Source organism: Aquimarina rhabdastrellae (assembly GCA_947387485.1).
Classification (GTDB): domain Bacteria; phylum Bacteroidota; class Bacteroidia; order Flavobacteriales; family Flavobacteriaceae; genus Aquimarina.
In genome coordinates, this window is sequence record CANDNT010000011.1 from 1 (window position 1) to 57,671 (window position 57,671).

The 57,671-nt window shown below is 29.8% G+C and carries 58 protein-coding genes and 1 pseudogene (1 of these 59 running past the window's edge); 32 read left to right on the forward strand and 27 right to left on the reverse strand.

Annotated features, from left to right (window positions below):
- Positions 1-117: 117 nt before the first annotated feature.
- The 8 genes from ACYEKI_RS15070 (at position 118) to ACYEKI_RS15105 (ending at position 8,179) form a co-directional block, all read left to right on the forward strand.
- Positions 118-360, forward strand: a complete 243-nt coding sequence (locus ACYEKI_RS15070; RefSeq protein WP_459212028.1) for a hypothetical protein — start codon at positions 118-120, stop codon at positions 358-360.
- Between the two features lie 46 nt (positions 361-406).
- Positions 407-1,180, forward strand: coding sequence for a hypothetical protein (locus tag ACYEKI_RS15075; RefSeq protein ID WP_459212029.1), 774 nt, complete (start codon positions 407-409; stop codon positions 1,178-1,180).
- 78 nt (positions 1,181-1,258) lie between these two features.
- Complete coding sequence (locus ACYEKI_RS15080; RefSeq protein WP_459212030.1) at positions 1,259-2,152, forward strand: hypothetical protein; 894 nt, start codon at positions 1,259-1,261, stop codon at positions 2,150-2,152.
- A gap of 418 nt (positions 2,153-2,570) precedes the next feature.
- Positions 2,571-3,287, forward strand: coding sequence for a CPBP family intramembrane glutamic endopeptidase (locus ACYEKI_RS15085; RefSeq protein WP_459212031.1), 717 nt, complete (start codon positions 2,571-2,573; stop codon positions 3,285-3,287).
- A 489-nt stretch (positions 3,288-3,776) separates the two neighbouring features.
- Positions 3,777-4,745 (forward strand): hypothetical protein, encoded by a 969-nt coding sequence (locus ACYEKI_RS15090; protein ID WP_459212032.1) that lies wholly within the window; start codon positions 3,777-3,779, stop codon positions 4,743-4,745.
- Positions 4,746-5,449: 704 nt separating this feature from the next.
- Positions 5,450-6,259, forward strand: a complete 810-nt coding sequence (locus ACYEKI_RS15095) for a DUF6896 domain-containing protein (RefSeq protein WP_459212033.1) — start codon at positions 5,450-5,452, stop codon at positions 6,257-6,259.
- 49 nt (positions 6,260-6,308) lie between these two features.
- Entirely contained in the window at positions 6,309-6,800 is a 492-nt protein-coding gene (locus ACYEKI_RS15100) for a hypothetical protein (protein ID WP_459212034.1), read from the forward strand.
- Between the two features lie 620 nt (positions 6,801-7,420).
- Entirely contained in the window at positions 7,421-8,179 is a 759-nt protein-coding gene (locus ACYEKI_RS15105; protein WP_459212035.1) for a YqjF family protein, read from the forward strand.
- 86 nt (positions 8,180-8,265) lie between these two features.
- Here ACYEKI_RS15105 and ACYEKI_RS15110 read toward each other — a convergent pair.
- A pseudogene (locus ACYEKI_RS15110) lies at positions 8,266-8,888 on the reverse strand (transposase); the annotation flags it as partial.
- Between the two features lie 232 nt (positions 8,889-9,120).
- Between ACYEKI_RS15110 and ACYEKI_RS15115 the strand changes: the two are divergent.
- The 3 genes from ACYEKI_RS15115 (at position 9,121) to ACYEKI_RS15125 (ending at position 12,370) form a co-directional block, all read left to right on the forward strand.
- Positions 9,121-9,915, forward strand: a complete 795-nt coding sequence (locus ACYEKI_RS15115) for a hypothetical protein (protein ID WP_459212036.1) — start codon at positions 9,121-9,123, stop codon at positions 9,913-9,915.
- A 792-nt stretch (positions 9,916-10,707) separates the two neighbouring features.
- On the forward strand, positions 10,708-11,403 hold the full coding sequence (locus tag ACYEKI_RS15120; protein WP_459212037.1) for an SDR family NAD(P)-dependent oxidoreductase: 696 nt from the start codon (positions 10,708-10,710) through the stop codon (positions 11,401-11,403).
- Between the two features lie 553 nt (positions 11,404-11,956).
- Positions 11,957-12,370 carry a BLUF domain-containing protein gene (locus tag ACYEKI_RS15125; protein ID WP_459212038.1) on the forward strand — a complete coding sequence of 138 codons (414 nt, stop codon included), beginning with the start codon at positions 11,957-11,959 and terminating at the stop codon, positions 12,368-12,370.
- Positions 12,371-12,420: 50 nt separating this feature from the next.
- On the opposite strand, the gene ACYEKI_RS15130 is transcribed toward ACYEKI_RS15125, so the two are convergent.
- From ACYEKI_RS15130 to ACYEKI_RS15145, 4 genes are all read right to left on the reverse strand, one after another.
- Positions 12,421-13,275, reverse strand: coding sequence for a helix-turn-helix transcriptional regulator (locus ACYEKI_RS15130; RefSeq protein ID WP_459212039.1), 855 nt, complete (start codon positions 13,273-13,275; stop codon positions 12,421-12,423).
- Positions 13,268-13,657: an STAS/SEC14 domain-containing protein gene (locus ACYEKI_RS15135; protein WP_459212040.1), complete on the reverse strand. Its 390-nt coding sequence runs from the start codon at positions 13,655-13,657 to the stop codon at positions 13,268-13,270. The genes ACYEKI_RS15130 and ACYEKI_RS15135 overlap by 8 nt, the downstream gene beginning before the upstream one ends.
- A 271-nt stretch (positions 13,658-13,928) precedes the next feature.
- Positions 13,929-15,644, reverse strand: coding sequence for a 7TM diverse intracellular signaling domain-containing protein (locus tag ACYEKI_RS15140; protein ID WP_459212041.1), 1,716 nt, complete (start codon positions 15,642-15,644; stop codon positions 13,929-13,931).
- Positions 15,645-15,779: 135 nt separating this feature from the next.
- Positions 15,780-18,764 (reverse strand): T9SS type A sorting domain-containing protein, encoded by a 2,985-nt coding sequence (locus ACYEKI_RS15145; protein ID WP_459212042.1) that lies wholly within the window; start codon positions 18,762-18,764, stop codon positions 15,780-15,782.
- Positions 18,765-19,016: 252 nt separating this feature from the next.
- Here ACYEKI_RS15145 and ACYEKI_RS15150 point away from each other — a divergent pair, with 252 nt between their 5' ends.
- From ACYEKI_RS15150 to ACYEKI_RS15180, 7 genes are all read left to right on the forward strand, one after another.
- Positions 19,017-19,499 carry a hypothetical protein gene (locus tag ACYEKI_RS15150; RefSeq protein WP_459212043.1) on the forward strand — a complete coding sequence of 161 codons (483 nt, stop codon included), beginning with the start codon at positions 19,017-19,019 and terminating at the stop codon, positions 19,497-19,499.
- A 3-nt stretch (positions 19,500-19,502) separates the two neighbouring features.
- Positions 19,503-20,231, forward strand: a complete 729-nt coding sequence (locus tag ACYEKI_RS15155) for a protein phosphatase 2C domain-containing protein (protein WP_459212044.1) — start codon at positions 19,503-19,505, stop codon at positions 20,229-20,231.
- A 2-nt stretch (positions 20,232-20,233) separates the two neighbouring features.
- Positions 20,234-20,671 carry a hypothetical protein gene (locus ACYEKI_RS15160; RefSeq protein WP_459212045.1) on the forward strand — a complete coding sequence of 146 codons (438 nt, stop codon included), beginning with the start codon at positions 20,234-20,236 and terminating at the stop codon, positions 20,669-20,671.
- Between the two features lie 30 nt (positions 20,672-20,701).
- Positions 20,702-21,610 carry a hypothetical protein gene (locus ACYEKI_RS15165; RefSeq protein ID WP_459212046.1) on the forward strand — a complete coding sequence of 303 codons (909 nt, stop codon included), beginning with the start codon at positions 20,702-20,704 and terminating at the stop codon, positions 21,608-21,610.
- 43 nt (positions 21,611-21,653) lie between these two features.
- The gene (locus ACYEKI_RS15170) at positions 21,654-21,911 is read left to right on the forward strand and encodes a hypothetical protein (RefSeq protein WP_459212047.1); all 258 of its coding nucleotides are present in this window, start codon (positions 21,654-21,656) and stop codon (positions 21,909-21,911) included.
- Between the two features lie 58 nt (positions 21,912-21,969).
- Positions 21,970-22,599: a class I SAM-dependent DNA methyltransferase gene (locus ACYEKI_RS15175; RefSeq protein ID WP_459212048.1), complete on the forward strand. Its 630-nt coding sequence runs from the start codon at positions 21,970-21,972 to the stop codon at positions 22,597-22,599.
- Positions 22,600-22,746: 147 nt separating this feature from the next.
- Positions 22,747-23,628 (forward strand): hypothetical protein, encoded by an 882-nt coding sequence (locus ACYEKI_RS15180; protein WP_459212049.1) that lies wholly within the window; start codon positions 22,747-22,749, stop codon positions 23,626-23,628.
- A gap of 2 nt (positions 23,629-23,630) precedes the next feature.
- Here the strand turns inward: ACYEKI_RS15180 and ACYEKI_RS15185 are convergent, their stop codons facing one another.
- The 10 genes from ACYEKI_RS15185 to ACYEKI_RS15230 all read right to left on the reverse strand — a co-directional run bounded on the left by ACYEKI_RS15185 (position 23,631) and on the right by ACYEKI_RS15230 (position 37,222).
- Complete coding sequence (locus tag ACYEKI_RS15185) at positions 23,631-27,290, reverse strand: PKD domain-containing protein (RefSeq protein WP_459212050.1); 3,660 nt, start codon at positions 27,288-27,290, stop codon at positions 23,631-23,633.
- A gap of 231 nt (positions 27,291-27,521) precedes the next feature.
- Complete coding sequence (locus ACYEKI_RS15190; RefSeq protein WP_459212051.1) at positions 27,522-28,142, reverse strand: hypothetical protein; 621 nt, start codon at positions 28,140-28,142, stop codon at positions 27,522-27,524.
- A gap of 4 nt (positions 28,143-28,146) precedes the next feature.
- Positions 28,147-29,631, reverse strand: coding sequence for a geranylgeranyl reductase family protein (locus ACYEKI_RS15195; protein WP_459212052.1), 1,485 nt, complete (start codon positions 29,629-29,631; stop codon positions 28,147-28,149).
- A gap of 6 nt (positions 29,632-29,637) precedes the next feature.
- Complete coding sequence (locus ACYEKI_RS15200) at positions 29,638-30,666, reverse strand: polyprenyl synthetase family protein (RefSeq protein WP_459212053.1); 1,029 nt, start codon at positions 30,664-30,666, stop codon at positions 29,638-29,640.
- Positions 30,667-30,674: 8 nt separating this feature from the next.
- A complete protein-coding gene (locus ACYEKI_RS15205; RefSeq protein WP_459212054.1) occupies positions 30,675-31,376 on the reverse strand; it encodes a COG1470 family protein in 702 nt (233 codons plus the stop codon).
- Between the two features lie 29 nt (positions 31,377-31,405).
- The gene (locus ACYEKI_RS15210) at positions 31,406-32,164 is read right to left on the reverse strand and encodes a hypothetical protein (protein WP_459212055.1); all 759 of its coding nucleotides are present in this window, start codon (positions 32,162-32,164) and stop codon (positions 31,406-31,408) included.
- Positions 32,165-32,380: 216 nt separating this feature from the next.
- Positions 32,381-33,061, reverse strand: a complete 681-nt coding sequence (locus ACYEKI_RS15215) for an ABC transporter ATP-binding protein (protein WP_459212056.1) — start codon at positions 33,059-33,061, stop codon at positions 32,381-32,383.
- Entirely contained in the window at positions 33,058-33,975 is a 918-nt protein-coding gene (locus tag ACYEKI_RS15220) for an ABC transporter permease (RefSeq protein WP_459212057.1), read from the reverse strand. The genes ACYEKI_RS15215 and ACYEKI_RS15220 overlap by 4 nt, the downstream gene beginning before the upstream one ends.
- Before the next feature lie 141 nt (positions 33,976-34,116).
- Positions 34,117-34,668: a PepSY-associated TM helix domain-containing protein gene (locus ACYEKI_RS15225; protein ID WP_459212058.1), complete on the reverse strand. Its 552-nt coding sequence runs from the start codon at positions 34,666-34,668 to the stop codon at positions 34,117-34,119.
- A gap of 169 nt (positions 34,669-34,837) precedes the next feature.
- Complete coding sequence (locus ACYEKI_RS15230; RefSeq protein ID WP_459212059.1) at positions 34,838-37,222, reverse strand: TonB-dependent receptor; 2,385 nt, start codon at positions 37,220-37,222, stop codon at positions 34,838-34,840.
- Between the two features lie 199 nt (positions 37,223-37,421).
- On the opposite strand from ACYEKI_RS15230, the gene ACYEKI_RS15235 reads away from it, so the two are divergent.
- The 5 genes from ACYEKI_RS15235 to ACYEKI_RS15255 all read left to right on the forward strand — a co-directional run bounded on the left by ACYEKI_RS15235 (position 37,422) and on the right by ACYEKI_RS15255 (position 42,978).
- Positions 37,422-38,453 (forward strand): sensor histidine kinase, encoded by a 1,032-nt coding sequence (locus ACYEKI_RS15235; protein ID WP_459212060.1) that lies wholly within the window; start codon positions 37,422-37,424, stop codon positions 38,451-38,453.
- A complete protein-coding gene (locus ACYEKI_RS15240; RefSeq protein ID WP_459212061.1) occupies positions 38,446-39,165 on the forward strand; it encodes a LytR/AlgR family response regulator transcription factor in 720 nt (239 codons plus the stop codon). Before ACYEKI_RS15235 ends, ACYEKI_RS15240 begins: the two co-directional genes overlap by 8 nt.
- 116 nt (positions 39,166-39,281) lie before the next feature.
- A complete protein-coding gene (locus tag ACYEKI_RS15245) occupies positions 39,282-40,997 on the forward strand; it encodes an McrB family protein (protein WP_459212062.1) in 1,716 nt (571 codons plus the stop codon).
- Entirely contained in the window at positions 40,998-42,215 is a 1,218-nt protein-coding gene (locus tag ACYEKI_RS15250; RefSeq protein ID WP_459212063.1) for an McrC family protein, read from the forward strand. It abuts the gene before it with no gap.
- Between the two features lie 88 nt (positions 42,216-42,303).
- Positions 42,304-42,978, forward strand: a complete 675-nt coding sequence (locus ACYEKI_RS15255; RefSeq protein WP_459212064.1) for a DUF2293 domain-containing protein — start codon at positions 42,304-42,306, stop codon at positions 42,976-42,978.
- 38 nt (positions 42,979-43,016) lie between these two features.
- Here the strand turns inward: ACYEKI_RS15255 and ACYEKI_RS15260 are convergent, their stop codons facing one another.
- A complete protein-coding gene (locus tag ACYEKI_RS15260) occupies positions 43,017-43,676 on the reverse strand; it encodes a porin family protein (protein ID WP_459212065.1) in 660 nt (219 codons plus the stop codon).
- 282 nt (positions 43,677-43,958) lie between these two features.
- Positions 43,959-44,630 (reverse strand): porin family protein, encoded by a 672-nt coding sequence (locus ACYEKI_RS15265; RefSeq protein ID WP_459212066.1) that lies wholly within the window; start codon positions 44,628-44,630, stop codon positions 43,959-43,961.
- A gap of 249 nt (positions 44,631-44,879) precedes the next feature.
- On the opposite strand from ACYEKI_RS15265, the gene ACYEKI_RS15270 reads away from it, so the two are divergent.
- From ACYEKI_RS15270 to ACYEKI_RS15280, 3 genes are read left to right on the forward strand one after another with little or no spacing between them, the layout of a single operon-like run.
- Positions 44,880-45,068, forward strand: a complete 189-nt coding sequence (locus tag ACYEKI_RS15270) for a hypothetical protein (RefSeq protein ID WP_459212067.1) — start codon at positions 44,880-44,882, stop codon at positions 45,066-45,068.
- Entirely contained in the window at positions 45,061-45,453 is a 393-nt protein-coding gene (locus ACYEKI_RS15275; RefSeq protein ID WP_459212068.1) for a YchJ family protein, read from the forward strand. The genes ACYEKI_RS15270 and ACYEKI_RS15275 overlap by 8 nt, the downstream gene beginning before the upstream one ends.
- A 58-nt stretch (positions 45,454-45,511) precedes the next feature.
- Positions 45,512-45,919 (forward strand): hypothetical protein, encoded by a 408-nt coding sequence (locus ACYEKI_RS15280; RefSeq protein WP_459212069.1) that lies wholly within the window; start codon positions 45,512-45,514, stop codon positions 45,917-45,919.
- Between the two features lie 46 nt (positions 45,920-45,965).
- Here ACYEKI_RS15280 and ACYEKI_RS15285 read toward each other — a convergent pair whose 3' ends face one another.
- The gene (locus ACYEKI_RS15285; protein ID WP_459212070.1) at positions 45,966-46,742 is read right to left on the reverse strand and encodes a CPBP family intramembrane glutamic endopeptidase; all 777 of its coding nucleotides are present in this window, start codon (positions 46,740-46,742) and stop codon (positions 45,966-45,968) included.
- Positions 46,743-46,948: 206 nt separating this feature from the next.
- Here ACYEKI_RS15285 and ACYEKI_RS15290 point away from each other — a divergent pair, with 206 nt between their 5' ends.
- The 6 genes from ACYEKI_RS15290 to ACYEKI_RS15315 all read left to right on the forward strand — a co-directional run bounded on the left by ACYEKI_RS15290 (position 46,949) and on the right by ACYEKI_RS15315 (position 51,388).
- Positions 46,949-47,374: an endonuclease V gene (locus ACYEKI_RS15290; RefSeq protein WP_459212071.1), complete on the forward strand. Its 426-nt coding sequence runs from the start codon at positions 46,949-46,951 to the stop codon at positions 47,372-47,374.
- Positions 47,375-47,934: 560 nt separating this feature from the next.
- Complete coding sequence (locus ACYEKI_RS15295) at positions 47,935-48,261, forward strand: DUF1700 domain-containing protein (RefSeq protein ID WP_459212072.1); 327 nt, start codon at positions 47,935-47,937, stop codon at positions 48,259-48,261.
- 138 nt (positions 48,262-48,399) lie between these two features.
- Positions 48,400-48,723 carry a hypothetical protein gene (locus ACYEKI_RS15300; RefSeq protein WP_459212073.1) on the forward strand — a complete coding sequence of 108 codons (324 nt, stop codon included), beginning with the start codon at positions 48,400-48,402 and terminating at the stop codon, positions 48,721-48,723.
- A complete protein-coding gene (locus ACYEKI_RS15305) occupies positions 48,720-49,907 on the forward strand; it encodes a nucleoside 2-deoxyribosyltransferase (RefSeq protein WP_459212074.1) in 1,188 nt (395 codons plus the stop codon). The genes ACYEKI_RS15300 and ACYEKI_RS15305 overlap by 4 nt, the downstream gene beginning before the upstream one ends.
- Complete coding sequence (locus ACYEKI_RS15310; RefSeq protein ID WP_459212075.1) at positions 49,904-50,497, forward strand: 7-cyano-7-deazaguanine synthase; 594 nt, start codon at positions 49,904-49,906, stop codon at positions 50,495-50,497. The genes ACYEKI_RS15305 and ACYEKI_RS15310 overlap by 4 nt, the downstream gene beginning before the upstream one ends.
- A gap of 369 nt (positions 50,498-50,866) precedes the next feature.
- Positions 50,867-51,388, forward strand: coding sequence for a hypothetical protein (locus tag ACYEKI_RS15315; protein ID WP_459212076.1), 522 nt, complete (start codon positions 50,867-50,869; stop codon positions 51,386-51,388).
- Positions 51,389-51,683: 295 nt separating this feature from the next.
- Here ACYEKI_RS15315 and ACYEKI_RS15320 read toward each other — a convergent pair whose 3' ends face one another.
- The 9 genes from ACYEKI_RS15320 to ACYEKI_RS15360 all read right to left on the reverse strand — a co-directional run.
- Positions 51,684-52,103, reverse strand: coding sequence for a VOC family protein (locus tag ACYEKI_RS15320; protein ID WP_459212077.1), 420 nt, complete (start codon positions 52,101-52,103; stop codon positions 51,684-51,686).
- Positions 52,104-52,203: 100 nt separating this feature from the next.
- Positions 52,204-52,638 carry a hypothetical protein gene (locus ACYEKI_RS15325; RefSeq protein ID WP_459212078.1) on the reverse strand — a complete coding sequence of 145 codons (435 nt, stop codon included), beginning with the start codon at positions 52,636-52,638 and terminating at the stop codon, positions 52,204-52,206.
- A gap of 146 nt (positions 52,639-52,784) precedes the next feature.
- Positions 52,785-53,441, reverse strand: coding sequence for a hypothetical protein (locus tag ACYEKI_RS15330; RefSeq protein WP_459212079.1), 657 nt, complete (start codon positions 53,439-53,441; stop codon positions 52,785-52,787).
- Positions 53,442-53,553: 112 nt separating this feature from the next.
- Positions 53,554-54,171 (reverse strand): hypothetical protein, encoded by a 618-nt coding sequence (locus ACYEKI_RS15335; RefSeq protein WP_459212080.1) that lies wholly within the window; start codon positions 54,169-54,171, stop codon positions 53,554-53,556.
- Between the two features lie 41 nt (positions 54,172-54,212).
- A complete protein-coding gene (locus tag ACYEKI_RS15340) occupies positions 54,213-55,028 on the reverse strand; it encodes a metallophosphoesterase (RefSeq protein WP_459212081.1) in 816 nt (271 codons plus the stop codon).
- A gap of 31 nt (positions 55,029-55,059) precedes the next feature.
- Positions 55,060-55,476, reverse strand: a complete 417-nt coding sequence (locus ACYEKI_RS15345) for a hypothetical protein (protein WP_459212082.1) — start codon at positions 55,474-55,476, stop codon at positions 55,060-55,062.
- A gap of 10 nt (positions 55,477-55,486) precedes the next feature.
- Positions 55,487-55,852: a hypothetical protein gene (locus ACYEKI_RS15350; RefSeq protein ID WP_459212083.1), complete on the reverse strand. Its 366-nt coding sequence runs from the start codon at positions 55,850-55,852 to the stop codon at positions 55,487-55,489.
- A 104-nt stretch (positions 55,853-55,956) separates the two neighbouring features.
- A complete protein-coding gene (locus ACYEKI_RS15355) occupies positions 55,957-56,853 on the reverse strand; it encodes a helix-turn-helix domain-containing protein (protein WP_459212084.1) in 897 nt (298 codons plus the stop codon).
- 91 nt (positions 56,854-56,944) lie between these two features.
- Positions 56,945-57,671: the 3' portion of a MipA/OmpV family protein gene (locus ACYEKI_RS15360; protein WP_459212085.1), read on the reverse strand. The gene runs 56 nt beyond the window's last position; only the last 727 of its 783 coding nucleotides appear in the window; its start codon lies beyond the right edge, outside the window — the gene reads right to left on this strand; its stop codon occupies positions 56,945-56,947.

Genomic DNA, 57,671 nt, shown 5'->3' on the forward strand with positions numbered 1-57,671 from the left:
GTTATTTACCAAACTAAGGGAGTTATTCAATAAACGACGGCATTGGGCAATAGAATGGATTGTTTGGAAACTGAACCTGAAAACAGAGTCTTTATTTGGTACGATTGTCAAACTTTGATGAAAGAAAATAGAGAGTTGTTTAGTGAAATATTTGAATGCATGATAGTAGCAGGATATTTGAACTCAATAGGAGAAGCTACTCATAATTATAAGGTGAATCAGAAGAACATATTTATGTTTCGTGAAACTAAATTGGAGGAATTAACTGAAATGATAAATAAAGAGTATTACACACCGAAAATCACTCTAAATGAAGAGTTTTATATGAAACATGATTTTGAAATATTAGAAATAAAATAAAGTAGATAACACTGTATATGAAATCATAGCCGCCTATCTGGAGATTATGCTTCATATATTAAACGTTGCCAGTGATTTAAAGAAACCTTTGAAAAGCATATTAAGCATAACACTAATAATATTCCTTGTCAGCTGCGGAACAGATTCTGGAAAAAATCGAATAGAAAACAAAAATTTTGATTTAACGGGGACTTGGCGCTTTCTGGAATCGACTGATAAATATATTACTGATGACCATCGAATTATAGTATTAGAAGATAGTACATATTATATCTTTTCAATAAGTAATGGTGGTGGATTAAGTGAAAAAGGAGTTTTATCAAAAAATGATTCACTTATAGATGAGCGCAATTTCAAATACAGATTAAAAAAAATAGATACTAATAAAATCGAGATAGAAAATCACTATAGTTTCTTTGGAGATTTCACGAATACTTACAAGAAAACTCATTATCGTAATTATAAAGATGAACTGAAAAAGTATTTAAAAATTGACTCAACGAGAAATAAAGTTCTTGGATGGTGGAAATTAAGCAAATCTAAATTGCCTATTAAACTAGTTAATTATTCAGGGAGATTTGACAAATTCACAATGCAAATAAGTAGAGATGGAACTGCAACTTTTTATTTAGAAAATTATTTGGATTCTATTGTCTATTATAGTTATCGAGTAAAAGAAAACGGAATTGACTTTATACGAGGAGATGTAATGGGTGGAGGAACTAAAATTTTCTTCGAATCAGACACGATAATGAAAATGCTGATGAATAAAAGAAGTTTAGACACATTAGAGTTAAAAAAAATATACAAAATCAAATAAAAACTATTCAACAAGTTATGAAAATGTATTAAAACGCATTTTATGTTTACCGTTGGTAACAAACAAGAGAACAGACAAATGAAATCTAATTATTTAATTATATCAATATTTTTGACTTTTAACTTTTGTAAAGCACAATCGACTAATATTACTCTTACAGATAAAAACTTTGAAAATGATTTTTTGAATTATAAACCCTTACAAAAAAAAGGGATTTCTGATAAAGACTATGAATGGGCACAGTTTGTGATTTCTGAAACTAAAAAATCTATACGAGAAAAAGACGGAAACTACAATGTTACTCATTATTGGAATATTATTTCCGCTTTTGATAAGCTTAACCTAGATAAAGTCACTTTAGAGATAGTATTTATTAAATTAGCAAATTCAAATGGAGGCTGTGATTACATCACATCTTTTAAAGATAAAGTTCAATTTGATGACAAAATTCCAAATCTATATAATCAATATTATGATCGTTGTCTAAATAAAGAAATTAAAACAAATCGTTTTAATATTGAAGACTATATACTCAAAAATAATCTGAACGGAAGTTTGTTGAAACTCATTAGTAAAATTGATTATGACGACCAAAAGTATAGAAGTTCTGATGAACAGACTTTTAAAACAAAACAACCAGCAGTAGACAAAAAAAATCAAATTCTTATAGACTCATTATATAATATTCACAAACAGTATATTGGAAAATCCTTAGTTGGAAAAAAGTTTGAATATGTTATGTGGTCAGTAATTCAGCATTCAAATCCTGAAATGATGGAAAAATACTTACCTATTGTTCACCAAGCTGTTGAAAATAACGAGTTAGACAAAACAACTTTAAAGATGTTAATTGACCGTTTTTATGGATTGAAATATGGATATCAGGTTTTTGGTTCTCAGATGGGAACAGATTATAAAATAGCTAATGAAAAAACTAGAAAAAAAATAATGAAAAAATACGGAATGAAATAAAAGCTAATTGCTAGTCGAATAGGAAAAGGAGAATTTTACTCCTAAACCTCTTCAATTCATACGACTTTCATTATGATTCAATTCCATTAGTTAGTAAAAGAGCCTATTATAATAATAAATATGTTGAGTATTTAGACCAGTTTGAACGAGTAGAAATACAAGATTAGAAACTAATTTAGTGTAAACACTTAATCTTTAACTTGTGTAAACTACGTATCTTAACGAACATGTAACAAAACAGTCCGCAATTCGTCATCCTTAAAGCTAATCTAAAGAGTAAATGAGGAAAACGTCATTAGAAACTAAAGAAACTTGGAAAACAATTTTTATTTTCTTAGCAATTGTTACAATTTTAAGTTCAATTTTTCACTATGCAATTGTTAATATATATCCTTCAAGGATATATATTGGCGGGCTTATGTGGTGTCCTTCAATTGCTACTATAATAACACTCAAACTAAAAGGACGTTCCATTTCTTCTCTAAATTGGAATTGGGGAAATTGGAAATATATTCGACTATCTTACTTTGTTCCTGCTCTATATGGTTTAATTAATTATATACTAATCTGGATTTTTGGGTTTGGAAATTTAGTAAATGAAGAAGTGATTATTGAATGGGCTAAAGAACTTGGTTTGGTCGGAATTGGAACATTAAATTCAACATCTATAATAATTATTGCTATAATCCTATTAGGAACTGTAGAAGTAATAAGGTCATCAGCCACAACATTAGGAGAAGAAATTGGGTGGAGAGGTTTTTTCATTTACGAATTAAGAAAAATTCTTTCTTTTACAAGTGTGTCAATTTTCAGTGGTGTTATTTGGGCATCTTGGCATTGGCCACTAATTGTTTATTATGGAAACAATGTAGTTTTGGAATTAACAACATTTTATATTGTCATTATATCAATGTCTTTTATGATGACTTATTACACTTTTAAATCTAAAAGTCTTTGGCCTGCAGTGATTTTTCACGCAGTGAGTAATGTATATATTCAGAAGATATTACCTGAATTGACAATTAAAAATAAAGGAGCAGAGCATTGGCTCGGAGAATACGGAATTATGTTTGCAATCGTGACTTTCGTTTTTGGAGTTTACTATTGGAGAAAAGCTCTTAAGGAAAAAATATAACTAAAAAAGCAAAGTGGCCAATTGAGTAGACGAACCTCTTCTTTAAAGAAGAGATTGCACCTCTCATACCACCGTACGTACGAGTCTCATATACAGTGGTTCATTATATCAGAACTTTACTTTTTGAAAATATCCTAACATACTTTGACACCCTTTTTTCGTTAGGCGCTTTTCTGTTATTATCGTTCGTAAAATAGGACTTTGAGCTACTGTCCATCTTCGATAAATGAGTTTTAGTCTCTCTAAGCGTTCACTACTTATCGATATTGGTAAAGTTTTCTTGGTGATGTACATGCAATCAACAAAATTAGAAACTAATTTAGTGTGAACACCTAACCTTTAACTTGTATAAACTAGGTATCTTAACGAACATTTAAGAACTACATCAGAAAACCAAGTTAACTAATTGAAAAGTATGTTTTACTCATTATAGTTTTTAGAACTCAATACACCTTCATAGATTTGAAAACTACCAAGTAAATCCATAGAATGAAAAAGTATTATCTCTACATCTTAACCATTTTAATTTTGGCCTCTTGTTCATCATTAAAGAACAACACTTCTAACAAAAATGAAAAATTAGATATAATTACGTTTAATAAAGGTGTTACTATTTTTGAAATGGTCGATAAATTAAGTATTGATTGGGAATTAAAAAGACTTGATACTTTAAAACAAGACGAAAAAGTCAAGTACGATATTTTAAAAAATGAAAAGGAAGAAATTCTCGAATTAGCTCTTGACCAATTTGGAAAAGTTATACAAGATTATCGGAACTCTGAACTTTATCACAAAACTCTTTACAATCTTGCTCATATTAGTTCTTTGTTGGACTATGAAGAAGAAGAAATTAAATATCTTGAAATGATTTTAAGCAGTAATGCGAACGACAGAGAAAATAGCGGTAGAAGTGGAATAATGGCAAATCCATATGCAAACTTTAAAAATGAAGCAAGTAAAAGGCTCACCGAAATTTATATCAAAAAAAGAGATTATAAATCTGCTTTAGAATATAAAAAGCTCAATGAAAAATATCCATTACAACATTTTTGTGGAAATGCTTTTGCAGCCGATGAAATATACAATGCAAAACAGTATGCTAAAATCTATAATGGAATTGGAGAAAATAAAACAGCTTTAAACTATCTATTACCTCACATATTCAATAACGGTTTAGCAAATAATTCAGGATTAATCGATTTAACAATAGAATCATTGAAAAAAAACTTTGACCAATCTCTAGTAAAGAAAGATTTTGAAAAATCAATTAGTGAAATTTATTCAAAAATTGAGAAAGATGGGAAAGAAGAGTGGACAAGATATTTTATAAAATATTTTGATATTGAAATTGAAATACCAAGTTGGACTTTAAGTTTTGAAAGCGATAGTGAAAAAATAAAATCTGAATTAAGAAAATCAATTAGAGGATCTGAATTTTATAAGAAATTAAACAAATAAAAACGGCACACAACAGCGGTAACTATTGCACAAATCAATAATTATTAAATAAAAATATTTCTATGAAAAAAAATGAATACCCAGGTCTCTTTTTAAGAGTCAAATCAACTGTGATTGATAGTATCATTATAGTGATTTTTATGGTAATTACTACTGATATATTTTCAAATTTTGAGAATGTACCAAACTATATTATTTGAAGGATATCTGACAGTAACTGGAAAAACAAAAGCATTATATGGAATTAAACATTTAATGCAAATAGATAACGCCTATATTGGTCTAATTTCTTTGCTTCTTTCAATAATTTCGATTTTTAAAAAAGAAAAAGTAGAAACAATAATTTTGACCTTAAGTTTATCTATTTTATCAATATTGCTCTTAGTTTTAGAAATATGGAAGTTTTTCTTATAAGAAGCATTTTACAATAATATTTATGAGTATAATTGACCAGTGATAATAGATTGGTTCACGCATATTTACGATGGTATAGCAAATTTAATAGGGAATAAAATATAAAATCTGTGCATGAATGTTCAAAATCAGATAGCATTTTGAGCAACTACAAAGTATATGTTAGGAAAAATATCTGAGAAAATAAGAACAATCACAAGATTAGAAACTAATTTAGTCTAAACTATGTACCTTAACGAACAGCTGAATACAAAATGAAATTAATCTCGAAAATACAAGTTTGTAATAGTTTGGAAGATATTCCAGACTTCAAATCAATCAAATCACTTGATAGAGGAGTTAAATGGAAAATTGTTTTTGGAAACAAGATTAAATCCAAAAGAGAAAAGATTGGAAATCAATGGGAATTTGAACATCCTGAATTTCAAATAGCAGTTCACACTATAGAACCTGAAATTAATATTGTCAAATTAATTACAAACAAAGAAATTGATGAACACCAAGGCTTCTTTGAAAAATGTGCAAAAGATTATCGGAATTTAGCAACTGAATTGATAAACAGATTTGCTAAAAAGCATAATTTGGATATTGACTCTGATTATCCTATGAATAATTTAAATCCATCAGAACAGTTTGGTTATAAACAGGTCGGAAAAATGGATAATTGGCGTTATGCATTTCACGGATTTCACTGTGCATTTACTAACCTTAAAAGTGGGCAACATATAGAAGTTCCTCTTATGTGTGGACTGGAGTTTGGAGAATTAGATCCTTACTTTTTTTCGGGATTTATTAAATCAACGGAAGAATATAGACCAAGACCAATTGAAATTTATGATGATTATTCGGAAGGTAAGAGAATATTGGATAGAATGGTTGAATTAGGGAAATTTGAAGAGATACAATCTAATTGGCCAAATCGAAAAGGAATTGTTGTAACTGACAGAGATAAAGTTAAAGTAGAAATTTACAATCCAGAAATTGAATTAGAAAGGGATAGCTTACACAGAACAAAGTATAGAAATAATCGTGAGAGTGATTTCAAAACAAACATTAATAAAAACAAACTATGGTCTAAATTGAAAAATTTGTGGTCTTAAAGCTTCTATTATTCTTATACTAAACTGTTGTGCGTAATTTGAAAAAAATATGAGTCAATATTATAAAGTTGTTAATCTAGATAAAAAACAATTCTTTTCACCTGACATTTTTAATGATGGAGTGAAACTAGGAGCTATAATGAACGGAATACATCTTTATGTGATTGGGCGACTTTTATTGGCTAACTTTAACTTATCTTTAGAAAAGTTCCAGATAGGATATTGGTCTGGTGATAAAATTGCTATTGTAGGTGATGAAAGCACAAATGAATTTACTGACCGGCAAGAAGAATTTGAAAATATCGGAGCCGAACTATTATTCTCTTTTATTAGTGACGAGAACTTCCAAGAATTGATTTTAAACCAACTTAAAACTGACAATCAATATTATGCTCGAATTGGATTTTTAGTCCATAAATATCCTGATAAAACTAAGGTATTAAAAAGGTTTCTCATTAGGAATTTTGGTAATGATTGGGAGAAAAAAGCTAAAGAAGTTTGGGAAGATAAAAAAAATATATTTATCGAACTGAATGTATAAAAAACTATGTAAAAACATTAGTAACTATTGTACTTGTCATTAATTATAAAATATAAATAAGGAGAAAAGCCTTTTAAAGAACTAATCTCATCCATTAAAGATGATCAGACAATAAAATTAGTTAATTAAAAGAGGTACGATATATCCTTAATTCAACATATAGAAATTTATAAATAAGTATCTTGATTTTGACAATACTCTTTCACAATTTTTAGAGAATTTAAGGTGTTTTTTGAGATTATACACAATAGAGTAAGGTACTAATGTTTTACTAATCAAAGACAATAATTTTTGCTACTCCTATTAATTAGACTAATATTCTAAGAATACAGCTCTTGTTCAAGATTATAGTGCTTGAAACTTTTGAAATTACCATCTAACTATTAATAATCAAAAAGCCCCTTCCCTGACCGCTAATTATTCATTCACTTATTCATAGAGCAATATAGATTTAAGATATACTTATATTTTGATGAGACATGGTAGCATAAGCAACAGAAATTTATACACAAGTTTATCTAAATAATTTTAAATCAATTAGAAATCTACTAGATTTGGAAAAAATATAATGGAAATATGTGTTCCGGTACACATATTCAATTGTTGTAGCTAATTAAAAGATGACAATTAAAGAAATATTAAATACCTCTAATCATAGACCTTGGAAAATGCCTTCTAGTGAGTGGAAATTTTACCAAGAGTGGAATAATGCAATATTTCTTCATTACCAAGTTAACATTAAGGAGTTAAAAAAAATCGTTCCTAAAGAGTTAGAAATAGACCTTTATGAAGGTAAACCTTGGGTTTCAGTTGTGGCCTTTACAATGGAAAAAATACGGCCTAAAAATTTACCTGCATTTTCGCCAATTTCAGATTTTGATGAGATAAATATTCGGACTTACGTAAAATCAAATAATAAAACAGGAGTTTACTTTTTAAGCATTGAGGGTGGAAAAAGTTTGTCCTGTAAAATTGCAAAAGGAATTTCTGAACTTCCTTATAGACTTTCAAAAATTAAACGGACTGACAAAAGGTATCAATCTAAGAATCTTGAATTCAACGATAAACTTGAAATTGAATTCACAGTTGGAGAGAACGTGAAAGAAAAAACGGAATTGGACAAATGGTTGACTGAAAGATATGCTCTTTTCCAAGATACAAACAATTCAATTAACGAATTTGAAATCCATCATTTGGAATGGCCTATTGATGAAATTGACTTCAAAAAACTAGAGATTGACTATCCAAGATTTAAAAAACTCATTAACAAAAACCCCAATAAATCTCAATACTCAAAAGGAGTAAAAGTAATAGCTTGGGGAATGAATAAAAAAGAAAAAACTAGCGACAACACTAGTAACTGTTCCACAAGTCAATAATTATAAAATATAAAAAAGAAGAAAAGTTTTTCTTATTAGATTAGGATATTAAATTGATAAAATTAAAGCTCTTTAAAAGAGATAATATCAGGATCTGTAGTACTATAATGTGTTTTATTGCTTGTATAGCGACTTCTCTTATTATTGTAACCTTGACGTTGATTTTGATCTTTAGCCCATTTATTATTTCTAGCTGTTATACTATTTAATTCTTTGGTATTAGCTGTGATTGTTCTTTGCTGTTGAATAGCTTTATTTTTTTTAGCTTTTATGGGAGCTGAGTCTATGGCTTGAGTATGTCCGCTGACCATACCCTTGTCCACTCACAAGGTAAGTATATGAGTAAAGACTTGCTCAAAAACTGCTTCAGGAAAAGCTGTCGAGTGCGACTGATAGTAGAATGCCAAGGAAGCTGTTCATCTAGATCATAATCTAAAAAGTAAAGAATATCCAATCGCATGCTACAATGCTCGATAAGCTTGCGATCACTAATGATATTTTCTAAATAACCTACTAAACATAACTTAAAAAATACCACGGGATCAATACTTTTTTGACCACTATTACCATAAAACTTTTTAGTACTGTCATATAAAAAATCTAAGTGGATAACTTCTTTTAATCGACGATAGAAATTTGCTTTGGCTATACGGTCACTCAATTGAAAATGAGTGAATAGTTTTTTTTGATAAATCTTCTTGCCTTGCATACATCAATTTACGAAATAATACTATTTTATCTAATACTTGTGCAACAGGACACAGGTTATAATTCATTATGGCGGATTTTTCTAATCGAAAAATCCTTGTATATTTACAAAGATTGCTGCTATGGCAGAAAAACCTTGATGGTTTTCCCGTAACAAATCATACACAAATACATTAGCAAACATTATAACCAAGATTCATCTATTTAATTAACATTTTAAAATCAATACTATTATGAAAAAAAACAATTATCTAATCTTTCTTGTAGTCCTTACAATGATATTTTCTTGCGAAACAGATAATTCTGAATTTGAAAATACTCAATCCGAGGAAATTTTTACGATTGGAGAAATTAAAAGTTCAAATGCTAAAAGTAGTCGTGGTAACCAAATTGGAATCGGCATAGATTTACTTGATTGTGCGATAGCTGGACCAAAATGTGCTTCCAAAAACCAAACACTATCTTATACATATTTCTCACCAGATATTAATCCTACTATTATATGGACTGTAGATAGTAGTATTACAATAATTAGCGGTCAAGGAACTAACACATTAACTATCGCTACCGGAAATAACTTTAATGGAGGTCATATTTCAGTTGAAGGAGTTGGGCCGATAAATTGTGTTGCTTCTAGAAACATTCCTTTGTGCGGAGATCCTGTACCAGTTGACGATTGTGAATATTCTCTTGGAATACTTGATGAATATATTGATGGTACTCAAAGTGGTGCAAATGTAGTCTACCTAAATGCTGGAGGTAATTTTCCAACTGGAACAACATATGAATGGGAAATTAGACGACAAGATGGAACGACACAATTTTATTCACCTTCAACTAGTAACCCTCGATTGATTTCTGCCTCAATAAACAATAGAATAACTCGAGCTACTGTTACTGCCAAATTTGAAGACTGTGAAAAAACCGAAACTGAAACTTTTATGTGTGCCATTCCAAATGTTGATATCAATGGTAATTTGTTCCCAGAATGTGGAGAAAATGGAAACGGAGGTTTAGGCTTTAATTAACATTAACGTTTGCAAACAAAGTATATAAAAAATAGCAGTTTAGAGCTAAACTCAAGATTTTGTTCTTTTCTGCTATTTTTATTTCTTAACCAAAAATAAGCACATATAAACCTGCTACTTTCCATATACCAACACGTTGTGGTTAATTTAAAAAAATGGAATGAATAAAGAAAATATCTTATTAGTATTATGGATAATCTTCGGATTTGTGTTTGTTATTGCCGTTGAATTAAGGATAACTCCATTAGGATTATCAATAATTCAATACCCTATAACTTGCTAAGCATCCTATATCTGATACACTCTTTTGGTGTTCACCAGCATCTGTATGATTTTAAGCTATAGTACAATCTGTCACTTGCTAACCGATGTGATTATCTAGATATAGATATCACCTACATTGTTTTGTGATCTGATTGTTGCTTCTTGTTGAGATTTTTTATTTTTTACTTTTACTCTATTACTCCTATTTGATAAGGTACCTTGGCTTTAATTACAGCCAGTGTTCGACTTTGTAGCTTTTCAAGTTACCATTACGATTGCTTTTATTGTTCACTAGAATAATAAGTAATAGGATAAAACATCAATATTTTATTAATCAAAAAGCCCCTTCCCTAACCTATAACCATTCATTCACTTATTCAAAGAGCATTATGGATTTAAGATATATATCTAGATGGTTATTAATAATTTTAAGTTCATTAAAAATCCTTTAGATTTGTAGTTAATCACATAAAAATATTTGGTTACTCTGATAACTATATATTATTGTTATACACAAACATGAAAAAAATGAAAAATTCAAATAAAACAATTTTGATTACAGGCGTTAGCAAAGGGATTGGAAATGGTTTAGCAAAAGAGTTTATTCGTTTAGGCTATAATGTTATTGGGACAACAAGAGATAAAACGTCTATTAAAGGATTAAAAACCATTTATAAATTAGACATAAACGATAATAAAAGTATTAGTGATATAAAAGAATTATTAATTTTAAATAAAATAAAAATAGATATTCTTATAAATAATGCGGGTATAGGTTCAGATTATTATAGTGAATTAAGTCTAGAAAACAATTTTGAGATGAGATTTAGAACACATCTATTTGGCACTTTCTATTTTACCGAAACAATATTACCATTAATAAAAAACTCTGGAAAAATAATTAATATCAGTTCAAAACTTTCTTCATTTAATGAAATTGATAAGGTTGATAAAACAAAATTAACATCAACAAAGATGGCATACATTATCTCTAAATGTTCTTTAAATATGTACACTAAATTATTAGCCAATAGGCTCAAAGATGAAAACATTGAAGTATTGAGTATACATCCAGGTTGGGTGAAAACAAGTTTATCTAAAACTAATGAGCATGCACCTTTGAATATCGATGAATCAGTCATGGGAATAATTAAAATATTAAAAGAAAAAAGACCAAGTGGTACTTTTTGGGATGCAACAAATCAACTTCAATTAAATTGGTAGTATAAAAATATATGCATAAATAAAGAACTGAATTAAAAAACAAGAGATTAATTTAACATCTAGCGATTTATAAATAAGAATCTTGATTTTTGCAATACTCTTGATCAGATATTTTGAGATTATACTTAATAACAGAAAGCATCATCACTTTACTGATTTATTGTATACCTATAGTATGGATCTTTCTCAACTCCATAAATTGAGTTAGCTTTCAATAATTATTCTTCCTGCTTATATTTTTATTTGTTGTCAAAAGGCAATAATTATAAAAGAAGAAAAACTCTTAAAAAGAGCTTTTTGTAAGAATAAGAAAATTAGTTTATAAAATTAAATATTTTGAAGATTAGACTTTTAGATGTTTCTTATTTTTTTACTTCTTTAATTTGTCTGATTTTTGCAATCAAAATAGTTTTTTATCAATCACATAACATTTAATATTGATTAGCGTTTCATAAATTAAAACTTTCATTTTTTAACTAATCGTATAATTAATATATTTAAAGTAAAGAGAATCGTAATGGCTAAAATTATAGGTATTAAAACGTCTTAAGTTATGTTCTTAACGATAAGTTATATTAGTAGTGCTTCTGAAAAATTATCCATTGAAGATATTGAAACGCTTATGATGGATACCAAATTATTTAACAATCAAAATAATATTAAGGGGATACTCATATACGTAAATCAAACATTTTTTCAGGTTATAGAAGGTGAATATCATATAATCAAAGCTCTTTTTAAAAGAATCGAACAAGACTATAGACATTATAATATTTTAAAAATTTTAGAAAAAAAGTCTAGTGTTTCTCGATACGATAGGTTTAGTGGTAATTATATAACCTATTATAGTGAAAAAGCTTCTGAAGAACTTTTAAAATTTCTTGAACTGAATTGTGAAGATATGCCTGATCAAAAATTGCATGATTTTATCATATATCAATCTAAAGTCTTATTAAATACATATTGATTCTTATATATTTTTTACAAATGTCCTCTTAGTATTTTGCTCTTTTTTCTTTATGATTCTATTGTGAACAAATATTGTCTTAATGATGTTTTAGGAGATAGTTTTAACTTTATTCTTAAACGCTGTATGGCTTTTTTGACTCCGGCCATAGATATTCCCATAAAAAAGGAAATCTCTGAATTATTAAAATTCATTTTAAGAAAAGAAGCTAATTTGAGATCATTATGAGTTAACTTCTTATTAGTAGCTAATAATCTTTTAAAAAACATAGGATGTACTTCTTCAAAATGTGCTTGAAATAATTGATAATGATATCCTTTCCTTAAATTATGTTCAATCTTATCATTCAATTTTATTAACTGTTTTTGCACTTCTAACCTTGCTAGTTCACTTATTTGTTTTATTTGTTTTTGAGATGACTCTAAACATTCATTTTTTGCATCTAATACTAGGTAATTAGTTGATAATACTCTGTTCAATTGATTGTTTTCAATTAAAGCTTTATTTAATTTTTTCCAATATTTAACAGTTGACATAAGTAATTGAAGTATTGCATCTGAATCTTTATAATACGCTAACACATAATTTTTATCTCTACTGAGGAGCATCTCTTCTAATTTTATTTTATTTTGATTTAATACAATAATTGGGATTTCTTTATAAGCTTCATTTTCCTGAAGTAAAGCTAACTGTTTTTCCCAATCAGGATAACCCCTATTATCAATTATAATCGTATCTGGAATAGCTTCCCAAAAAACATCGTTATTAGGAAATATGTCAAACACATGAAATTTAAAATTATATGTAGATAATACCTTTATAAATTCTAATTGTAAATCTTTGGTAATTACAGCAACATTAATTTCTTCAGGAATATTAGTATATATTGCATCTGTATTAATCATTTACTAAATATTTTATTGCTGTTTCTTCATCTGTAAAGAATTTAATTTTGCTTCCAGTATAATTAATATAGATTTTCATGAGTAGCGATACAATACCTACAGAGCCTACCAAAGCTGATTTTTTTAGTTTAGGTTGTACCTGTTTTCCCAATTTTTTAATAGTTCTCATTGCCAAAGGACTTGTTTTTATCCCTTTGGCATTAACTAATGCTCTAACAGATTTATCTTGCCTTTGTAACCCCATCTCTGATGCTTCATGTACACACCTAATAATGTCTTCATCTGTTTGCAAGTTTCTAAAATCAATTTCGATATATTCTACATTTCTATAATGTTTCCATGTTGGTCGTATATATACTTCGTAAAAATCATCTATAATCATACTTGTTTAAATTCTTCATTCTTCTGTCTATCCTCTTTCTTTTCATTTAATCATATCACTCGAAATACGATTGAAATAGATAGCATAAAAATCCTATTAGACTTATTGCTAAATAACAATCTATAGCTCTAAAAAAGAAAAAAACAAGGGGGACAAGACGGGGGACAAAAACACAAAAAACTATGAATCAAAAAACTATGAATCAAAAAACTATAAAACCAATTATAGCCCATCAATTTTTATAATTTAAACAATCTTATAACGACCAAAGTCAAATTGATTTTAAATATTCTTCTAAATCTACTTCTTCAGATAGTTGCATTTTTTTACGTAAACGGTTTCTTGATTTCTTTACTGCATCTAATGACGTAAATCGTAATCGTGCAATTTCTTTTCGACTTAGCGACATACGAAGGTATGTACATATTTCTAGATCAGTTTTGGTTAAATTAGCATGAGTCATTTTAAGCTTTCTAGCAAATTCCTGATTCAACGCTTCGATATCATTTTTAATCAATATCAATTGAGAATCTTCTAACAATTCTGATCTAAGGTCTGCAATAAGATTTTGAATGGAAATAGAAGTATCATTAGATGCTACTTTTTTCATATTTTCAACTAGTTTTTCTTTGGACTTTAATTGTTGAAAAATTTCGGAACGTAGCTCAGTAATTTCTTCTTCTCTTTTGTTAATTCGATCAGACATAGTTTCAATATCTGAAGACAACTTAACCAATCGTTTCTCTGTTTGCAGTTGAATTCTATTATTCAAAATAATTTGAAAAGCAACATAAAATAAGAATCCATATGTAATTATATATGCTGTTTCTATAATCATCATCGCATTCAATAAATCATTTGCCAACAAGGTACATGTGATTCCCATACTAATCAACATTCCTTTTGCATATGGTTTTTTATCTCTTACCGCCAAGATCATTTGATAACATCCCATAATGATGACCAATAATCCAAATATTTGAAAAAAAGGAGCGCTATACGTACTATAAAATACAGGTGTAATGACTACATATAATACACCTAATATCGAAATCAGAACACTTGCTTGAATTATTTTTTTAGGTATGTACCCTGGAAACATTCTATCATGATACAAAATTACTGATGCTAAACCTCCATAATATCCTATGTATCTCATTTTTTGAACAATATCAAATGAGATTTCAGGAAAAAAATAATATACCAACCCTTCTCCTACAAATAATTGCCTTGAAACCCCCAATAAGCAGAACATCCCGAAATACAAAAAATAGGAATATTTAGGAAAACTAAAGAAATGTAAAATTTGGTATGCTCCAAAAAGTAAAATCAAAAATGTAACAACTCCTTCAATTAATATATTTGCTTTATTATGACGCATAAAATACGTCTTTTCTAGAAGCGCTGTCTTTATAGCAAAGCCTCCTCCTAATCTATGTTTATGATTCGATATCAAAAACATTATATCTAAATCACGTTCATTAGGTAATTCAAATCGTAAAGGGCGGCCATCAATTTCTTCGTCTTCTGCTATCTTAGAAATTTGTCCATGAGAATATATTTCTTTTCCATTAATCCAGATTTGTACGGCAGCAAGACTCCTCGCTATATTCAACATTACCGATTTCTGGGGATTTTTTCTTTTTATAAAAAACCTAAACGTTCCATAACCTTGTCCTTCTTTTATTTTTTGAGTCCATATTGCTGTTGGCCAAGTGATCGTATCAGCAATTTTTAATGCTTCAGGTTTAAAGTTTTTATGCTCATCTATAGGCCATTGTTTCCAATAAAAAAAACTCTCTCCTTGAACAGAAATCTCAGGATGTTGTCCAAAATTCCAATTAGTAAGATCTATAGTAGCATCTTTCATAATTAGACTTTCTTCTTCTGGAGTACATCCTATTTGAACAATTAAAAGAACACTAAAAAGTAATCTCCTTAATAGTTTTTTTATTAATACTATTCTTGATTTTTTTAATCGCTTCATTGAGTTAATAGAGTAATGCTTGTCCAAATATAATCCAAAATACTATTAAGGTTTTCATTTTAAATTACAATATATGAAACAATAAAAGCTTCATAAATTGAAGCTTTTATATTATAGTTTTGCTATTTATTACATTTATTCAATAATCATTTTTTTAGTATCTATCTTATGTCCATTTATAAATAATGTGTAAAAATAAACTCCAGATGCTAGTCCATCTCTATTAATATTTAATTCATTTTCTCCTCTTTTATCCAAAGATATTGAAGAAACAATCTGTCCAGAAGTATTACTAAAAACCATATCTGCTTGAGCTATTCCTATCGGGATATAATACTTAATAGCTGAAGTTCCATTAAAAGGATTAGGTATATTTTGATATAAAATCGCTTGATTAGGGGGATTAGTAGTCAAATCATCTACAGATAATGTACATGCACAATCCTCTAATACTTCTATACGACTAATTAAATCATTTATTTGTTGTTGTTGCGCTACTATCGTGTTTTGTTGATTTGTATTCATTTCAATAATAGCGGTCAACATAGGACTCAAATCTACAGATACAGAAGTTCCGTTTTCTATACCTATAGTAAGATCTGTATCTGATAAATTTGCAGATGTTAAATTTTGATCATCTGCACTTACATAAGAAGAAAAATCTATTGTATTTGTTCCTCCAGAAATACTTAATATATTATTAGAAAATGACAATTCCTGATTATCTGTATTGTCTAGATATCCTGATAAATCAACTGTTCCTACTCCTCCACTTATACCTAAAATATTTGTAGTCAAACTCAATTCTTGATTATCTGTATTGTCTAGATATCCTGATAAATCTACTGTTCCTGCTCCTCCACTTATACCTAAAGTATTTGTAGTCAAACTCAATTCCTGATTGTCTGTATTGTCTAGATATCCTGATAAATCTACTGTTCCTGTTCCTCCACTTATACCTAAAGTATTCGTAGTCAAACTCAATTCCTGATTGTCTGTATTGTCTAGATATCCTGATAAATCTACTGTTCCTGTTCCTCCACTTATACCTAAGGTATTTGTTGTTAATGATAATTCTTGATTATCTATTTGAGTAGTCCAAGATAAACTCCCTGCACCATCTGAAACTAACACTTGATTTGCTGCTCCATCTGTTATAGGGAATTCATAATTCCCACCTATATTAAGGCCACTAGCTAATTGCAATTTTCCTTTATTATCCAAAGCTGCAATAGGTCTTTCATTAGTTACTCCCCAAACCCATCCAGCTCCGGTACTAGAACTTGTATTAAATTTAACAATAGCGTGATTATTCCCAAAAGCATCTTTAACTGTTCCGTATTCATAAAGATAATTTCCTTTACGATCATCTACAGTTATACTAAAATCATTAGAATTAGAATTGAAATAGATCCCATTATAATTATCAGAATTCAGGTATATGTTCTTAATACTCGTAATATTTTTATTATTCATCCCCAAATTAGTTGTTGCCTTATGATTACCTAGATTATCTCCTGTAGAGGTTACTTGAGTCCAAGCATCTCCATTCCAAGTATATACCATATCATCTTCTGTATCATATACCATCAAACCTTCATTAGCTGAACCTGGTTTTAACGACGATCGTTGTGAGTTAGTTAATCTATTCAACAACAACCCTTTATCGGTATCTGCAAGCTCCAAAGATGCCTTATTACTAGGAGTATCTGTACCTATTCCTACACTTACAGGATTTACAACACCTCCTAGAACCATAGTATTAGAGTTCGTGGCTGTAGCTCCGTTTCCTATAGCAATAGCATTTTCTGCACTTACTACTGCGTTATAACCTATAGCTATATTATTGGTTGCATCTCCACTTGAATTATCATTTATATCATTTGATTGTGCTCCTGTTCCTATTACAATTGCTCCATTATTTTGAACAACTGTATTGGCTCCTATACCTATAGCTTCTATATTATCTATAGTTACATTACTTCCTATCCCTATAGAATATGATTGCGCTATATTCGCCTGATATCCCAGTCCTACCGAATAATCTGAATTATCTGTTGTTTCAAAGTTATGCCCTATAACAATTGCTCCAACAGCATTTTGCATATTTCCTTCATTCCCTATACCTATAGCATATTGTCCCTCGTTATAAGAATAATAACCCATAGTTATAACATCATTTTGAGCAGCTATAGCTTGTGATCCAAAAAATGTAGTTCTACTTCTATTTATATTTCCATTAAAATGTGTGAATTCATCATCCTCTGCAGTTGTACTGTTTGCTCGACCATATCCTGAATAAGCTCCAAAACCGGCATTATCTTCTCCATCTCTATTAGAAGCTCCTGACAAAAAACCTACGTATGTATTTCGATTAGCATTAGTTGTACTATTAGTTCTATTATTATCCCAACCAGCCATAGCACCAATAAAAGTATTAAAATCTGCATATTCTATAGCTACTCCAGCTGCTGCTCCAATCACTGTATTATATAATCCTTTACCTAAATCTATAGCAGATGAATCTCCCACTGCGGTATTATGATGTCCCTCATCAATATCTCGCAAAGATTTGTTCCCAACACCTGTATTACGGTAGCCCGTATCAGAATCAGAACCAGATTCATTACCTATAAAAGTATTTTTATACCCTGTTGTATTTTCTAAACCTGCATCCTCACCTATAAAAGTATTTTCATATCCTGTAGTATTCAAAGTTCCTGATTCTTCTCCATAAAATGTATTATCATATCCTGTAGTATTATTTTCGCCAGATTCTGCTCCTATAAAAGTATTATCTCCTCCATTTGTATTTAAACGACCTGCTTCCATTCCTATAAAGGTATTGTCAAATCCTGTCGTATTTGTATAACCAGTGTTGTAACCTATAAATACATTTTCTGATGCCCTATTATGTCTTCCTGCACGGTAACCAATCAACGTATTATAGTGTTGAGAAGTAACCGCTGTTCCTGTACTGTCACCAAACATGGTATTAAAATCACCTGTAGTAATATTTATTCCTGATCCAGTACCAGAAAGTTCATTTAAGGTTTGTCCATGAATTGCAAAAGAAATACTACATAAAAGCACAATTGCTAAGAATAGTTTTTTACTCATAATCTAATTAGGTTAAAGAATTCTTTTTTGGTTCTTTCAAAATTATGGTAACAATTCAGGATTTTTGCATCTTTAAGGGAGACTTCTAGGAGACTTAAAGGGGTACATTTAGGGTGACAAACACTTCTAATTTAAAGCCTCTTAAAATATCTTTTCATATGTCAATCATTTTATTAGGACTCAATTTACCATTGCATTTATTTAAGTATATTGCTAGATATTTAATCAATTATTTCTAATTATTATTCTGGAGTGATTCAAATAGGAAAAATATATCTTGAATTTCAACTCAATGCTATTACTGAGTTAGAATTAATTCATAAAGTCAAAGAATATATTGACACTACTAATAAGCGTTCTAATCTGTTGATAAAAATTATACGATTAAATACAAAAACTAAGGAACATCTTATAGCTCCTGAATTATTAAAAGAATTCATTGAGTTACATGTTGACAATTATATAAATCTAAGAGAACACTTTGCTTTAATCATCTTAAAAGAACATTGTGAGTTATTAATCAACAAACAAACTACTCCATACAAATTGTGGAGCATAACTAAATCTATCGAAGAACAATTTGATTTTCCAGAATGGTTAGGTGCATTATACGATGCATTAGATTGGTCTGAACCTGATACCCAAATAGAAAGCTATATGATTAAAGAAGCCCAACAAAGAGTCGCTGCAATTAATCATTTATTGTCTAGTCAATATATGAAGGTAGTTAAATAAAATATGAATATATATACAACATTACATATTGGTGAATTTCACACAAATCATTGTGAAGATTTTCTAATTGTTGAACAAATTGGAACAAATGAAAAATTAATTGCTGTTTTGGATGGTTGCACTATGGGTAAAGAATCCGTTTTTGCATCAATTCTTTTTGGGAAAATCTTACGGAATATAGCTAAAAAGAAATTTTATGAAGAGTTTGTTTCAAATACACCTATAACACTTGAAGAGGTTCTTAAGTTATTAATTAACGAAATTAAAATACTCAAAAACCATCTTGGACTTGAGACTAATGAACTACTTTCAACCTTGATTATTGGTATTATTAATAGTAATGAATCTCGTGCTGATTTTTTAACCATTGGAGATGGCTTAATTTGTATAGATGGAGAACTCACAGAATATGAACAAAATGATAAACCTGATTATTTGGGATATCACTTAACAGATGATTTTGATACTTGGTTTAATCATCAAAAACAAAAATTATCTATTTCTAGTTTTAAAGATTTATCCATTGCAACCGATGGAATCTTCACTTTTAAAAATTTTAAAGATAAGTCTAATCAGAAATCTGAATACGAAATCATTAAACATTTATTGATAGATAATGAAGGAACAGAATTTGATAATTTTCTCGATAGAAAAATCAATTTCTTAAAAGATCAAGAAAATCACATAGTCACAGATGATTTAGCAATAATTAGAGTTAAAAATGATATTTAATTTTGACAAAAAACAAGCCTCTATATCGTATTCCTACTCGATTTACAACTGTTCTTTATGAAACTAATCAATTGAGATTAGAACACGAATTTGAGTATACTTATCTTATAAATAAATCGAATAATCATATTTTGATGGAAGATGATTTCTATGGAGAACCTCAATGTTGTTTAATCGATAATAATAATACATGGGCTATTGTAGCTGGCATTCATTTGACCCTTTGGACGCCCAATTCAACACAAAAATATTATACAGATACTTTTAAATGGATACACGCTATTAGGCTTAAAAACAATTACACTGTTGAAATTCTAATTGATCCTTGGAGTTCATACGCTTCTATATGGGAACTTTGCTTACCTACTAAAAAGTTATCCAAAATTTCTAACTTTAAAAAATATCAAAACAAAATACATTCTGATATCATACATTGGTAAATTTAAAAACCACATATCTAACAATAATATATGAAAACACATCAATCATTAATACTATTTATTTTTATACTACTCAATCAAATAACGATCGCTCAAGAACATCACAAAACCACAACTGATACCATTCCGTTTGAACTAACAAAACATAATAATATAGCTATAAAAGCTATCTTAAACGGTACTGATAAGGTTAATTTGATGTTTCATACTGCAACTAGCGGAATTACATTGATAAAAGAAGTAACCGATAAATTTACTAGTATGCAATGGTCTCAAGGAGATCATGTAAAAAGTTGGGGAGGTGAGAATAAATCTAGATTTAGCAAAAACAATACACTACAAATAGGTAATTTTAAATGGTCTAACCTGTCTATTTGGGAAAACAAAAACTCTGGTCCTACAACAGATGGTAAATTTGGCCCTAATTTATTTAAAGACAGAATAATCGAAATCGATTTTGATAATCGTATCCTAATCCTTCATCAAACACTACCTAATAAAATAGCTGCTTATCAAAAACTAGCACTACAGTTTGAAAATGATTTTATGTTTATTAACGGAATAAGCAAGGTAGGCGATCAAAATTATCCTAACAAATTTTTAATTCATTCTGGTTTTGGAGGTACAATTCTATATGATGATGAGTTTGTACAGAAAACTAAAATTGGTAATCAAATAACAATAATAGACCAACAAGAATTAAAAGATTCTTATGGTAATGTTCTTAAAACTAAAAAGGGTATTTTATCACAATTTAAACTAGGAAAAGAAGCATTTGAAAATATCCCCGTAGGCTTTTTTGAAGGTGCCATTGGTAGACAAAAGATGAGTGTTATAGGTGGTAATTTATTAAAGCGATTTAATTTGATTATTGATGCTAAAAGAACTCATATTTATATCAAATCTAATCAGTTAAAAGATTCACCTTACAAAGGTTAGTGCTGTTTTTGTAATTTATATAATTGTAAACTTATAAGATCTCATGAAAGAAATCATAAATCAAAAATATCAAGAATTACTTGATTACTTCGATCCTAAACACTTAAAGATTGATGTTAAATATGAATCAATTAACGTATCAACTTCTGAAACAAAAGATAATACATCAGATAAAATACCTTATGCAAAAGTAAGAGTTACGCATTTACCTTCTGGAAAGGTAACTTTTGGAACGACTCATACCAGCCAAATCGATAATGCCATTGAAGCCTTAGAAAAATTAAAACATGAACTGATTTAACTAAAGGTTTTGATACTGAAAAATTAAACGAAGCAATACGTATTCTTAAAAGATTAAAATGAGTATAGATAAAGCATATAATTCTTGGGCTGGACAGTACGATACTAATGAGAATAAAACACGAGATTTAGATAAAACCTCAACTATTGAAACTTTATCTAAATATAATTTTAAAAATGTACTAGAATTAGGGTGCGGAACTGGTAAAAATACCGAATGGTTAATACCTAAAGCTAAGCGCATTATTGGATTAGATTTTTCTGTAGAAATGTTAGAAATTGCTAAAAAGAAAATATTAAACCCAAAAGTTAAATTTATAAAGGCTGATCTTACCAAAGATTGGGAAATCAAAAATCAATATGTCGATTTAATAACCTCAAGTTTAACTCTTGAACATATCGATGATTTAAATCATATATTCCATCAAGCAAATCAAAAACTCACAGATGAGGGTATCTTTTTTATAAGTGAATTGCATCCTTTTAAACAATATTCAGGAAGTAAAGCACGATATGAAACCGAAAATGGAATTGAAGAATTACAAGTTTTTACGCATCATATTTCTGATTATATAGAAAATGCCGAAAATAACGGATTCATTTTATTAGAAATTAAAGAATGGTTTGATCATAAATCAAAAAAAGAAATTCCGAGACTTATTTCCTTTGTTTTTCAAAAGAAGAAATAATAATCCTCAAAGAATGAGCATTGACTAGAACCTTAATACTTTACAACATCAACGCTTAATTTTCGTTATAACTATATAACTATCAACTTATTTTAGTACTACTCAATTGTAGTACAATTCTTTTATACTTAACTAAACCATACGATCATGTTTCCTAATAAAGTTATTTTCTTCTGTCTCGGTATTCTATTATGTTATAGTTCTTGTAAAAGTGATAATCAAACTGAAGAACCTACCAATGCTCCTAAATTGATCTTAAAATTTAAATTTGATCCTACTCAGGAACGATTGGGTAATTTTGGAGAACCTCAAACTATACCTGATGGTCATGCTGCTCAAACTCCAACATTTAATACTATGGGAGTTCATTTTATAGAGTTATCCAGAGCAAATGATATTCCTGCTTATAATGGTACTCAATTGTACGAAAGTCCTACCACTACTCAAGGAGGAGGAACTGCTATTGATTTTGATCAAGCTTTATATGGCGGTAATGGAGATACGTTTTTTGAAATACCACTTAATCAAATAACTCCTGATACCTATAAATATTTAAGAATATCGCTTTCTTATCAGAATTACACTATCGATTTTAGAGCACAAAACACCGACTTAAAAGGTACTATAGCTTCTTTTATAGGTGCTAATACTTACATCAATTCTTATAAAATCAAAAACGAATCTGTAATCGTCAACGGTAATAAGTTGCAAGGTTACTGGGGATTTGAAACTCACCCGCCTCATGTTCAAGTATCAGAAGGACAAGCTCCTCCTGGAGCTACTACTGTACCTAATCCTATTTTTGAGAACTCTCCTATTCCTGCTGGCTCTTGTCTTGTTACAGGAACATTCAATACTCCACTAGTAATACGTGGAAACGAAACCAGTGATATCGTTATTACATGCTCCATTTCTATTAATAAGAGCTTTGAATGGGAAGATCCTAATCAAAACGGAACTTATGAACCTCTAGAAGGTGATACAGTAGTAGATATGGGAGTACGTGGTCTAATACCCATTGTTCAATAACATTATATTAGTTTAATCCTTCTTTTTACGTTATCACTACTTAATGTAGTATGATGTTGATTATTCATATCTTTTATGTTTGCATTTTTTATCCCCTTTAAAGATAAACACAAACATATGGATACTAATGCAGCTTCATAATCTCCACCACTTATCTTTAGTCCGTTCATATTGGTAACTTCCCAAGTAATCGTTTTTGTTTCATTATAAATTAACTCATCTTTCACTGCCAATACCTCTTCTTCATATAAAGCTTCCAGTTTTATAAGCCTTCCTGCATGATTCGTAATCGTTATGGTTACTTTATCTACTACTTCAGGAAAACGAATATGCATTCCTGTAGGGGCAAATCCCAACTTAGTTTGGCCTTGTGGTGCTCCTAACTGAGTCGTAAACAACTTATCTTGAATTGGAGTAAATAATAAATTTTTATATTGAAATGCTGTTGTTATCTCTATTCTTGGACGCATGTCTGCGAAATCAATACAGGTTTCTTCACACTTAGTTGCTACACAATGCGGCTGAATCTGATATAAATGAGCTTCGTCCCAATAAATAGTATGTTTTACTGAAGAACGCTGTAATCCTCCTAAAAAAACTGTAATCTTTTCAGCTCTAGCTGTAGTTCTTACCGTAATATTATCCCATTGTAACTTTGGTTTTGCTTCTCTCCAAATTATAGAAGATGCATCGGGATCTGTACCTCCTAATGGATCTATACCTATTCTACTTACAGCTTCACTACGTATTGCTACATGAAAATTAGCAGTAAACTCATAATCCCATCCTTTATTAACTTCTATGTGTTGCATAATACCAACTTGTATAGCTCCTTGCATTGCTATCTTTTGAGAGCGTTGTCCTTCTGAAACTACACCTATTTCGTATTGGTATTCTAAATTTACTGATCCTTGATTAGGTTTATCTGGTATGCTTTCTACTAAAGCCGCAAAAGGAATCCAATGATTTGCTATAGTCAATAGTTGTTGATCTCTAGCTTCAACAGTATAGAAACCATCTTCAAAAAAATTATTCTTTAAATGATTTACCTTTATTAGCATCTGGTCTTGACCCATTCCTCCATCATCATCCGTTATGGTAAGTGCTGTTTGATATGTTCCACAATGCTCATATGCATGCGCTACTTTTGCAGTCCCTTTTGCTTTAGGAGAAGTATTTGTTTCTTCTATAAAAGCATTACGAATAGTACAATCTCCTAAGTCCCATTCTCCTGTATGTGTATCGCACCATCCCTGATCTTCAAAATATCCTTCTAGATGTATACATTGTCCTTGTAAAGTATACATTTTATCTTCGAGATAAACTACAGGAGCTACATTTTCTACAGTAATAGTCATTTCTCCTATACCTATTCCTCCTGCATCATCTCTCACTATAACTCGTACTTGATATTGTCCGTTATCACAATATGCATGACAGGCAAATAATTGTCCTTGTGCCTGTGGCGGATTATTAGTTTCTGTCACAACCAAATCTTCTGGAGCAGTGTTATCTCCCCAATAAATAGTTGCCGTATGAGTATCTAGCCAGTTATTATCTGTAAAACTTATCTGTAAGGGTATCTCCTCTCCTTCTTTGGCCGTAATATTAGAAGGCATAATAACTTGCGGAATCACATTTTTTATACTAACCTTAGTAAAATTACGTGTAGTAACTCCACCTTCTTCTTCAACCGCTATACGGAATTTAGCAATATATAATCCACTTTTCCCATAGATATGACTTGGACTTCTTAAGATAGATGAATTACCATCATCAAAATCCCAGAACAATTGAGATGTAGCATTTTCTATCCCACCATTAAACATTAAGGCTTGATTCCCTACTGCTAGATATGGTCCGTTTGCATTTGCAAAATCCTCTGTTGTCAAAGAATGCATACTTGTTATCAACATATTTCCAGAAAACATAATCCCTTGAGTATCGATAACTATAGGGTTTTCAAATCTTGCAGTAACTTCTCCTATAGCTGTTAATGTCTGTGGCCAAGCTCCAATACCTGTTAGCTGATCATTTACATCATCTTTAATAATCGAAGATCCTATACTTTCAGCTAGATTTTCTGCTAAGGTCATTACCACAGCTACAATAATGATTCCTACGATACCAAAAGTAATAAAGCCAATTAAAAATGAAAGTATCCATGCTAATAAAGATAAATCAACATCTGGTTCTCCTATAACAAAAGGTTCTATAATTTGTCCTCCTTCGGGTCCATCAATCCATTGTAATCCAGAATCTGCATCAAAATCTGCATCTACATCTATACTACCCAAAATAGCATCTACAACAGTTACATTTCCTTTTATATTTATAGCTCCATTTTTTAAACTAATATTCAAATCATTCAACTTCACTGTTTTGCCTTCAACTTTATCATCTAGAGTTGTTGGGAGATCACCAAATTCCTCATGTACAGCTTTATCTATTTCTTCTAATACTTTATTCCTAGATATAGCTGTTGCGAAATCTCTATCATTAGGAACAAAAAAACTTAATGCATCTGCATTAGCACTATCAGATTTATTCATAGCTATTGCCAAACCTTCATTAAGTGCCTTAATAGTTACATCTTCTATGGTCACATCTACTCCATCTGGTGGTGCTGGTTCCCATATCAAAATCTGCTTTCTAGTTGCTAATTCTTTACGAATTTCTTCTTCAATAAATGTTTCTATAGTCGTTATAGAAGGAACCATTTCTGATACATCTCCTATTTTTTGAAGTTCTGTTACCGCTATACTATTAAATCCAGAAACTATACTAGTTTCTACAAGTCCACCACTTACATTGTTCGTTAATGTATAATTAGCTCCTCCTTGTCCTGGTGCTGGTGTTATAGCTGTTAACTCCACATTTGCCTCACTTAATTTGGCTTCTACTATATCATTTTCAATTTTAAACGGTGCGATCATTTCTATGACTCCAAGTATCTCAATTGGTGAAGGTACTGGTACACCAGAAAACGTTCCTTGAATGTCATAAAAACTCATAAAACACGGTATAGCTACTTTTACTTTATTAGGTTCTGGGTAGCTAACTGTAGCTGTTTTTGATGGATTACTTTCATCATCATAAAGTTCTAATCGTCCTGTACCTGTAACTGTTCCAAAACCCAATGGAATATCATCATAAATTTTAGGAAAGAGCGGATCATGTCTCAACTTTTCATGAATATACTCTTCTACCATAGCTTCTGTAATAGGTCCTATGGGATCTCCACTTGTTATTGTTACTGCTATAGCATCTGCAGGAAGATTATCCAATTTAACTCCTACATTAATATCTCCATCTAGCGTTGTAACTGGTGTTTTAATAACTACATCTGCTGTAAGATCAAATAATGTTGCAGATGGTATAGGCGGATTATCTATTTCTACTTGAACAATGGTTCCTAATTTTATTTCAACACCATTTATGCTAGTTTCCATTTCTAATCCCAATTCTTCTTTGGGAATTTGTACTGTACCTTCTTTTACCTGATATGGTCCAAAAGCGAGTCCTGGTGGTATTTCAATTTTTTCTGGAATAACCCCTTCTCCACTATCATCATCTCCAGATTTCCAAGCTGCCCTAAGTAACTGTCTTAATACATCAACAGTGACTTCTGATACGATCTCAAATCCTTGTGTATTTGGCATGTCGTTAATTTTAATATTATCTATTTAAGCGGGGGTATAGGTATGGGGAGTCTTCTTGAATGCTAAAAAATTATTTATTTTGTTCAAGAAACAAATCCGCTACATCATATAGTTCAGAAGTATGATTTATATGGTAGGAATGAAAAGATCTTTTTCTAAAAGTTCTACTATTGCAGTACTATTCAGTTTTTATTTTTTATTTGGTATAATTATTACTAGGATACGCCGTGATTATGCGATTTTTCTTTTATTTCTATCTTGTAATCTAAACTTCACATTAGAAAACTTTATTCCTTTTGTATCAGTTGAATTTTTTAATATTTCATTAAATACTTTAATAGAAGCTAATGCTGGTATTCTTGCTTGTAAAGCACGGTACTCTAAAAGCATAGGAATTAGTTTATGGCTTTTTTCAAATCGTTGTAATGGATCTATTACTGACCCTTTCTTGTTAAAAAAAGCTATTGTTTTAGGTCTTTCTATTATACTTTTCTTCAATTCTGAAAAAGGGATTATTTTGTTATCTATTATAAGTTCTTCTTTTAATTCCTTTTTAAGAAAATTGGTAATTACCGTATTCGATTCTAAATCGAAATCTCTACCTGTCAATTTATTAACCTTTGTTTGTATTTTTTGAATCTTATCTCCTGTTTCGGTTCCAAAACGTGCTCGGCTCTCCACTTCTTCTGCAACTTTAGGTGTTAATTTTATCCCTATATGTTCTAATGCCAATATTGGGTTTGCCATTGCAGCTTTCACCAAATGTTGTTCTTCTCCATACTTTTCTAATAACCGAGGCATCATTTTTTGAAGCTCAGTTAAATTCTTTATAGTTTTTATATTTTCTGCCATTTTCTTACTTGGTATTTATATATTGTTTTTTAATATCTTTCCAGATATGGTCAGAAATTTTAATTCCGTTAGTCGTCAATCCCTGTAACCATTCTTTATATTCTTTAGGGTTTTCTTTTGCTTCTTTAATAATCTCTTTAACATGTGCTACTGTTGATTTACCTGTACTCATCCAGTGTTCTGGTCCTTTTAATACTTCTTTAGCTCCTTTTACGCCAAAATGCATAGCACCTTGTACTAGTGTTTTTGTAATAAATGCTGGGTGTACTGCCTTATTTGCAGGTTGCATTCCGGCCAGAATTCCTCCAGCTATTTCTGCATAAGATTTATCAATACGAGCTCTACTTACCATGATACTCAATAATTCCATCCAAAAAGGATTTAATTTCCGATTACGAATACATTGAATTATCATATTGCTTAAAGTGAGATCATAGGCTAATTCTTCTTCTATTTTCTTCTTATATGATGTTAATGATACTGTAGAAAAATCATCGTTTTGTACACTCGATATAATTGTATCTGCTGCCCATCTTGCACTAAGTAATGCATATTGAATTCCTTCTCCATTAAGAGAGTTAATCAATCCTGCAGCATCTCCTAATAATAACAAACGGTTTCCTATAATCTTCTTTTTTGCATTATACGTTGCCAAAGGCCATCCTTGAATTTTCCCTTTAATTTGTCCATTTCCAACTCGAGCAGAAAGGCTTTTGTCTTTTTGAATTAACGCAGTTAATAACTCTTTTAAATGGGTATCGTTTTGTGGTAGTGTCTTTAGCACCATACCTACACCTATATTTGCATTTCCGTTTCCTGTTGGAAACAACCAATAATACCCAGGAAAACTCTCTTCTGTAAAAAAAAGATCACATCTATCTTGAGGTCCTTCTATACCTTCGTAATATGCTCTTACTGCCAAAATACGATCAAAATCTGACGGTTTTTGTCCATGAAAAATTCTAGCTACTGTAGAACTACTACCATCTGCTCCTATAATCATCTTGGCAATAATCGTTTTACTTTTTCCATTTTGAGAAATCTCTGCAACTACTTTGTCTGGATAAACTGTATAGTTCTTTAACCTTGTTTTTTCTTTGGTTATCGCACCTTTTTTCTGTGCATACTCAAAAATCCAATGATCCAAAGTTATTCTTGGAATTACTCTTCCATAATATGGAATTCCTTCTAATCTCGGAATTGCTTGATTTATAATTTCTTCTCCATCAAGAAAAACAGATGCTTCATTAATTCTATTTGCCTTAGGAAAATCTTCTAATCCTGCTATACCTAATTTTTGTAATTCTGCTATCGCAACTGGTCCTACAAAATCTCCACAAACCTTATCTCTAGGAAATTCCTGGGATTCTATCAATATCGTGCAGATTCCATTTTGAGCTAATCTTCCTGCCAAAGCGCTACCTCCTGGTCCTGCTCCAATTATTAACACTTCACAATCATAATTAGGTATAGGTGATATTTTTATCATAACTTTTTAATAATCTCTGTTTACCATATACATTATAATAGACTCTAGTATGCTTTTGTCTTTTGATGCAGGAACTTCTCTAAATGCTGAGTAAAACTCTTTTAAAGCTGCTCCTGCCATATTCTTTGCTACATTACGTGTGTATTCTATACTCCCGTAATGTTCCATTCTTTCCATTACCCAATGTGCTGTTTCTAAACTTTCTTCTGCTCTACAGTTTTCTAGGTATTCTTCTAATCTTTTTCGCTCTTGAGCTGAGCAATTATTTAAAAGATGTATTAGCATTAATGTTCGCTTACCTTCTAGAATATCTCCTCCAATTTCTTTTCCATAAGCTTTTTCATCACCTACCAAGTTTAATATGTCATCTTGTATCTGGAAAGCTGTTCCCATAAAGTATCCAAATCGATTAAATCTATCTGGATTCACTTCTCCTTGACTACCTATAATTGCTCCTATTCTTATGGGATGTATCGTAGTATACCAACATGTTTTTTTTAAGATCATTCGCATATAATCATCGTCTGTAAGCGTACAACAATTTTCTTTACGCCATCCCAATTCCATAGCTTGTCCTTCTACAGATTGTCTAACCATATGCTCTATTTCTGAAAATACTTGCCAGGTTAGTTCTGGCCCTAGTACTTCCATATTCATCATAAGTGGTTTGATACTCAATACATTCATAGCATCCCCTACATTAATTGCAATACCTATATTATTGTATTCATGCATGGTAGGTTTATTGCGCCTAAATTCACTTCCATCTTCTATATCATCATGAACCAAAAAAGCATTGTGAAAAAGCTCTAATGAAGTTGCCGAGTTAATCACCATTTCTTCTGTACCTCCCCAAGCTTTACAGGCTGCTATACAAAGCCCTGGTCTAAATCCTTTTCCGCCTCTATTGGGATAATCCAAAACGAGATCATAAAGGTATTTTTTAGGCTCGCACTTAGGAGTATAATGATGGATTCCTTGTATTGCTAGATCTCTATATTCTAGCAATGCAGATTTTAATGATGCTGTTTTCACCTGTATTATTAATTAACTTCTACAGAAACCAGTGCTTGTAAATTTTCTATGGTTTTATCTTGTAATAATCCCGAATACTTCCCTGATTTTGTGTTTTGAGGAACTTTTATTTTAATCGTAACTGCTTTTTTCTCTCCCGGTTTAAGTGTTACCGTTTTAGGACTCACAGTAATATTTCTAGCGAGTATCTTACCTCCAGAAGGTGCAACCAAATCTGTATCAGAAAGTGCTACTTTCATTACATTCTCTTTATGATCATTTTGAAGTTGCATTTTTATTGCTGTTTCACTACCTGGATCTAGTGGCTTCTCTGCTTTAAGGACAGGCACTTGATAAGCTACTTCATCTTTATCATTTGAAGTATCTGGAATGATATTTACTACTTTATTAGATAATGTTTCTATCTGGGTAGAAGCTACGCTAACTACATCCATCAATATATCAACAATCTCATGTGCATCACTCCTAAAACGAGTAAAAATATGGTCTTTGTCTTTGTCTCTTACCTTGTCAACATCTATCACCTTTTTTTCTATCTCTTTGGCTGCTATAATACCAGCCGCAATTTCTTCTTCGAGAATATTAGTAGCTAAACCTACAATTCGTTGAGCCTCGCCAACAACTTTTTTAGGTGATAAATCTTTTAATCTTGATTTAGGTGTATTTGTTCTATCGTCAAATTTTTCTGAAGATTCTGTTGTATTTTCCATCTATGATTTGTGCTAAGTGAATTTTATTATTAGGGTACTGGATTTATAGGAGCTCTTTCATAACATACATCTACTAAAGCTGCTTCATTAGAACCTCCTTTTATTTCTATGGCCGAAAAGATTTTGTCTTCAATTTTAATCGATGTCGTCGTATTATTAATCATTTCGGATTGACTTACTACCATCATTGAATTTAAAAATCCATTGATTTGAATTACTGGATTTCCGAAATTTACTATAGTTAATTCTACATTTTTTACTGCAGTAGGAAAATCCAAACGAAGCCCTTCATTAGGGATACTCATTTTTAATTGATTTATAGGTGCTCCCATAGTGGTATAATCTATATGAGTTTGATCTCCTAAATATGTAAATTGAATTTTATCTATAGTTACTGGTTCTTTTGCTCCTTTGGGGTTTTGACCTATAAAATTAGTACACATACGTGGCACTGGATCATCATCTTTACAATGTGCTATTTTAGTTTTTCCTTTGAGTCTGATGTTTGCTATTGATTGTCCCAAAAATTCAATTCCCACAGAATAATCACTTACAGCACAGATAGGCTCGCAAATTTTTATACAAACAGGAATATCTTCTTTAGCTTTTAAATTCATATCCATATTGACATGAAAAGGACGCTCTTTTGAATTATTAATATTTAGATTAGCTGGTTTATCATCAAAGTGAATTGAAACTGGACATGGTTTATCTAATTGAAAATAATGTTCAAGTGTAGCCTTTTGCTTAGGCCAAGCTGTAATTTTGATTTCTTTTTGATCAGGCATAATAATTATTTTTTTGCCTTTTACCTATTGTTATATCAATAAAGAAAGATTTTGCAACAGGTATATAATAAAGACGGTTTAAAGAGTTTTTTAGATTACTATAAAAATAATTAAAAACCTACTAAACAACACATTACACCGTTTAAAAACATTAAAAAAAGGGGTTAAAACCCCTTAAAAAAGTACGATATTTAGTACATTAAAATTATTTTTTCTTTAAACTATCTCCATCTTATCTATTTTATCTCCTATAGAAAAAGTTTTCATTGCTGTTTCTAATTGATCAAAATCATCTTTTAAAACACTCTTGACAAATGTGCCTTCTTTTAATAAATGAATTTCGTCACATGTAGTTGCTAGTGTAGAAAAAATATGTGAAGAAATTAAAATTGTTTTTCCTAGCTCTTTTAATTTATTTATCAATTCAATGATCATTATATTACCTTGAATATCTACTCCATTAAAGGGTTCATCAAGAATAAAACAATCATTTTTCTGGATTAAAATTGCAGTCAATGCTAATTTTTTCTTCATTCCTGTAGAATAACTTGAAGCGTATTGATCTAATGGCAAATCAAAAATATTTTTGTCTTCAATATTATCTAATTTTACTTGTCTAGCATTAGCTAATAATTGAATATATTCCTTTCCTGTTATTTTATCCATTAAATATGGATTTGTCCATAACAATCCTAAATGATTCTTAAGTATATCAAAATTTGACGTAATACTTCCTTTAAAAGATTCTAAATCTGCAATACATCTAAACAAGGTCGTTTTTCCTGCTCCATTTTGTCCTACAATTCCGTAAACCTTACCTTTTTCAAAAGAAACGTTTATATCTTTTAAAACTTGTTTTTTACCATAGTTTTTGGAAAGTTCTTTAATATAAATCATTGTATATATATATTGAGTTTTTTAATGGCTTTTGCATAAAACCACGGAATGATTCCTGCTAAAATGGGAGGAAATAACACACTCATAATGATTAACACCATATGAGGTAAATTCATCTCTTTAGGATAATCTGCATATTTTGCAACAATTATTGTGATCAAATATACATAGCATAATAGATTAAAGAGTATTATCACTATCATTTGGTCATAAAAAAAGATACTCAATGCTATTAAAATAGGTAGGTTTAATCCCGTTAAATAGCGTATTCCTGTTTTTATCTTTTGCATTAAAAATGCTTTAGCCGACAGCCTAAAAGACCATACATAATATTCATCTTCTGGTCTACTGTAAAACGTTAATGTTACAACTGTGATTAACCCTATCGCAAAAACACCTAGGTTAAAGTTATCTACAGTAATCGCCATAAAAGTTAAAAAATACGCCAACGGAAAAACCAAATAGCCTTTTCTAAATCCTCTAGTAAACTCAAATGGTCTTTTCCCAAAAGGTGTCGGAATCGTTAAATAAAATCCTGTATTAAACTTTATAAAACTTATTATTATTGCTCCTACACTAATAGGTAGTAACATTAGAAACTCCTGCTTATACGTTAAAAAACAAACAAATGGGAATACTAAACCAAAGTTCTCTATCTCTCTTATTATTCGATATTGTTTTTTATTAAAAATAGTATTTAAAAAATCATTTCTATCCTGCGCACTTAATTTTAAAACAGATATTAACGCTAATGCTGTATATATATACACAGCATATGGTGTTCTAGAGAATATATAGACAGAAACACCTATAAACACTACTAATAGTAACGGATACCCTATTAATAGCGGTAATCCAAATGCAATTAATTTTCTATTAAGTATTTTAAATTGTAAAACGAAATATGCTTTCATCGCTTATTGTGATCTATTTTATATCACACTATATGATACGCTTAATTGCGTTATCTGTTACAAATTTAATCATACAAAAATACCTCGTAATATATACGAGGTATTTTTGTATGATTAACAAATTAATCTTATCTCATAGTTTTATCGAATCAAAAACAAAAAGATAAACGGAAAAACAAGTCCGATAGTGGCTAACCACCATCCTCGTTGTTTAAAGCTGTATTTTCCTTTAGAAATAAACATTCCCGATATTGCTATAACTAGCATTGCTACTCCAAAAATATCTGAGAACCATATCCACCATACATTGGTTGTTTTATGTAAAATTGTCATCTGTCCTAGTACCGGAATTGTTCTTACAAATTCTATTTCTCCTTTACCTGTTTTAGGATCTACACTTGCAAAAGCATCCTTATAATATAATCTGATACTATTTCCTCTTTTTCTAAAACCTCTATAGGTCTCCTCTGTAAATTGTTTTGAAGCTTCTCTAAAAAAATCATCATTCAACTCTTTTCCTTCCAATACGGGCAATTGAATAGCTTCTGTTTTTACTGTGTATTCCTGTGGATCAAAACTTGTACGATGATTTAATGCTATTCCAGATATAGAAAATGCAATAATCAATCCCACATAAAAATATCCAACATCTCTATGCCAGTTTCTAAATAAATTACGTGTACTTTTTTTCATTCTTCAGTTCTATTTTAAGCTTTTATTATACATACCCATTTAATGTTATAAGATGAAGTGCTCCTGAGTATCTAATGGGGGTTATATTTATGATGTTTTTGTTTTTGATACTCAGAATAACACTTCAAGCAATTATATACAAATGAGATAAAAGTTTATAATTTTCATATTAAAATCTTTTGTGTCCAGAAAATTCCATTGCCTCTCCTTTACCAAAACCATAACTAAATCCTAGTACTACAAATCTTCCGCTTTTTTGATAGTTTGTAATGTTAAAATCTAGTTGATCGTTAACACTTGAAAATCTTCTTGATGCAAATACGTCTCGTATACTCAGATTCAATACTCCACGCCCTTTTAATATTTTCTTTTTAACTCCTAAATCCATAAAAAAGTTATCTGCTATTACCGATTGCACAGTTTCTTGCTCTGATCGATACCTCATACTAATTTGTGTATCAAAATTCCACGGCAATTTAATTTTTGAAGTTGCTCTAGCAGTCCATTGATCACTACTAAAATCAAAACTTGTACCTTGATAGCTTCCTATACGGTCAAAATAAAACCAATTAAGATCTGTAGTTAATGTCATCCATGATAGTGGTTGATACTTAGCGTTTAGTTCTACTCCTGTACTGTTATTTTTTCCAATATTTTGAGGTGCATTGATGTATAAATCATTTTCAAATCGTACTACACGCTCAATCACATCTTTTGTTCTACGGTGATACACTCCCCAGTTTACTGAAGCTTTACCAATCTTATGTAATGAAGTAAGTTCAAAAGCATCTGTAAATTCTGGTTGTAAATTAGGGTTCCCTTCAGATCTATTAAAGTTATCACGTATCGATTGAAAAGGGTTTAAGTGCCATAATCTAGGTCTAAAAATTCGTCTAGAATATCCCATTTGCAATGAAAAATTTTCTGTGAATTTATAAGAAGTATGTGCGCTAGGAAACCAATTCACATAATCTTGATCATTAGTCTCGCTTGTATTTTCTAATTCTGTAGTTAAATCTGTGTGTTCTACTCTTAGCCCTCCCTTGATACCAAATTTATCTCCTTCATATCCATAAGTCATATATCCACCTAATACCTTTTGATTAAAAGAGAATATATTACTTAAATTCGGATCTACTTCAAATGCACTACCAGTAAAATTTTCTATTGCGTAATCATTAGAAATATCACTCAGTTCATATTTTGCTCCTGTTTCTATAATATGCTTTTCGCCAAAAGGATGTACATAATCTGCTTGAAATGTATTCTCTAGTTCTTCAAAATCAGTTCCTACACGTTGTAATGCTTCTGTAACATTTCCACTTATTCTTGAATCTTCAAATATTGATTCTTGATCTTTTCCAAAATAAGATCCTATAGCACTTATTAAGAAACTGTGATCTTCATGATCTTCAAAGTCTTTTTTGTATTGCAATTCATATTGCCATTTTGGATTTGTTGCTTCTGTATCTTCATTTCTCAACAAGCTGCTTACTAAATTTCCCGTAGCTTCTGTAGTATTAAAAGTAGCGTCAGAAGTTTCGTCTTCTATTTCATAGGCATAATGACCAGAAAGTGTTATTACATTAAGATCATTAATATGATAATCTGCTCCTAAAACCACATTATAAAACTGCTCTCTTTTTTCGCTATCTCCTACTCTATTGATCGTTGTAGCATCAATATTATTAGTAATTGATCGTCTAAAATCTTGAGGCATTTCTCTTATTCCTACTCCAAACTGACTAAATAAATTAAATTTTTCTGTTCGTTTATTTAAACTCAACCCAATACTATGATTGTCTGGTATACCTCCATTTAAGGTTACAGAACCATTTAAACCTCTTTTCTTATTTTTCTTTAAAACAATATTGATAATTCCTGAAGTTCCTTCTGCATCATATTTTGCCGATGGATTAGTGATTACTTCTACTTTTTCAATAGCTTCGGCAGTAATGGTACCTAAGGTATTACTTGTACCACTAGTCATTACAGATGGTTTTCCATTAATTAAAATCTGTACTCCTGCATTTCCTCTTAAACTCACTGCTCCTTCTATACTTACATCTACAGATGGTACATTATTTAATACTTCAAGAGCACTTGCTCCTGCTGTACTTAAATCTTTTCCTACATTAAAAACTCTTTTATCTAGTTTAAATTCTGTTTGTGATTTCTCTGCTCTAATTGTGATTTCATCAAGGCTTTCTAAATCTGGTTGTAGTGCTATTGTTCCTAAATCTATTTTTTCTCCCGCTACAGTATACTTTTCAATTCTTTTTTTCTGGAAACCTATAAAACTTACCTCAACATAAAAGTTTTGTTTTTTGGTAAACATACTAAAGCTTCCGTCTTGTATAGTAGTTGTTCCTGTAATTGCTTCACCACTTTCTTTATCTGCAATAAAAACCGTAGCAAACTCAATCGGATTCTTACTTTGTTGATCGACTACTTTTCCTGTAATTTCGATTTTAGATTGTCCTTGAACGGTACTTCCTATTGTACTCCATAAAATTAAGAAGAGTATAAAACATCCTTTGTATAGACTTTTCATTATTATGCTGCTTTTTTTAGTTGCAGGTCAAAAGTGCTTCTTTTACTAAAAAACGAAAAAAACAATCTGTAAACATCACAATTAATCTGGTCAACAGTAAATAAAGTTTTCTCCACTAAGTTTTGTTGTTCACCCAAGAAAAACTGTCGATGACAACTTTTATCCTCATTGCAATAATCTAATACTGTAATTTTACTTTATGATAAAAAATAAGTTTTCGTCAAACATCACTATTAAAGAATTACTTTTTCAAGTAATACTCACTGTATTGCTTTGTTTGGCTACTTGTCTAGATCGAAAGACTTATAGTATACACCTTACAAGTTCTATTTTTTTTCTTTCGTATACCTTAGCAGCATTATTTATCAATTACCATTTATTACCTCTTTACTTTTATAAGAAAAGATATTTTACTTTTTATAGCTTCACTTTTATTACCATTATACTTTTAATAATAGTAGAAGAGTTTATCTTAGAGCGTATTTTTTATCCCGATAGCAGAGGTAAGGATTATTCTGGATGCTTTTATGCCTTATTTAATATTATTCCTATCTTATTTATCTATGTAGGGTGCAAATTTGCATGGGATGCTCATCATAAACAACATGAATTAAATACTTTAAAGAATATTGCAAAAGAAAGTGAATTACAGTTTTTAAAGTCTCAGGTTAATCCTCATTTTCTTTTTAATAATCTCAATAATTTATATTCTTATGCCATTGCTAACTCGCCAAAAACACCTTCTATAATCCTAGAGTTATCTGCAGTATTACGATATATGCTTTATGAATGTCAAGAAGATAATGTTCCTTTATCCAAAGAATTTGCTCATCTTAAAAGTTTTATTGAGTTAAACTCTTTACAAATAGAAGACCGCGGTGTTATTGATTTTGATTTTGAATGTGACACTTCTCAGTTTACAATTGCACCGTTAATTCTTATTGTATTTATAGAAAATGCTTTTAAACATAGCACTGCCAGTCAATCTGATACCATTTCTATAAAAATTAACTTATCAGTTTCTAAAGATGGTTTACTCCAATTTGTATGTAAAAACAGTTATCAATCTGCTACTAATACAGACGACCTTAGTAAAGGTATTGGCCTCATAAATGTAAAAAAACGTTTACATTTGTTATATCCTGATACACATCAATTGACCCTTAATAAAACACCTTCTTTATACGAAGTTCATTTACAATTACAACTAAATCCTATATCACATGCATAGCTGTATTATAATAGAAGATCAACCACCTGCACAACGTATTTTACAAAAATACATCAGCGATATGGGAACCCTTGAACTCAAAAGTACGTTTGCCGATGCTTTATCTGCGTTGAGTTTTCTTAAATCAGAAAAAGTAGATATTATTTTTCTAGATGTACATTTGCCTAAAATTTCTGGTATAGATTTTTTATCTGTAATTCCTTATCAACCTAAGGTTATTCTTACTACAGCATTTTCAGATTACGCTTTACAAGGTTATGAATTAGATATCATAGACTATCTTTTAAAACCATTTTCTTTTCAACGTTTTGTAAAAGCTGTTTCTAAAGCTACTACAGCTATGATTTTACCAAAAGAAGAATCTACTACTACTACTATTACTCCTAAATCATCTCCTGAGGTTATTTTTATCAAATCAGGATACGATCATATTAAGATTGATTTATCTCAGGTTTGTTATATCAAATCAGAATCTGATTATACTGAGATTTATACTTTATCAAAAAAGCATTTGGCTTCGTATTCCTTAAAATATTGGTTAGGAAAATTAAGTGATTCTGATTTTTGCCAAATTCACAAATCTTATATTGTTAATGTACATTATATTAACAAAGTTTCTGGAAATCAAATTCATCTAGACAATCAAATTTGTCTTCCTATAGGTAGGGCTTATAAAGAAACTTTTAATGAACGTTATTTAAAAAGTCTTTAATACTCCAGTTTGCTATTCATCTTGAGGTACGCCACAAAGTAAAAGTTATGGTTTAGACTTTACTTTGGTATAGAATAATAGTATTTTTGTTGCTCGAACCATCAAAATCATTCCCCATGCCAATTGAAACTGATACACATATTATATCAGAGCAATTAGATTTTATATTTTTGGATCTAATCCAACAATACAAAAAACGTATTAGTATATACGGTTTGGGAAGTGAATTAGATAAATGGAATCTTATACAACAGTATAAAAACAAACCTGATCTTACTACCTATGATTTTGCCGAAGAATTGGGTACTATTAAATACAAAAGTTTTATCTATCATGGAGCAAAACAGGTTATAGATCATATCCTTAAAGAACAACCTGAAGCTTATAAGCAACATTTTCAGTTTCTGTTTGACGAATCCTATCCGCTTACAGAACGTATCAATAGTTTTGGTAATGATATTGCAAAACTCTATGGTCAACTTGAAGAAAAATACACACATCATCACGATGAACGTACTATAGCTACTTTTCTTGTATTTTATAATCCCGAAAAATATACACTTTATAAGAATTCTTTTTATAAAGAGTTATGTGATCGTGCAGGTATTACGCCCAAGCCTAAAGGGGAAAAATACGTGCATTATCTACAATTAATCGATGTTTTTATAAAACATTATATTATTAAGGATGAAGCACTATTAGCTTTAGTAGAACAAGTACTTCCGGTAGATGCTTATCAAGATCCTACACATACGCTTCTGGCACAGGATATTTTATACACGACTTTAGAAAAAGAAGAAACGCTTACACCATATACTCAAAATTTAGAGCCAGAACAGCTAGAAGAAACTACTTCTACATATACTTCTCCGCTCAATCAAATACTATATGGTCCTCCAGGTACTGGTAAAACTTATCATACCATCTATAAGGCTTTAAGTATTATTGAAGAAAAAGATGAAAGTGATTTAAAACATGAGGAAGAACATCTTATAAAACAACGTTTTGATACTTATACTACTCAAGAGCAAATTACTTTTACTACATTTCATCAAAGTATGAGTTATGAGGATTTTATAGAAGGAATCAAGCCCGTATTACATCAAGAAACCAAGCAACTCTCTTATATTATAGCTCAAGGAGTTTTTAAGCGTATTGCTACATTAGCTCATGAAAATACAGATCAATCTTATGTATTGATTATAGACGAAATCAATCGTGGAAATGTTTCTCAAATCTTTGGAGAACTCATTACTGCCATAGAAGCCGATAAACGTTTTGGTCATAAGGATGCATTATCCATTACCTTACCTTATTCAAAAGAAGCTTTTACAGTACCCAAAAACTTATATATCATAGGTACTATGAATACTGCCGATCGTTCTATTGAAGCATTGGATACAGCTTTGCGCAGACGTTTTGCTTTTATAGAAATGATGCCAGAATTAGCACCTATAGCACAAACTTCTACGCTTAGGTTTCAGCAAGATAAAACTTTGGCTGATGTATTAGATATCATGAATAAACGTATAGCGGTATTATTGGATCGCGATCATATGTTAGGTCATTCTTATCTTATGCATATTGAGACCACCGAAGCATTGGCGGCTACTTTTAAAAACAATATTATTCCTCTATTACAAGAATATTTTTATAATGACTACGGAAAAATAGGTCTTGTTTTAGGAAAAGGTTTTGTACAAAAAGTCACTTTACAACCTCATTTTTCTTTTGATTATGAAGGCAAGGAAGATTTTGATAAAACAGCATATACCCTTCAACCCATTCACTCAGAAATGATTATTCAAGCTATCAATTGGTTATTAGACTAAATGGCGATTATACAAAAATATGAGCACGATAAATTATTGATTAACGAAAGTGGCTTTACTCACGCTCACTGGAAAGCTTTTGTTAAACTCAATACGCTTCATGGTGGTAAATATTTTGAAGTCTTACATAACGGACTCAAGTTTAATCAATATGTTGGAGTCATTCAAGTAGATGATCTTTTGGTCGAAATCTGTCCAAAAGCTGATCGTCATGGTGATCATTCTAGATGGCAACATATGCTAATTCCTATGCTTAAAGCTTGTAATAAAATTAAAACTTATAGTCATGGTTTTGCTCAAGTAAGTCAGCAAAATCTTAATCTATTAGAGCTTTACTTTGAACTCTTTCTTAAAAATATAGAAAAACTACTTCGTTTAGGATTAATCAAAAAATATCATTTACATACACAAAATACTAAAGTATTAAAAGGTAAGTTACAATTTGCAAAACATCTACAACACAATCTAATACACCAAGAACGGTTTTATACTACACATCAAGTATATGACAATGAACACTTATTGCATCAAGTTCTTTATAAAGCACTTACTATTGTTAAACAATATACTCATGGTACTCGATTACATGCCTTGACACATCGTATTGCTATTGCTTTTCCTATTATTACATTAGAATCAACACTTAATGAAAAACTGTTCGATACATTTACATTTAATCGTAAAACAGCACCTTATCAAGATGCTTTTGAACTTGCAAAATTGATCATTCTTAACCATTCGCCAAACATCAAGGGAGGTAAAGAACGTATGATTTCTTTACTTTTTGATATGAATCAGTTATGGGAAGAATATATCTTCTTACAACTCAAAAAACATTTGGTTAACATTCCTGATTATAGTGTTAAACGTCAACCTTCTAAAGCTTTTTGGAAATCAAAAGTAGTACGTCCTGATATTGTTATTACCAACAATGCTCGGCAAACCACTTATATTATTGATACAAAATGGAAGCTTCCTATCCATCATAATGCTTCTATAGCAGATTTAAGGCAAATGTATAGCTATACTCGTTTATGGAATGCTCAAAAAGCATTATTACTCTATCCTGGAGAAGTTGCATCTAATTCATTTCATCCTTTTAAGCCCAAAGATATTTATACACATTATTGTAAAATAGGCTTTGCTACTGTTATGAATACTCAACAGCAATTAGATACTACTATAGCTGCACAAATTATGAATCAATTAGTTAGCTAAACACATTACAACTAACCCCTATTTCTTCTTTTATTTTTTTAAGCTCTTATTGATTTTTATTTATTTTCGCTCTACAAAATTGGATACTGTGGCTACGACTTCTCAAAACATTTTTTTGACAAAAAAAGAAAAACTTAAATGTTGTACTTGTGGGCGTTCTGTACCCAAAGGACATCCTTATGTAGCCGAAACAGAAAACCATAAAGGAACTTGTTTTTATTGTTCTCCTTTTACAAACTATACTTTACTAGCACCCGGAAATGCTGCAATGACACGTCGTTCAAAAAAACACTCAACACTTTGTGCTGTGTTATGGGAATGGAATGCACGTAGAAAACGTTTTCAACGCAAAGGGCAGTTTGTAGAAGATCAGGCTATAGAAAAAGCACGAATTGAGTGCGAACAAGATCAAGCCATTCGTGCCGAAAAAAATAAGAAAGCAGCCATTGTACGCGAACAAAAGGACAAAGAATATATAGTTCTTTTTGCTCATGCTATTCGCTATCGTTATCCTTATTGTCCAGAAAAAAGAGAATTTGAAATCGCATTACATGCATGCGAAAAATATAGTGGTCGTGTAGGACGCACTGCCAATGCAAAGGATTTTGATCCTAAAATGATAGATCTAGCAGTAGAAGCTCATATACGACATCTAGAGACAAATTATGATGATCAATTTGGAAAAGGAAAACGCAAAAAAGAAATCCGATCAGAAGTAAAAGGCGATATTTTACGTGTCCTAAAACAATGGAGAGGATTATAAAAAAGGGAATTGCTAAGCAATCCCCTTCTTTTAATATTTTAAAACTTATATCCCATAGAAAATTGTAGTATTTCATTTCTTCTTCCTTGTCCTAATTCAGGAATACGTGTATTATTACGGATATCATAAGTACTTGTACTAAATCTAGCTTGTACAAACATATTGTTTTTAAAATTATATGTTGCTCCTATATTAACACTCAAATCAAAATCATCATAATCTCTTTTTGAATCCCAAGAAAATGTTTCCGTCATTCCTTCATCATAAATTTTAGTTTCGTGATCAGCCCAAACCAAATACCCTAGTTCTGGTCCTAAATCTATACTTAATCGATTATTGAGATAAAACTTCAGTAATACAGGTAATTTTATATATCCTAAACGCTCCGTAAACTTATAGTTTACTTCATTTTCTACATTATTATAATGCCCTCTCCTTGCTTCTCTTTTACTTCCTATTTCTGTGTAAAACAATTCTGGTTGTAATGCGAATCGTTTACTTAGAGGTATCTCCATAACTCCTCCTACATGAAATCCAAATTTGGGAGATTCACTATCATAATTTTTTGAATCTGAAAATCTAGAAAAGTTAATTCCTCCTTTAACTCCAAAAGAAATTTTCTTGCTTTTTTGGGCATTAACAATTAGTCCCAGCATACAAAATGCCAGAAGACATACACATTTTTTTAAAGTAATCATTGATTGAATTTTTAGGTTTTTAAAATTGATTAATTACGAAACCTAGAGTACATAACAGTCTCATCTATGAAGGTGATATTGTACTTTATGATTCGTTCGTTTTTAATTCATGAAATAAAAAGAGTTATACTTCTTAAGAAAACTCAACATAAAAACTAGTAAAAAATATTGATGTTACATTCCTACTTAAAATTTATAAAAAGTAAACAACATCTTTTTTAAGAACTAGAAGTTTATAAACTAAAAGAGGAATTGCTAAGCAATTCCTCTTTATTATTCATTTTAAAATTTATATCCTGTAGAAAATTGTAATACCATATTTTTTCTTCCTGTTTCTATAACGTCAAAGAAATCATCATCAAAAATATCATAAGTACTCATACCAAATCTAGCTTGTATAAACATATTATTTTTAAAATTGTATGTAGCTCCGATGTTAGCACTTACATCAAAATCATCATACTGTCTTTTACCATTACCAGATCCACTTGCCATCAATTCTCCTGCATTAGATTCATATTTATAATCAGCCCAAACTAAATATCCAAGCTCTGGTCCCAAATCTATACTTAATCGATTATTGAGATAAAACTTCAGTAATACAGGTAATTTTATATATCCTAAACGCTCGTTAAATCTATGATTGATTTCATCTACATATCCTAAATTAAAATCAAAAATATTATAATTCGTGATATCACTTTTACTTCCTATTTCGGTATAAAACAATTCTGGTTGTAACGCAAATCGTTTACTTAAAGGTATTTCCATAATTCCTCCCATATGAAATCCAAATTTAGGAGATTCATTATCTCGATATTCTGCATCTGAAAATTTAGAAAGGTTGATTCCTGCTTTAATTCCAAAAGAAATTTTCTCGCTTTTTTGGGCATTAATAATTAGTCCTAACATACAAAATGCTAGAAGACATACACTTTTTTTTAATGTAATCATTGATTGAATTTTTAGGTTTTTAAAACTGATTGATTACGAAACCTAGAGTACATAACAGTTTCATCCAAGAAGATGATATTGTACTTTATGATTCGTTCGTTTTTTAATTCATGAAATAAAAAGAGTTATACTTCTTAAGAAAACTCAACATAAAAACTTGTAAAAAATATTAGTGTTGCATTTTTAATAAATCTTCTGTTGATGTTCTTTGTCAAAATTCATTACTTATTTTGTTTAAAAATTCTACTTTTGCGCCATAATTCTGTTATAATGGCCAAAGCTGGGAAACAAAAAAACACACAAAACAAAGCTAAACATGCCAAACTCATGGCACGTAAAAAGAATAAGATTCGTCGTGAGAAAGAAGAACGTGCTGCTCGTCTTAAAGCTTTAGTTCAAAAAATGCATCAACAACAAAAAGATCAAGAAAATGTCTAATACCAATTGCCCTTGTGGACGTGATAATTCATATACGGATTGTTGTGGTCGTATTCATACAGCTATACATAAAGCCATTACTGCCGAGGATTTAATGCGATCTCGTTATACTGCTTTTACACAAGCTAATGGCAATTATCTAATGAAAAGTCACCATACTAGTACACGACCTATACATGAGAAAAAAGAAATCGTTCGCTGGGCAAAAGCCGTACAATGGGTTAAATTAGAAGTTTTAGGTCATACTGCTGGTCAATCACAAGATAAAGAAGGTACTGTTGAATTTAAAGCTTTCTTTTTTGAAAACGGTCAGCTACAAGTCATTCATGAAAATTCTAAATTTGTAAAACAGCATAATCATTGGGTCTATATAGGTGAAGCTTGATTTTAATTAAATCCATTTTTAGCATAGTTTTTGATACTATAATGATAAAACACATTTTATGAAAAAACTGATACTTTCTTTTGCTTTTTGTTTTGTTGCTTTATATGCACACTCCCAATTTCACACTTTATCAAATACTTCTACAGTATTAAATCCTTTTTTACATCATACAAGTTCGAATACATCTTCATCACTTCAAGATATTGATACTTATATGAAATTGGTTAAATCAGCTTTTGAAGATCAACATACCCAAACAATTTCAAATGCGGGACAAGGTATTATCATCGGACAATCATTAAGTCGTACTAAACGTACTATATTAGTTTCTACAGTAGAGCTAAAATATTCTGAAAAGCTTTTGACGTTCCCTCCTGCAACTCCATTAAAAAATAATGCTTATAAAGAATTATGGGGTGGTACTATAGATCATCCTATATACTCACAACCCATCTACGAACAATAATAAAACTATAACCGTTCATTAATCATTTTTTCTTAGCAGAACTTTATTATTGAATTAACTTATGTTTTTTAATTAAAATTAATCCATAGATTAAACACGGTAATACTAATAGTACTACTATAACACTATTTGCTATAGACATAGGATCTGTTATTGTTTTTTCTATAGGTATTCCTGCCGAATCTAACTTGGCTACAAAATCAATAATTGCATGTATGATTATGATAGGATAAAGTCTTTTTGTTATTACTAATATCACACCAAACATGACTCCTATAAATGTTGCAAAAAAGACCTGTGATAATTCTCCGTAGATTCCTTTATCAAATTTAAACAGATGTAATATTCCAAAGAATAATGAAGATACTATTATTGATAATACTACATTCTTTTTTGTTGTTCCAAAAAACTTAATACTCCATGACTGTATAAAACCTCGTATACTCAATTCTTCTGCAAAACCAATAGAAATCACATACAATATTAGTAATATCATATTAGAATATAACTTATTAGTATCAATTTCATCAAGAAATAAGCCATTTAAAAGTGTTAAATACACTAATGGAAAAATTAAATATTTGATTCTATAAACACGTTTTCCTTTTAAGCCAGCGATCTCTAGAAGTCTATTTTTCTTGATATAAAATAAAGAAAGTACTATCAAAATAAGATTAGCTCCTATACCTACAAAAGTATGGTGTTGATATGAGTCTATATCCTTTTCTAGTAAGTAGTTTACTACATATTCCCTCAATAATAATACAGCTATTAATAAGATTATAAAACTGATAAGTTCTTTCCAAAATGTCGTTTTTCTCATGATGATTTTATTTAAAAATACAAGTCATTTATATATAAAGACGTAAAAAAGATCATTTTGGTTGCCTACCTAAAGTAAAACCTTTCTGTTTAATAATTTGAACCTGTCTATCATCTATAAAAGACATAAAAAACAAGTGAATTCTTATAAATATTTTAAAACCCCTATATTAATCGAGCTAAAACAATTAAAAAACAGCATATATTATGATCTATGCATTTGATACTTATTATACAGTAACTACTGCAAAAACTGTTTGTCTTGGATTTAAGAATTGGACAGATGAAACCCCTGTTATTTCGCTACATGAAACTATATCAGAAATTAATGATTATGAAAGCGGAGCATTTTACAAACGTGAACTCCCTTGTATTTTGAGTATCCTTAAACAAGTAGTTTTACAAGACGGTGATATCTTAGTTATTGATGGCTATGTAGTTTTAGATGATCAAGCAAAATTAGGTTTAGGTGGCTATCTCTATCATGAGTTTAAGCAAAAATATCCTGTTATAGGTGTTGCCAAAAATAATTTTACAGCTATTACTACTTTAAAACGTGCCGTATTACGTGGCGAAAGTAAAAAAGCTTTATACATTACTGCTTTAGGAATAGACCTAGATATTGCATCGTAACAAATACAACATATGAAAGGTGATTATCGTATGCCTACACTTTTAAAACTTTTGGATTCTTTAAGTCGCAGTTAAAACAAAAACAGTCACAAGTTTATCTTGTAACTGTTTTTTTAGCAAATCATTAGAATCAAAAAATCATACAACTAATATATTAAAAGGCTTGTTAGGCTAGTGTGCCCTTATATTAGTTACTTATAAAGCTATAAAACCCTGTAGAAAATTCTCTAAAAATTGCCTCATAATACTTATGGCAAAAACCCTAATTTTTTAATCACATTGATTTTATTAATATGCCTTGATTTTTCTACAAAAACACTTATCAAAGTAATTCTTAACCTTAGCTATTGTAAGAAATAACTGTAATTTTTAATCTATTTTAACTTCTCTTATCTATTTTTTTTCTGTTTATACATCAATATTTTTTCAAAAAATAGTTTCTTCTCTACCTTCCCTTATCATCATTTTTAAGGATTATATATCATCAATATACCCGATACTCTGGTCTTTATAAGCAAACTACTTTTGTCATTAATCAAATATCATTAAAACAACCTATTATGACTTGGCTATACATTACATTATTTATACTCTTAATCATTATTATCGTTTTCGTCTCGTATCATCTAGATAAAGAAAAAAGAGAACGATTATTAAAAAAATATAAAGATCCTGATTTAGTCGAGCGTTTAATGCGTGGAGAATTTTGGATCGGTCAAACCGAAAGGCAATTATTAGATGCTTTAGGTACTCCAAAAGATATAAGCGAACAAGTTTTAAAAACTAAAACAAAAGAAACTTGGAAATACCATAAAACTGGAAATAACCGGTATGCTTTAAAAATCAAGCTAGAAAATAATCATGTTGTAGGTTGGGATAAGAAATAAGTACTTATCATCAATATCATTTTTTTAACATAACATTAATATAGTAATTACGGAAAACCGTAAAAAAAGATAAATCATTTCCAATAAGTTTAGTTATTGATAAAAATCAAAAACACTTAAAAACAAATTTCAAATATTATGTCAGGATCTTCAGGAGGAGGATATGTGCCTCCACAAAGCAATAGTTTCTTGGATTGTGAAACAGGAAAATTTAGTACATACGTATCATCAATTGATATTGATGTTCTAAAAAATCTAAATATTGGTGATATTCTTGAAGTTGAATTATTATCCAATAAAATAATATTATCAAACAGTAATGGTGAAAATTTGGGTTCCATAATAAATCAAAAAAACCAAAATCTTGAAAAATGTATTAATCAAGGTTTTGAATTTGAAGCAAAAATAATTTCCATTGACTCTCCAGCCTGTCAAGTTTTAATAAATTCTAAAAAATTATGATATCAATTATCGGAGGAACATATCAAGAAGTAAATTTAGAACATAATACTTTTGAGATATTTGGATCTGGTTTAAGAAGTTCCTATTTTTTTCTAGAAAATAAAATACCAGTTCATTTTCATACGTCTGGTAATTCTAAAATAAAAGATCTTTTAGAAGAATATAAAAAAGTCTATAACAATTTTAATTATTCCTTGAAAGAAAGTGATTTGATTACATTCAAATATGACTTTCCCATTGACAATCCAAGAATCTTACCAAATCCATTAACTATTGAAAAAACAGCTCCTATAAATGTTATTGATGAAAACATCTTATGTTTTGGGATGTTAGAATCATCTTTTAAACTTAAAGCTCAAAAAGCGATTTACGATCCTCAAACATCAATCAATCCCATAAAGTTTAGCCAATTTGCTCAAAGTAAATCACTAATATATATAGTTAATTATAATGAAGCTAAATCCATTTCAAATTCAGATAATCTTTCTGAAATAAAAAAATTCTTCTTTGAAAAAGAAAACGTTTATGCTTTAATCATAAAAAATGGTCCTTTTGGAGCCTTTCTATATTATAATAATGAGGAATTTAAAATACCTTCATATATAACAAATAAAGTTACTAAAATAGGTTCTGGAGATATTTTTACATCAAGCTTTGCTTATTATTGGATGGTCAAAAAAAATTCACTTGAACAATCAGCTATAAAAGCCTCAAAATCAACCGCTATTTTTTGTGATAAAAATTGTTTCATAGATATTGATCACTATGAAAGTTTTGAATATCAAGAAAAAAAACATAAAGATCTATCTAATAAACAAATATATTTAGCATCTCCATTTTTTAGTTTATCAGAAAAAATTCTTGTAGAAAAAATCAGAGATTCTTTTCTCAATCTCAAAGTTAAAGTGTTTTCTCCTATGCATGATGTAGGTATTGGTAACTCTATTGATATTGCTATACAAGACTTAGAAGCATTAAATAACTCTGATATTATTTTTTGTGTATTTGATGGTTTAGATTCAGGTACTTTAATTGAGGCAGGAGTTTCAATGATTAAAGGAAAAAAAATAATTGCCTATCATAGTAATATTAATCAAGAGTCATTATTAATGTTAAAACCATCGAATCTAAAATCTTTTAATGATTTAACAACTGCTATATATCACACTATATGGAATTTATGAAAAAAGCTATATTATTATCAGGTGGTATAGATTCAATATGTCTTGCTTACAATATTAAGCCTGATATAGCATATACAATTGACTATGGACAAAGACCTGCAAAAAGAGAAATTTATGTTTCCAAATATATTTGTGAAGAGCTTAAAATAAAACATGAGATTATTAGTATTAATTGTAATAAATTAGGTTTTGGTAGTTTAGCTGGGAATCAAATAAAAAACCATAATTCACCATCCGAAGAATGGTGGCCATACAGAAATCAGCTGATAATAACTCTTGCTCTTATGAAATGTATTCAAGATAAAGTAACTGAATTACATTTAGCATCAGTAAAATCTGATAATTTTCATAAAGATGGTACTAAAAAATTTTATCAGTTGATTAATGATTTAGTAAAATATCAAGAAGGTCATATAAAAATTAAATGTGAAACTACAGATTATTATAGTCATGAATTAGCTCAAATTTACTCAGTTCCAAAAAAGTTATTATTAATGGCTCATTCATGTCATATATCAAATACTTCTTGTGGTAAATGCTCTGGGTGTATAAAACAACAACGCGTTCGATACGAATTAAGCATAGAATAAGATATCAAAACATTAAAAAAAACTTTGTAAGTATTTAAAACATGCTACGACTATATAATCGCTATGAAAAAGATACTATAGTTAGTTTACTCTAAAACAACTATCTAACTATTTAAAATATAAGCAGTTTACTATATAACTGTTTGTTTTAATGAAAGAACTTTTAGTTTATTACTAAAGGTTCTTTTGTTTTATAATATGTCCTCTTCAAAAATTGATATTGCAATTTCAAAAATCAGTTTTACTTATTCAGCAATTGTATTTCATCCATTTTTTATCCACTTAATAGTTTTGTATCAGTGTTATAACATAAGACGTTACCTGAAAAGTCTAAATAGAGTAAGGATCATATCATTAAAATCAATAATCATGAAATCATTAAAAATCTTAGCATTATTAAGTCTTATTTTATGTTTTAGTTGTACAACAGAAAATGCTACAACAGATAGCATACAAAATACAATTGAAACAACTGATTTAAGTAAAGCCAACAAACCCAAAAAAGTACTTAAAATAGAAGTTCCTTTGGGTCGACCTAAACATGAATGTACTGGTTTTGGTATCTGTGCTTGGCCTACAATTTCTATAGGTTGTGTTGATGCTGAAGGTAATAGTATCCCTTGTGATACTGCCCAAGTTTCTCCTGCAGGAAATACTACAGCTACTACTACTGTTTTTTATACAGATCAAATAGGATATTATTTTGACTTAGCATTTGATGCTCCTGTGAGAGAATATGAACGTGAGGATTTAAATCTAGTTGTTGAAGAAAATTATACACTAGAAACAGAAGGAATTATTGGTCACGGACTTACTATAAAAAAGGCTCTTTATAAGTATAATTCTACTATAGGTAAGCATGGCGGAGTACGAGTACCGTTGGCTTATTAATATTTTTTAAAATTTTTGTAAGTATTTAAAAAACGGAACGACTACTTAAATGCTATGAAAAAGATGTTATAGTTAGCTTGCTATAAAACAACAAGCTAACTATTTAAAATTTAACCAGTTTAACATATAACTGTTTGTTTTTAATAAAAAAACCTTTAGTCTCCCTCACTAAAGGTTTCTTTATTTTAAGTAATTAATATACTACACATTACCTGTTTTTTAAAAATCAAGTATTAACTTAAAAGCGGTCAACCCTATTAAGGAATATATAAATATAATTCGCTTATAACTTTTGTTATTGATTCTTAATTATTCCTTTGTTGTTTTCACTAGGTTGTAATAAATCCCATTTATTTCCGTATAGATCTTCAAATACAGCAACTATACCATATTCAAATTCTTGTTGAGATCTAATAAACTTTATATTTCTTGCTTTAAGTTTTTTATAATCTCGCTCAAAATCATCGGTAAAAAGGATTAAAAAAACTCTTCCTCCTGCTTGATTTCCTATACTTTGTATTTCTTCTTCGCTTGTTGCTTTTGCTAATAAAAGACTAGTTTCTTTTGCACCTGGTGGTGCAATTGTCACCCATCTTTTATCTGCGCTTAATTGCGTATCTTCTAGTAATTGAAAATCTAACTTATTGGTATAAAATTCAATTGCTTCGTCATAATCTTTTACAACTAATGCTATATGGGCTATTCTTTGATACATTGTTTTTACAATAGTCTTTTAATATTAATGCCTGAATATAAATTATAGTAACTGATATTACTCTTTATGGCGTCTATCTTTCTTTAACTTTTGATTTACTTTATTGAAATGTATAATCTATCGTTTTTACTCCAGAGTTATTTTCGGTTATATTAAAAGTTGCTGTTTTTACCTTTTCGTTATTTACATAAATATTTAAAACAGCTTCATAATCTGTCCAACTTGTTTGTCCGTCTGAAGTGGCTATATATGAACCATCTTCTAGATAAGTTAGTTTAAGATATGTTCCATTGTTTACTTCTACCTGCGTTTTTGAAGTATCAAAAGGCAAATTATTAATAGTTTCTGTTTGTGTATCGTTATCGATAGTTGTAGTAATTATTGCTTCAGAATTTCGAGAAGTAGTCACTTCGTATTTAATGTTTACCGTTTGAGGATATTCACTCGTTTCTACAGGATTACTATCATCGTCTGATGAGCAAGACGCTACTATTAAGCTCGAAATTACAAATGCAAATAATACGATTTTTTTCATGTTGTTTTTAAGTTTTGAATTTATGATTTGATTAGATTTTGCTTTTTGCACCTATCTCAAATATACTTGTTTATTCTATTTAACCAAAAACATTTAAAACCTTTCTATTTCATTATATGCATTTTACCTTTTGCTTTTTTTGAATATTAAGCTTGATTTAATCGATCAAGTAATTGCCCTATTTTGTCTTTCTTTTTGACTAATTCGGCACCAGTAATGTTTACTGTACTTATGTTTGATAAATTAGGAAATGTTAATCGTCCATTAGTAAGCGAATACATCCATATCAAATCAAGATAATTAAGTGTAATATTTAGTTTTTCTGCAAAAGAGGTTTCTTTGATTCTAAATCCCATCTTTTTGACACTTCTCTCACTCAAAAAATAAGAACTTCCTCTAACAATAATAGTATCTGATAGTTTTTGCGTTTCTATATCTTCTATAATATTATAAAGTGCTTTTAGATAAAAGCTTAGCATTTTCTTTTTCCACGGTATTCCTCTTTTTACCTTAGACATTTCTAATAGATAATCAAATGAAGTCCCATTATGCAAGTCTATCACTCGTTTGTTATTACCAAATGTAACAACCATAGGTGCATAATAGGTATACCAGTTTAGTACAGTAAAAAGTGGTGTGATTAAAAATTGTATTAAAGGTACCATTATAAAAATAAGTAACACCCATATCTTGTTTTCACTCACTTGTTCAATCCACCAACTCATTATTATAATGAGTACTCCTAAAAATAGTATGGAGATAAGCCATTGAAATAGTATTGGTAACCTTTTAAATCGTTTCATTTTCCTGTTTTCTATATTGCAGACACTAAGACACATTATATTAGTATACTCGCCATCAAAAAAATCACAGATCAATTAAAAAGTTTTAATTATCCTAATTAATACGGAGCTTTTAATTCAAATAATACCCAGTTTCTATAACTACATTATTTTTATGCGTTTCATCATCCATATCAACTGCTAAGTACCACTCGATATAATCGTGATTACTAAAGTTTATATATAGTCTGTTGTTTGTGATATCAACTTCGAAGCTTTTATCCTGAATCATTTTTTCTAATGATGCATAATCTATTTCACTCAATATTCTTTTACTAATCCATCTACATTGTTCAAACCAATATGGTATCTCTTCTAGTGCATGTCCTGTTCTTTGTTGTATCCATTTCCCTGAGATTTCAAAGTGATCACAACCACCTCTTTTTAATAGGAGTTGTTCATTATTTTTAAGTAGAATGATGCCTGTTTTAGCCTTGTCGTCCCATTTATAATTTGAAAATTCTGGGATTCTTTTGATAAAATCGTCGGTTTGTGTCTTTAAATCAAAAATACATTCTTCTATATCTTCTATGGATTGCTTTGTTTGCTCATTGTTTAATTCTATAGAGGTTTCTTCTTTTGTTATTACCGGATCTTGCTCTATTACTATTTCCTCTTCATTTTTTATAGAAGAATTGCCACAACTTATAGTAACTGCTGCTAGGATTATTGTTTTAAGGAGTAATTTCATAATTGATATTATCTATTCTCATTACTTAATACGAATACTTCTTAATCTTTTTTTATCTTCATCAATACTACTTTAGAATCAACATTGAGCACTTGACTATTATTATCAAATTCTACTAGAGAATTTTCCCAAAAACAATGTCCACAGCATATTCTAGACATCTTTGCTTGCTCAATACATTTTCTTATTTTACCATTACCAATTTCATTAAATTTTGGAAAATCAGGTGTTTCATGAATAAGTATAAAATCTAATTCTTGCTTAGTTAATACAGTTAAACTATTTAAAAAATCAGACTCTTCTATTCTATTAGACTTATCAACTCTTCCTATTATTCCACTAATACCACCAATCGACAATCCATCAATTTCAACCTTTTCTTTATGAAGTAAATAAATATTCTTTTGTAATTCAAACCGTTTCTTCTCTAAATCACTGCCAAAAGTATCATGATTTCCGGCAACACCTACAACCCAATCAAAATACTTATTAAACATGTCCCAAACATTTCTAACATCTCCGCTAGAGCCTCTTTTTTCTAATGAAGTAAATAAATCTCCACACAGTAAAACTCCTATTTTTTTACATTCGGGAAATTCTATTTCAATCAAAGTTTTTAAAAAAGCAGGAAGTTTTTCTCCTAATAAATATTGATCTCCTTTTTCTTCTGCTATCCCTTGTAAATCTGAAGTTATTATCAATAAATCAACATTAGTATTTTTGTTTTCATATTCTGCTAGATAAACAGGAAGTTTTCTATGGAACACTTCTGGTGTATTATTTTGCCCTGTTATTCTGGATCCTACTTCTAAATATGGATATGTTTCTATACTATTATTATTAATTGATATTTTCATTTTCCTAACTTAAATCTGAAGTCTATCTATTTTATTCCTTTTTACAATCTCTAAAAACTCGTCGTTTATCAAATTTATTCCAAAACTCTTTTGATTCTTCTATAATTATATTTTCATCAATCAATTTAAGTTTGAGATTTCCTTCATTATTAATAAACTTCAATTCAATTTCATTACTATTTATATATATTACTTCTGCTTCTGTTGGCTTTTTCCATTCTCCAAAAGTATCAAAGAATATTCTGTTATTTTTTATTTCCATTTTTCTCCATTCAGACAACCTTATCCATTCATCATTTGAAGCTATTCTAATAGCATCTTTCTTTAAATATATCTCTATATATTTTCCTTTATGACAAGTTGAATAATTTCCCTCAAGACTTTTATTCTTTTGACAACCAACAAATAGTATTACTATCAAAAGTATATTTAGAATTATTTGCTTCATTTATATCAGTCTAAGGGTAAAATATAACTTTTTCTTCTCTATATTCATCTGGTTCTTGATATGGTATTGCTGCTTTATACTCATAATATATTTCTAATTTCTTATTTTTTAAAATTATATCTCCATCACCATAAATTACATGATCTTTACTAGTTTCAGGTATAGCTACTATAGTTATCAGTTTATTTTCTAATTCTTTACAAAATTTTGTTTTAGTTAACTTATATCTATCTAAATAAAAATCTATTGTCCTTAAGCTCCCAATCCAACTTGGTCCTATATCCGATGTAACTTCCCATTCAACATAAAACTCCATGCTTTCCATTTTATCTATAAGTTCTTCAAAGCTTTCTATAGTAATCGTTTTTTCGTTCATTATATTTTTTTAATAAAAGAGTTTCAGCTTCTCTTCTTTAACCACAAAAAAACGCACTTTAAGTGCGTTTTAATTTTTACTAATATACCTGTTTTTATGTTTTATTAATTTAAAACACGATATTCACTAGGAGTCATTCCTGTTTTAGCTTTAAACATTTTACTAAAATGTTGCGGGTATTCAAAACCTAAATCATATGCAATTTCACTTACGCTATGTTTACTATTTAACAACACGTTTTTTGCCCTTTCTATAAGATGTAAATTTATATGTTCTTTGGCTGTTTTTCCTGTTTCAGATTTTAGCAAATCACTTAAATATCCCGGTGATAGATTTACTTGATCCGCTATATATTTTACACTAGGCAATCCTTTCTTACTTAAATTTTCTTGACTGTAATATTCTTTAAGCAACGTCTCAACTCTAGATAATATATCTATATTTCTAGAGTGTCGGGTATTGAATTGTCTTTCGTAAAAACGATTACAAAAATTAAAGAAAAACTCCAATCCAGATGCTATTACTTCATTACTATGTTTATCAATACGTTCTTGAATTTCTTCATCGATCATATTAATACAATTAGTCACTGTATTTTGCTCTTGATCTGATAGATGTAATGCTTCATGAACATCATACTTAAAAAAGTTATAATGTTCCATTTTCTTCCCTAAAGTTGTATTGCGAATCAATTCTGGATGAAAAATAAGCATCCACCCATGTATCTTTTGATTGGGTTTTGTTGTGATTCCGTACACCTGATTAGGAGCTATAAAACTCATTACTCCTTCTTGAAAATCATATGTATTTCGACCATATTCAAGTCCGCAGCTTTCATCTTTTAACGTTATCGTATATAGCTCACTAGTATACCTATTATCAATCCATTCATCCTTAACCTTAAACTGTTCCATATCCATAATACTAATCAATGGATTCTTAGGTTTTTCTAGTCCTAATGCGGTATGAATTTGAGAAATAGATTCTATATGAATTTGCATCTTCTTTATCTAATTTATTAATAGAAAGTTACTAAAACTAATTTTATCTTATTAAAAAGCTGCTCAATATCTAATCTATCGAGTAGTTTTATTAAAACCTATACATGGCTATTACTCCACCAGAAATCTGAGAAGTACTTCCTGCCTCTACTACAGGGCTATCTGCTACATCTCCCAATAAAAGGGTATAACCTAATTGAGTACTAAGCATCCATTTTTGATTTAAAATATAGGTAAGGTTTACAGTTGTTCCTATATCTTTAAATCCACTTTCTATAGCGTATAGCGGTAAATTACTACTTCCTCTATTTGCTGTAGTTACACCAAAATAGGTTTCTAAATATCCTGCTGTAGCATATGAAGTACTTGTAGAGAAACGTGTTATAAGACGTTTATTTCTCAACGTATATCCTAATTCAAAAGCAGCTACTCCTCCATCATTTACTCCAGAAATATCATGTGTATACGCCGTTTTAATATCAAAACCTTTGGCAAATTTATAGCGAGCAAAAAGTCCTGCTGCTGTTGCAAATTCGATTTCTTCCATTGCACTTATCTCGCTGTCATCTACTATATCTTCATTACGTGCCAGTTTAAATCCTAGTTTAGGTCCAAACTCCCAATTAGCATCTGCCAAAACATTAGCTTCAATACCTAAACCTGATAACCTTATATATTGTCCTGTATTCCATTGAGCAGCAAAAGCTATTGCTGGCAATGCAAAAATATCACTAGCGCCTTCATATTGTGGTGTAAAGCCCAAACCTGCTCCTATAGTATAATTTACTTTTTTAGGGGTTGTTGTTTGTGCTATTGTA

Coding starts and splice junctions, on each gene's coding strand:
- ACYEKI_RS15090 (WP_459212032.1), top strand. CDS start 3,777: ATGAAAAAGTATTATCTCTACATCTTAACCATTTTAATTTTGGCCTCT.
- ACYEKI_RS15210 (WP_459212055.1), bottom strand. CDS start 32,164: ATGCCTGATCAAAAAGAAATCAAAATTACAGCTTGGCCTAAGCAAAAG.
- ACYEKI_RS15070 (WP_459212028.1), top strand. CDS start 118: ATGAAAGAAAATAGAGAGTTGTTTAGTGAAATATTTGAATGCATGATA.
- ACYEKI_RS15350 (WP_459212083.1), bottom strand. CDS start 55,852: ATGAACGAAAAAACGATTACTATAGAAAGCTTTGAAGAACTTATAGAT.
- ACYEKI_RS15115 (WP_459212036.1), top strand. CDS start 9,121: ATGAAAAAAAACAATTATCTAATCTTTCTTGTAGTCCTTACAATGATA.
- ACYEKI_RS15165 (WP_459212046.1), top strand. CDS start 20,702: ATGAAAACACATCAATCATTAATACTATTTATTTTTATACTACTCAAT.
- ACYEKI_RS15300 (WP_459212073.1), top strand. CDS start 48,400: ATGTCAGGATCTTCAGGAGGAGGATATGTGCCTCCACAAAGCAATAGT.
- ACYEKI_RS15190 (WP_459212051.1), bottom strand. CDS start 28,142: ATGGCAGAAAATATAAAAACTATAAAGAATTTAACTGAGCTTCAAAAA.
- ACYEKI_RS15185 (WP_459212050.1), bottom strand. CDS start 27,290: ATGCCAAATACACAAGGATTTGAGATCGTATCAGAAGTCACTGTTGAT.
- ACYEKI_RS15225 (WP_459212058.1), bottom strand. CDS start 34,668: ATGAAAAAAAGTACACGTAATTTATTTAGAAACTGGCATAGAGATGTT.
- ACYEKI_RS15205 (WP_459212054.1), bottom strand. CDS start 31,376: ATGGAAAATACAACAGAATCTTCAGAAAAATTTGACGATAGAACAAAT.
- ACYEKI_RS15120 (WP_459212037.1), top strand. CDS start 10,708: ATGAAAAATTCAAATAAAACAATTTTGATTACAGGCGTTAGCAAAGGG.
- ACYEKI_RS15265 (WP_459212066.1), bottom strand. CDS start 44,630: ATGATTACATTAAAAAAAAGTGTATGTCTTCTAGCATTTTGTATGTTA.
- ACYEKI_RS15260 (WP_459212065.1), bottom strand. CDS start 43,676: ATGATTACTTTAAAAAAATGTGTATGTCTTCTGGCATTTTGTATGCTG.
- ACYEKI_RS15340 (WP_459212081.1), bottom strand. CDS start 55,028: ATGAAAATATCAATTAATAATAATAGTATAGAAACATATCCATATTTA.
- ACYEKI_RS15130 (WP_459212039.1), bottom strand. CDS start 13,275: ATGATTAATACAGATGCAATATATACTAATATTCCTGAAGAAATTAAT.
- ACYEKI_RS15105 (WP_459212035.1), top strand. CDS start 7,421: ATGACAATTAAAGAAATATTAAATACCTCTAATCATAGACCTTGGAAA.
- ACYEKI_RS15240 (WP_459212061.1), top strand. CDS start 38,446: ATGCATAGCTGTATTATAATAGAAGATCAACCACCTGCACAACGTATT.
- ACYEKI_RS15155 (WP_459212044.1), top strand. CDS start 19,503: ATGAATATATATACAACATTACATATTGGTGAATTTCACACAAATCAT.
- ACYEKI_RS15335 (WP_459212080.1), bottom strand. CDS start 54,171: ATGAAATTACTCCTTAAAACAATAATCCTAGCAGCAGTTACTATAAGT.
- ACYEKI_RS15290 (WP_459212071.1), top strand. CDS start 46,949: ATGATCTATGCATTTGATACTTATTATACAGTAACTACTGCAAAAACT.
- ACYEKI_RS15125 (WP_459212038.1), top strand. CDS start 11,957: ATGTTCTTAACGATAAGTTATATTAGTAGTGCTTCTGAAAAATTATCC.
- ACYEKI_RS15140 (WP_459212041.1), bottom strand. CDS start 15,644: ATGAAGCGATTAAAAAAATCAAGAATAGTATTAATAAAAAAACTATTA.
- ACYEKI_RS15180 (WP_459212049.1), top strand. CDS start 22,747: ATGTTTCCTAATAAAGTTATTTTCTTCTGTCTCGGTATTCTATTATGT.
- ACYEKI_RS15145 (WP_459212042.1), bottom strand. CDS start 18,764: ATGAGTAAAAAACTATTCTTAGCAATTGTGCTTTTATGTAGTATTTCT.
- ACYEKI_RS15100 (WP_459212034.1), top strand. CDS start 6,309: ATGAGTCAATATTATAAAGTTGTTAATCTAGATAAAAAACAATTCTTT.
- ACYEKI_RS15250 (WP_459212063.1), top strand. CDS start 40,998: ATGGCGATTATACAAAAATATGAGCACGATAAATTATTGATTAACGAA.
- ACYEKI_RS15175 (WP_459212048.1), top strand. CDS start 21,970: ATGAGTATAGATAAAGCATATAATTCTTGGGCTGGACAGTACGATACT.
- ACYEKI_RS15215 (WP_459212056.1), bottom strand. CDS start 33,061: ATGATTTATATTAAAGAACTTTCCAAAAACTATGGTAAAAAACAAGTT.
- ACYEKI_RS15310 (WP_459212075.1), top strand. CDS start 49,904: ATGAAAAAAGCTATATTATTATCAGGTGGTATAGATTCAATATGTCTT.
- ACYEKI_RS15220 (WP_459212057.1), bottom strand. CDS start 33,975: ATGAAAGCATATTTCGTTTTACAATTTAAAATACTTAATAGAAAATTA.
- ACYEKI_RS15085 (WP_459212031.1), top strand. CDS start 2,571: ATGTGGTGTCCTTCAATTGCTACTATAATAACACTCAAACTAAAAGGA.
- ACYEKI_RS15295 (WP_459212072.1), top strand. CDS start 47,935: ATGACTTGGCTATACATTACATTATTTATACTCTTAATCATTATTATC.
- ACYEKI_RS15315 (WP_459212076.1), top strand. CDS start 50,867: ATGAAATCATTAAAAATCTTAGCATTATTAAGTCTTATTTTATGTTTT.
- ACYEKI_RS15325 (WP_459212078.1), bottom strand. CDS start 52,638: ATGAAAAAAATCGTATTATTTGCATTTGTAATTTCGAGCTTAATAGTA.
- ACYEKI_RS15135 (WP_459212040.1), bottom strand. CDS start 13,657: ATGATTATAGATGATTTTTACGAAGTATATATACGACCAACATGGAAA.
- ACYEKI_RS15355 (WP_459212084.1), bottom strand. CDS start 56,853: ATGCAAATTCATATAGAATCTATTTCTCAAATTCATACCGCATTAGGA.
- ACYEKI_RS15280 (WP_459212069.1), top strand. CDS start 45,512: ATGAAAAAACTGATACTTTCTTTTGCTTTTTGTTTTGTTGCTTTATAT.
- ACYEKI_RS15235 (WP_459212060.1), top strand. CDS start 37,422: ATGATAAAAAATAAGTTTTCGTCAAACATCACTATTAAAGAATTACTT.
- ACYEKI_RS15170 (WP_459212047.1), top strand. CDS start 21,654: ATGAAAGAAATCATAAATCAAAAATATCAAGAATTACTTGATTACTTC.
- ACYEKI_RS15245 (WP_459212062.1), top strand. CDS start 39,282: ATGCCAATTGAAACTGATACACATATTATATCAGAGCAATTAGATTTT.
- ACYEKI_RS15345 (WP_459212082.1), bottom strand. CDS start 55,476: ATGAAGCAAATAATTCTAAATATACTTTTGATAGTAATACTATTTGTT.
- ACYEKI_RS15330 (WP_459212079.1), bottom strand. CDS start 53,441: ATGAAACGATTTAAAAGGTTACCAATACTATTTCAATGGCTTATCTCC.
- ACYEKI_RS15320 (WP_459212077.1), bottom strand. CDS start 52,103: ATGTATCAAAGAATAGCCCATATAGCATTAGTTGTAAAAGATTATGAC.
- ACYEKI_RS15285 (WP_459212070.1), bottom strand. CDS start 46,742: ATGAGAAAAACGACATTTTGGAAAGAACTTATCAGTTTTATAATCTTA.
- ACYEKI_RS15275 (WP_459212068.1), top strand. CDS start 45,061: ATGTCTAATACCAATTGCCCTTGTGGACGTGATAATTCATATACGGAT.
- ACYEKI_RS15195 (WP_459212052.1), bottom strand. CDS start 29,631: ATGATAAAAATATCACCTATACCTAATTATGATTGTGAAGTGTTAATA.
- ACYEKI_RS15075 (WP_459212029.1), top strand. CDS start 407: ATGCTTCATATATTAAACGTTGCCAGTGATTTAAAGAAACCTTTGAAA.
- ACYEKI_RS15080 (WP_459212030.1), top strand. CDS start 1,259: ATGAAATCTAATTATTTAATTATATCAATATTTTTGACTTTTAACTTT.
- ACYEKI_RS15305 (WP_459212074.1), top strand. CDS start 48,720: ATGATATCAATTATCGGAGGAACATATCAAGAAGTAAATTTAGAACAT.
- ACYEKI_RS15230 (WP_459212059.1), bottom strand. CDS start 37,222: ATGAAAAGTCTATACAAAGGATGTTTTATACTCTTCTTAATTTTATGG.